Below are 57,671 nucleotides of genomic sequence, written 5' to 3' on the forward strand. Positions count from 1 at the left end.
ACGGAATGGATACAGAAGCATCTAGTTCCGTTTCTTGTTGATTTCCATTGTAAAGGTTCGCTGTATTATGGTAGTTTTTTGCAACTAAATCTAAATCTTTTAGACTTGTTTTGTACTCTATCAAATACGGTTGGTTGATCTCTTTTACAAAATTAATCTGAAATCCTGGCTCACCTTGTTCATTTTCCATAAATTCTATGGAGTAATCCTCACCTGGTACGGCTTCTTTTTTCTTTGTTCCATTTTTCCCACCAGTAAGCTCCATTAAATGTACAGTTATGGAGTCTTGCAATAGTTGCTGATTACCTTGAATAAAGTCTTTAACAACCGCATTATCTAGCGTTTTTAAATTATAATTGACACCTATGTTCCAAGTGATTTCCTTTGTTACTGCATTATAGGAACCATTTTTAAAGCCGTTCTGCTTTGTGTACTCATCCGGTGTAAATTTATTCTTAGCACTTTTATCTTTAGGTTCTCCATTCGCATCATCCCAAGACAGATTAGCTTGGTTAATAAAGTCCTCACTCTTATTTGCAAGTTGGTCATAATCAAATGTTGTCGTATAGTTGATCCAATGTGGTTCCGTTATTGTATTCTTAAATTGAATTACAAATTGATCCGCTTCATTTTTAGAAATAATATAATCTGTTCCTTCTTCTAATGCCCCGCCTTCTTTTTGAATTCTGAAAAAGTTACCAGATTCTTCATCCTTTAATAAAGTTAGACCTTTATTGGTAAAAACATCTTCTAGAACAACGTTGCTCATCTTTTGACTATCATGATTAAAGGAAATTTGCCACTCCACCGTTTTATCCTTATAATTTGGATTACTATGGTTTTTGAATAAGATCATCTGACCAATTTGTTGCTTACCTTCATCCGTATGCTCTCCACTATTTACCGTATTAATTATTTCCTCGCCATCAAACACGCGCTCAGAAGCTTTCGTTTTGTAAACAATTTTATAGGCAGAAGAAATATCTTCGTTAAACTGTAAATGGAAACCATTTTTTCCATCTTGTTGCCTCGGGGTTACTGTATAGTTAGTAACAACTTCCCCTTTACCTACTTCTTTTCCATTCTCGTTCAGCGTGATTTCTCTCACTTCAAACGAGTCTTCCACCAACTCTTGGCTGCCATTAAAAACGTCTTTTAACAGTGCAGCTTTTTGAGCAATGTTTTTCTGATTATAGTTATAGCGAATTTCCCAAGTGATTTCTTGGTTATCACGATCATAATCTACAGCTTTTTTTTCTAAAGCTTTACCTCTGCCAACCTTTACAGTTGCATCGGCACGTACATCATCAAAACTTTCCCCTGTTAACGTGGCTTTGTTTTTGAAGGTATCATCATCTTCATTTGTAATGTCTGTTACATATACGAGACGATAAGCGGAACGAATATCATCCTTAAATGCAATCGCAAAGTCTTTCCCACCAGCTGTTTTTCCTATGGTATAAGAGTTAGGATCAACTTCTTCGCCTTGAGTCACTTCGCCATTAAGCTTTGTCTCTAAATGATATAGTTTGATCGATCCTTCTTTAAGCGCTTGCCCTTCTTCAATCGGATCGATTAACTTCGCATTACGAATCGTCTCTAGCGTTTTGTTGAAATCAACCGTCCATTCAATTTCTTCCGCATTATAGGAACGATTCGGGATCCCTTTTTTCTCCACAGCTGAACCGCCCGGGTTAAAATCGATTGGAATGGTCATGGATTCTTTGCCTTCAATTGGTGTAATCACTAATTCTTTGTCTTTGTTAATAACGGTTTCTTCGCTTAACTCTGTCCAAATCTCAAAGTTTCCACTAATTTTGGAATATTCTTCAATGAACTTGGTAAACTCTATCGTCGCTGTTCCATCTTTTGTGACAGATAGATAGCCAATTGTTTTTCCATCGAATTTCATTTCTGCATGATCAACCTTACTATAAACGTCTAACTCTGATGGTACTTGAAAACTGTACGTATCGCCCTCTTTATATCCATGTCGATTCGGTAATTCCCACCAATATTTTATAGCAATGATCGAACCTAGACCTGGTTTTTCTATGGGCTCACCTGTTTCAGCAGTTTCATAGGTTACCTCATAGCGAGTTAATATATCCTCTTCAATCTCCTTTAACGGAGCAACTTTTTCTGAAGCTTGTTCTGCTGTCTTCTGCTGTTCTTCCTCAACAGGCTCCTCTACTTCTGCTTCCGAATTTGCCTTTTCATCACTGTTTTCTTTTTCCTTGGCATCTGTAGCATTTTCCGCTGTTTGTTCTTCGTCAGAACCTGTTTCATCTTGATTCACTGCTGAATCGCCTGCCTGCTGTTGTTCATCAGCTTCTGTATCTTCTGCCGTCTTCGCTATTTTAACAGCAAACGTTCCGCTCGCTTCAGGGAGTTGATGAATTTCCTTATTAAAACGAATGGTTAACGTATTATCTTTATCTACAACATAACTACCCACTTCCGTTTCTGCTACCAATAGCTTCTCTTCCTGCTTTTCATCAATTTTTATAGCAGTAGGGAGTTGATCGGTATAATCCTTATTTGGTTCGGCAGCTATACCTTGAACGGACCAATCTACTTTTAAATGTGTTGCTTGTTGTATATCTTCTAATGGAACAATTTCCCCTGATGTATCCATTAATTCCATATTATTAATTAATCCATCATTGCTTATGCCTTGCGCGTTAATTTGCATGGGAAAGGCTAGGCTACTGGAAATTGTTTGTAATAAAAGAAATACAATAAAAAGCACACTTAACTGTTTCTTCAAAATGCTACCCCTTTCCATATCTTTGTTCGTCGTTTTCCACAAGTGTTAAAACGAGCGATCATTCCTTTAACATCGTACTTTCACTAAACTTACTCCCACACCTATATACCCATATAGGTATGAAAATCCTTGTCATACTTAAATAGAACCTACTCTTTACATTAAATAGGTTCAGACGAGACCACTTTTTTACGGCGTCTATATTTCATCGATGATTGCTTTCTTGTTTGTTGAAAGAACCTTTGTAAAACTGATACACAAATATAGAACGCGAGATCTGTTTTTTGTTCTCAATCCCTCCTTATTTTTCTTCCTTGTTCTCTGCATTTACTGAAGTAATACTAGTTTATGAGGTTTTGTATCTTTTCATTTGCTTCCGTATTACCAAATTAGACACAAATCTTCATTTCACCCGTACCCCCATATGATTTATGCCTTTTACATGTCACACATATAGTCTGTGTCACACAAGTTATTCTCTCTATGTCTATAACTTTTCCGCTAAATTATACTAAATCAAACTATACAAAAACTATACAAAATAAGCCGTTAACAACAAGTGAAAGACTAATATAAAAAATTATAGCGCTTTCGTTTAAATACACTTGAAATATAGAATGAAATCAGCTTCGTTCTTAATAAAGAAACATATGGGCAATTCTCTTAGTGGATGTATCTCATTTGAATTATGTATAAAAACATTCTGTAAGCGATCCTTAATTGGTGGTAAAAATTCATACAAGCCGTATCCGTTTCTTATGGAGAAAGATTCATTCTTTTCGAAGAACGAACAAAGAGGGTATTTTGCAGAATATGGTAGAATGATAATACTGACACGCTTCATTTACAACGAGGGATTTGGAGAAAAGCTGCATGTTTGATTCGTTAGAAAAACTTGGCTTGTCGCCAAGTCCTTATGGCGAAAGGCGTAGTTTTTCTTATACTATAAACCTTTAAACTTTTATACTTTCCTATAGTGGAACAAAGGCTCGGGGCGCCCGTTTAGCAACGTAGCGACTGGAACGAATCAACTGAGATAAAGGAATCACGGTGAGGAACGAACCGATGATGACTTATCTTAGGGCAATGGAGTGAAGTCGCCTAGTTGCTGGGCGCTGGAGCCGGACGGGGCTATTTCGTTGAATCCGCATGCCAAAGCAACAAATTTTATACTAAAATAAGCACATATTTTAACAGAAAGTAGATAAAAAACGGTGCCAGCTATTCAAGAATGAACGTAACAAGCGTGCTTGTTAGAAAAACTTGACTGATATCATATCCAAAGATGTTTTTTCTTAAACTAAAATCCCCAAATTTGATATTTTTTTATCTTGTAAAAAAGATAGGTAACCTTCTAGCGTGGTTTATCAGGTCTTTATACAAAAGCCGAACAATCAAATAATAATTGCTCGGCTTTTATCGCTATCTTAACATCGTTCACTTTCCGCTAATACAACATCTACTTCTTCGGAAAACAAAAGTCGTTTTCTTATGGCATCTGCAACTCGTGCTCATCCTGCAATCTTGACTTCACTAAACGTATACCAATGAGCTATTTATTATTCGTTTTTAATGGACTGTTTTTGTTTTGTCCATATACTAGCCTCATTAAGAGGACGTCCACGTTCCGCCATTAATATGAATAGCTTGTCCTGTCATATAGGAAGCCTCATCTGAAGCTAACATCACATATGGCCATGCATGTTCTGACGGCTGACCAGGTCGATTCATTAGGGTATCTTGACCAAAATTTTCTACACCATCTTCATCAAAAGAGGATGGTATAAGTGGTGTCCAAACTGGACCAGGGGCAACGGAATTAGCACGAATTCCTTTTTTAGCTAAGCTTTGTGCAATACTACGTGTGAATGCAGTAATTGCTCCCTTCGTTGCCGAATAATCCATTAAAATTGGATTTCCTCTATAGGCATTTATGGACGACGTATTAATAATGGAGTCTCCAACATGCATATGGCGAACTGCTGCTTTCGTTAAATAAAATTGAGAGAAGAAGTTAACTCGAAATACATCCTCCATTTGTTCATCGGATATATCTAATATGTCCTCGTGTATAAATTGAATCGCAGCATTGTTAACTAAAATATTAATTTTCCCAAACGCTTCTACCGTCTTTTCCACAAGATTCTGGCAATGGGTAGCACTCTTAATATCACCAGGAAGTAGCATACATTTACCTCCTTCAGCTTCAACGAGTTCTTTTGTTTTTTCTGCATCTTCGTGTTCATCCAAATAAGAGATAGCTACATGAGCACCTTCTTTTGCATATAGAATGGCAACTGCACGCCCAATGCCACTATCTCCTCCAGTTATTAACGCGACTTTGCCTGCTAATTTCTCGGAACCTTTATACTCTAGCGGCTGATGCGGTAATGGATGCATCTCTGATTCCAACCCTGGCTGCCGACTTTGACGTTGGCGTGGTGTGCTACCTTTTTGCATGTTTTCTGGTTTCATATTCTGTCTACCTCCTTCAAATCTTTTTACCATCACGGATAGTGTTCCATTCCACGTGAAATCATCACCCAAACATCATTTGTACCATTTTTAGCATGTAGCAAAGGAAATATACGAAATTCTTCAACCTTAGAAGCAAATACTCCATGAAGGGATGTTTCTTTTTGTATGATAGCCTTTAGAAACCATTGGCTTATTGCGAAATCTTTTTTACAGCAAAACTTGTACTTTTGCTTTGTATGTGTAAAATATTTCTCGCGGAAGGTATTAGAGCTAATTTCTAGTCAATAAAGAGAAAGGAGCTCCATTATAAATAACCAGTTAGTGTAGTGTTTTTCCCAGCGGTCACTAGTTACAGTTTGCTTATGCATTTATAAACAATTGTTAAAAAAGTGTACATAAATAGAGTGATGGAAATATTTGGATTATAACTATGTAGAGAAAAACTTGACACATACCAATCACATATGCCTTTTTTCGTATCAAGCTTTATTTGCTATAATAAGCGTGAGTGCTATAGATAAGGGAGAGAAGAACCATTACAACGATTTGTTTTATTCGTCACGGACAAACGAATTGGAATAAACAAGGCAAGCTGCAAGGGAAAACAGATATTCCACTAAATGACACTGGGCGAGAGCAAGCACAGGCATGTGGGAAATATTTACATGCTCATGATTATGATATTCTAATCTGCAGTCCTTTACTTCGCGCAAAAGAGACTGCTGACATTATAAATCAGCACTTACATTTGCCAATAATAAAGATGGATGATTTTAAGGAACGCTCTTTCGGTGATGCAGAAGGACTAACGATGGAAGAAAGAAAACATAGATATCCAAGTGGGCATTTCGCTAACCAGGAAGAACGGGTAGATTTTAATCAACGCGTAATGGCTGGAGTTGAGAAGGTAAACGAACAATATCCGCAGCAGCGTGTGTTATTAGTTGCTCATGGCGCTGTTATCAACGCTATTTTAGCTGAAGTTTCTAATGGAGAAATTGGCTCAGGGAAAACATCGCTGATGAATGGTTGTATGAGCAATATCCATTTGAAAGAACAAACTTGGCATATAAAAGATTATAACCAAGTTGGTCATTTGCAATAGTGCTATTTTTACTGAGCATGAGACAGGCTGGGGCCTATCGCAATCTATTTGGCGACAAGCCATTGCTTTTCCTTATACGATAAACGGTAAAAATCAAATACTTTCCTATCGTGTGAAAAAAAGTATTTCGTCAGGGGCTTTTTAATGCTATTTCAACGAATCGACACGGTTTTTGTGCTCGTTCCTCATTTAGAAACAGCTTAAAATTGGTATACCAAAGTACTGGAGCTACCAGTTCTATTCGAAGACGTTACAAACCATCTTATCGTCCTAAAGGTAGGAGAGACACCGCTTACTTTATGGAAAGCAGATACAACCTATGAAAGCAATCGTCCACCGCATTTTAACTTTTTCTCAGAAGATATAGAAACAGCGCACAGCCATTTGCGAAATAAGGGCGTTACGGTAGAAGCAATCGAAACATATGATAGTATGAGCTCTTTTGTTTTCTACGATCCTTTCGGCAACAAACTGGAAGTCTGTTCGTTTTAGTAACAAAAAACTATTCTTGGGAGTATGATAAATTCACTGTAAGACCAAAGTACAATTACCCTCCAAGTATCGAACTCCGCTGAAATGACATGTTTTACGAATAGGAAGCCCTATTACGAAGCGTTGGAGCCAGACCTAGAATCACTCTCCAACGCTTTTTCAGTGAGTTTTCGTGTATACGTAGTACTAGCCTCTTCTAATCAACGGTATTATTTTCACAATAGACTTATACTGTTAAATATTCCTTTTCCAACAAGTAGTGAATAACCCGTTGCGTTGCTTCTTCCACAGATAATTTCTCTGTATCAATGGTTAACTCAGGAGAAATCGGCGCCTCGTAAGGTGCATCAATACCAGTAAAGCCTGCAATTTCACCAGCTCGTGCTTTTTTATACAACCCCTTTGGATCGCGTTCTTCACATACTTCTAAACGGCATTTCACGTATATTTCAATAAATTCATTACTTGGTAACAGCGCTCTTACCAAATTTCGATCATCTCGATACGGAGAAATAAAAGCAGTTAATGCAAGCACCCCTGCATCAATAAACAGTTTTGATACTTCGCCAATTCTTCGTATATTTTCTGATCGTTCCTCTGCAGTAAACCCAAGATTCTTATTTAACCCATGGCGAATATTATCGCCATCTAACCGATACGTGTGAATACCTAGTTGATAAAGTTTTCTTTCTAGCTCTACGGTGATCGTTGATTTTCCAGATCCAGATAACCCTGTAAACCAAAGTACAGCACTTTTATGCTTGTTTCGCTTTTGTCTCATTTCCTTTGTTACTAGAGAACCATGCCAAGAAATATGCTTTGATTTACTCATTTTCTCCCTCCTAAAACCACCAAAAGTATACAATAATTACCGTAATGAACATAACGAGGATACTTAGTGGTGTCCCTATTTTCACATAGTCTTTAAATGTGTAACCACCAGGACCATATACAATGAGATTTGTTTGATAACCAATTGGGGTAATAAAACTAGCAGATGCGGCAATCGTCACCGTTACCGCAAAACCCATTGGATCTAAACCCAGTGTTTCCGCCATCTCAAAGGCAATTGGAATCATCAAAATAGCCGCCGCGCTGTTCGTAATGATTTCTGTAAATATATTCGTTACGATATAAATAAGTAACAGTAAGGTAAATAAACCCAGCGGCTTTCCTACAGTTACTATCCCATCAGCAATCCAAGGGGCAAGACCTGACTTCATCGTTGCTATCCCAATACCAAAGGAACAGGCAATAAGCACCAAGACATCAAAATGAATATATTTTTTTATTTCTTCCATCGTAACTACCTTCATTGCTAGCATAACAGCAACGACGATGGCCATTGCTTTAAACATACTTAGCACGCCGATGGTGATGAGTATAATCATTATTAAAAATATAAGGATGGTTAGCCAGCCTTTAAAGGAAGGCCGATGAACCATATGCATGCAATGAAATGGCATAATGACATAAAAATCTTCCGACTGCCGATACTTGTCAATGAAATCAGCTCCTGCTAGCAATAATAAATGATCCCCTGGCTTTAACAAGATATCGCCTATCTTGGATTGGAGCTGTTCATTATTTCGGTGAACTGCGATAACTCCAGCATCATATAAAGATCGAAACTTCGCTTGCTTAATGGATTGATAAAGTAAAGAAGATTGGTGCGACACTACAGCTTCTACAATGGTTGAGTGAGCCTTTTTTAATTCATCAACATCCATAGGCTTTCCCATGCTTAATGTTAGCCCTTTCGTTACTTGCACCCCGGTTAATGCCGTAATCAAACCGGTGAAAATAAGACGATCTCCTGCTTGAATTCTGGTTGTCGAGCGAATCGGGAATACGCGTTCTTTATCACGGACAATCCCTAATAAATAAATCCCCTTTAACTCTTTTAATCGTGCCTCTTTTACCGTTTGATTTATCCCTGGAAATGAATTCTCTACGATTAATTCTGCCATATACTCCTTAGAACCTTTTCTTACCTGCTGTTGAAACCCTTTCTGATTAGGCAAGAAATGTCTCCCTATGACAATCAAATAAATAAGCCCTACAACGGTAATGGGAATACCAATAACTGCTAACTGAAAGAGGGAAAATCCATCATACCCGTAATCTATTAGCATGCCATGCACAACGAGATTCGTCGATGTTCCCATCAATGTAATCGTTCCACCTAAAATAGTTGCATAGGAAAGGGGGATTAAGAATTTAGATGGTGCAATTTGATGCTCCTCACACCAATTTTTAAGCATTGGTGTGAAGGTAACAACAATCGGTGTGTTATTAAAAAAGGCAGAAAGAGCAGATGTTGGTATAAGCACACGGATCATAGCACCAATGAAACGATTACTTTTATTGAGCCAACCTTTCATTATAACCTCAATCATACCGCTTTTCTGAATCGCACCCGCTATTACAAATAAAAGAGCAATGGTAAGCATTCCTTCATTTGAAAAACCAGCCAATGCATCTTCTGGTTTCAAAATACCTGTTACTAACAAGATGGTTAACGCAGTAAACACAATAATGACTGGACGAGCAATATCCATAATAAGCGCACCAATCATGCCACATACTACAACAGCAACAACGATCATTTCATACGACATACGTGATCTTTCCTTTAATTAACGTTGTCTTAAGCCTTCTATTAAAACTTTTGCTACTTCTGGTCGCGAGAATTCCTTTGGCAAATGCTCACCATTACGTAGCTTTTCACGTACTTTCGTTCCACTTAAATGCACGTGGTAGGTTTTATCATGCGGACATGTTTTTTTTGTTGCCATATTTTCGCATGTCGTGCAGTAAAAGGCATGTTCAAAAGCAAATATTTGTATTCCCAGCTCTGCTTCGTATTGACGAATCAACTCCTGTGCTTCATAAGTGCCATAAAAATCGCCAACACCTGCATGGTCTCGCCCAACGATAAAATGTGTGCAACCATAATTTTTTCGGACAATCGCATGTAATATTGCTTCCCTTGGACCAGCATAACGCATCGCTGCGGGATAGATAACTAGTCTTGTTCGATCTGGGGGAAAATATTTATCTAAAATCACCTCATAGCTTTTCATTCGAATCGCAGGTGAAATATCATCCGATTTTGTTTCTCCTACTAAGGGATTAAGTAGTAGACCGTCAACCGATTCTAATGCGCATTTTTGAATATATTCATGGGCACGATGGACTGGATTTCTCGTTTGGAAGCCAACAATCGTTTTCCAGCCTAAATCTTTAAATAATTGCCTTGTTTCCACAGGATCGAGCTGATAATTAGCAAATGGATTATTTGATTTCTTTTGTAGGAGCCGAATAGGTCCAGCTACATATACTTCCCCTTTTTCATAAACTTTTCTCACGCCTGGATGTTCAGGATCGGTGGTGCCATACACTAATTTTGCTTCCTTTTCCTTTTCGTAGTGAAACTTTTCAGTAAGATCTAAGACACCATAAACCTCATTGTCCTCCCCTACAAGAGCAATTTGCTCACCTATCTCTAATGTTTCTGCTTGCGTTTGTTCTACATCTAGCGTGATAGGGATGCTCCAAATCGTTCCATCCTCCAGACGCATTTCTTCTACCACCCTCGTATAATCAGACTTGCCCATGAAACCAATCAGAGGACTAAATCCTCCATTTGCTATCAATTCCAAATCAGATACATGCCAACGATTTAATGTGATTGTTTTTAAGTTCCCTATGATTTGTAAAAACATATCCCGTTCTTCACAATTCACTTGCCTTTGAATTAATTTTCCCCCATGTGGAATGTTACTCACATCTTCCGTTGTTGATCGCAATGAAACTCCCTCCTATTCCTATTTATCAGATTAAGATCTGTAAAACGAGCTGGATCATTGATGACAACAAACAACCAGTACCTAAAAGCCCAATCACTCAGATACTTCGCTCAACCCCTTGTTTAATGGGAAAGACAGAAAACCCTATGAAAAAAACTCTATTTACGAAACAACGTGCTGTTCGTAATAACGGTTCATTTCTATGACCATTCGACCCATTTTTGGTTTTGTTGGATAAAAAACGTTTTGAATATGATAATTTTTTAATTCCTGTGCGGTTACCTTCCCAACTGCTGCAGCTAAGACAAGCTTATGAAATGCAGCTACCACCTGCTTTTGTTCTTCATTAGAGAGAGATTGGAACAGATTCTGAACCTGTTTTTTACTCGTAAAAATGACTGCATCAAGTGATTGATCTATAATCGCAGCTTTTAAAGCAGTTAAGATCTCTGCTTCTGGTTGCCGATAATAATAAGGTTTTGCCAAATAAACGCTGTAGCCTAAATGCTCTAATGCGGCTTGTAACCACGCATCGTCTTGATTATACGCTTGGATATATACACGTTTCCCCTGCTCGTCAGCATGAGCAAGTGTCGATATTAAGTCTTCCATGGTACCATCTTGTGATATAAACGTAGGGGAAATCGCATGCTTTTTTAACCAATGAAGTGTTTTACTACCGCGAACGGCTAGTGTTGTGCGCCCTAGCTTCTGAATAAAATCGGCATCGCAATTTTGACTTTGGGCAACCCTTTCTAAGCTTTCTACGCCTATCCCAGTTGTCAAAATAATAAGATCAAACGGCTCTGATAATAAACAGGAAATATTTTCCACGCATATAGCCTCATCCAATACTTGCTCGCCTTGGATAGAAAAAATCGCAGGGATAGCGTTATTTTTTTGTACTAATGTAGCTATCTGTTCTGCTCTTCGTGTAGCAGCTATACCTATTTTTTTATTACATAACCCTTTCACTAGCATCCACTCCCTCTACGATCTGCTTCAGCGACTGGAGTGCTTGAAGCTGTTTATCTTTACAAAGAAATTCATCAGAAACAAGCGCTTGTAATTGTTTTTTCTGTTGTTGCTTCTCCAATGTGGATTGTTTCAGTAGCTGTCTACTTTGGTATAAAAATTCTACATAGTCTTCATAGTCTTTGTTATAGATAGATTCAAGCTCTTGCTTCATTTTTGCTGCTAGCATTGGACTCGCTTCATTCGTTGAAATGCTAATAGATAATCTTCCTTGCCTGAAATGAGCAGGGAAATGAACAGGGCTTCCTACTGCATCCGAAGCATTATTTACGAGACACCCCGTCGGTGCCGACTCACATACGAATTGGTTCACAGATGGATCATTTGTAGCTGCAATAACGAGCATAGCCTGTGGAATATCCGTAGCCTCGAATGTCTTTTGTCGCCATATAAGAAGGTCTGCTTCCCAATCCGCTCGAATTGCTTGATTAATCGTAGGACTAATAACTGTAATTGGAGCATTACTTTCCTTGATTGTATTTATTCGTCTTGCCGCTATGGTGCCTCCACCAACAATGACGACTTGCTTCTCTTTTAAATCAATCATTAAAGGAATACGCGCCATTTGTATCACATCCTTTTTGTGCTGTTCGTTTTACGATATTGCCTCTATAACACGATCCTTCAATGCTTCTTGCATCACAGGATGCTGGCCTAGCTGCTGACAAACAACGATTTCATTGTCATTAAGTTCCATATCTGCAACCTTTTGATGAATATGTCGCATTAGAAATCCGGTGAACCAGATATATGGGATAATGACGATTTTCGAATTTTTCTCTGTAACAACGGCTTGCAGTTTTTTATCAAAAGACGGTTCACATGCCGCTAAATAACAGGCTTCGATGTGGTTTAGTTTTGTTATTCTTTTCAGCTTTCGTACAATCGTTTCTATATCTATGACCGTTTGTGGATTGCTACTACCTCTGCCTACTAGCAGTACCTTCATATCTGGTCTCTGTTCTGCAATTGCTTGCTCCATGCGCTCAGCTAATAGGTGAATGATTCGATCCTGTACACCGAGAGGCTGACCATAAGAAAATGCAATAGCTGGATATAATCTCCTTTGTTGTGCAATCGCCTGTGGAATATCCTGATAATAATGACCTGCCTGTAATAATAGGACAGGTATAATAGCGATGCTGGTCGCCCCTTGAGCTACCAAATTAGCTATTCCTTGCTTCATATTAGGAGAAGCCAATTCGAGAAAACAGACTTCTTGTAAAGGGACATTTATTTGTTCTTTTACTACTTCTAGAAATGTCACTGCCTCTTCCTTAGCATCAGCATAACGACTTCCATGACTTACATAAAGTACGCCTTGCATAAGATATCCCCCCTTTTTTCACGAACTGATTACAGCACCGAGCGGCTCGCTTTCTTCACTTGCCATTTCTTCAAACCACTGTATGTGCTCACGCAACCGAACAACCTCGCCAATAATAAGCATCGCAGGGTTTTTAATCTGCTTTGCTTTCAATGCAATTGTTTCTAACGTACCCGTGACCGTTTGTTGTACTTGTGTTGTTCCATAATAAATAGCGGCAATTGGTGTCATCGCATCTCTACCATAACGAATTAAATACTTACAAATGTCGGAGAGGTTTTTAACCCCCATATAGATACATAAAGTATCTGTGCCCTTCGCAAGATGTTCCCAATATGCTTCACTATCCTCTTTCGCCCTAGTTACACCCGATACAAAAGCCACAGAGGAACTAATTTGACGGTGGGTTAAAGGGATTCCCGCATAAGCTGGCGCAGCTGATCCAGACGTGATTCCTGGTACAATTTCAAACGGAATTTGATATTTTCTTAACGCTAGAACTTCCTCTCCTCCTCTGCCAAATATAAAAGGATCTCCCCCTTTTAATCTCGTAACTACCTTTCCTTGACTTGCATAATGACAAAGTAATTGGTTAATTTGTTCCTGTTTTAATGCATGATGATCTGGACGCTTCCCACAATAAATACGTGTTGTCTGTTCTGGTGCGTAAGCTAATAATTGTTCATTTACCAAACGATCATATAAAATAACATCTGATTGACTGATGATTTTGACACCCTTGATCGTAATTAAATCAGGATCCCCTGGCCCTGCCCCTACCAAATATACCTTTCCGATAACTCCCTCCACCTCTTTCACCATCACCTACAACCCCCATTATTTATGAAAATCCAATCCAGAATATACGGCTTCTACATAATTTGTTCGAATAACAAAGTCTCCAAAATGCTCCCCGTCTAACCTTTCCTTTGCATACTGCGTTATAATTGGTTTTAGTGTGTCTAAAATCTCTTTTTCTCCTATATTTTCCCTGTAGAGCTTGCTTAATCGTTCCCCAGTAAAACTTCCGCCCAGATATAGATTGTACTTGCCAGGTCCCTTACCTATAAACGCTATCTCAGCTAAAACTGGTCGTGAACAACCATTTGGGCATCCTGACATACGGATAACAATTTCTTCTTGATGGAGACCTGCTTCTTGAAGAATTGCTTCTATTTTGTCAATGAAGGAAGGTAGATATCTTTCTGACTCTGCCATTGCCAAAGCACATGTCGGTAAAGCTACACAAGCCATCGAATTACGCCGCAAACCACTAAGTTGACCGCCATTTATTAGTTTATACGTTTGAATAAGTTGCTCCATCTGATCCCTCTTATGTTTCGTAACATTGGCAATAATTAGATTTTGATTAGGCGTTAAACGCAAGTCTCCCGTATGAATCTTAGCAATTTCTCTTAGCCCTGTTCGGAGTTGATAATCCCTTGTATCTTTGACACGCCCATTTTCAATGAATAATGTAAAATGCCACATATCATTTGCTTCCTTCCACCCATAGCTATCGCCATTACTTTCAAACTGATAATCTTTTGGCTCTTCCAACTCCCAACCTAAGCGTTCGTGCAGTGTTTGTTGTAGCCAATCAACTCCCCTTGCATCAATGGTGTATTTAAATCTAGCATTCTTTCGGTCAGAGCGATTTCCGTAGTCCCGCTGAATCGTAACAATTTGTTCTGCTACAGCAATCACTTGATCAGGAGAACAGAAGCCTATCACCCGCCCTAATTGGGGATACGTATTGGTATTTCCATGTGTCATGCCCATACCACCACCAACGGAAATATTAAAACCAATTAGCTTATTAGCATCTTGAATGGCAATAAAGCCAAGATCTTGCGAGAATACATCAATATCATTTGATGGGGGGATTGCAATCCCAATTTTGAATTTCCTCGGTAAATAAGTTGATCCATAAATGGGTTCTATTTCCATTTCGCCTCGTGAGTCAACCACTTTTTCTTTATCTAGCCAAATCTCATGATATGCTCCCGTTCTTGGTGAGAGATGGTCACTGATTGCTTGCGCCCATTTCTGCACTTCCTGATGGATTGCTGATGGATACGAATTGGTACTGCACATCACATTTCGATTGACATCGCCACAAGCGGCTAATGTATCCATAAGTGTATGATTAATCTCTTTTATTGTGTTTTTTAAATCCCATTTCAAAATGCCATGCAGTTGAAATGCTTGCCTTGTCGTTAAACGAATGGACCCGTTTGCATATTTATCAGCAAGTTCATCCATCACCAGCCATTGTTCCGGTGTAGCAATCCCTCCCGGCACACGTACCCGAATCATAAATTGGTAGGCAGGCTCTAATTTTTGGCGTCTTCGTTCATCTCGTAAATCACGGTCATCTTGCTGGTAACTGCCGTGAAACTTCAATAATTTATTATCATCATCCGAAATTGCCCCCGTGATTGGATCTACAAGTCCTTCCGTTATCGTTCCCCGTAGAAAATTACTGCGCTTCTTTATTCGCTCCATATCATCTAAAGATCTCTCATGCAGATCATCTTTTTCTTTTGACATTGCGTTGAACTCCCTCCATTCACTCATACCTTTTTTAACCAACACATCACTCTGAATCGCAACGAATCAATTAATACACATCTCGCTGATAACGTTTTTCTAGACGCATTTGCTGCAAATAGGATTCGGCTTTTTCTTCGCTCATGTCACCCTCTTGCTTTAATATAGTCACCAGCGTTTGATGCACATCCTTCGCCATATGCTTCTCATCGCCACATACATAAACAGCCGCACCAGCTTTTAACCAATTATAAAATTCGTTGCTTTTTTCAAGCATCTTGTGTTGGACATATACTTTTTGGTCGGTATCTCTTGAGAATGCGACATCCATCCTCGAAAGCACGCCTGCTTTTAGCCACTTTTGCCAATCTACTTGATAGAGGAAATCACATAAAAAATGCTGTTCGCCAAAGAAAAGCCATGTTCTTTGCTTCTCTTTCGTTTCCTCCAGCTCTTCCAAATAAGAACGAAAGGGCGCCACTCCCGTACCAGGCCCAATCATAATGACTGGCGTTTGCGGATCATTAGGAAATTGAAAATTAGGATTTTTTTGTATATATATGGGCAACTTATCGCCTATTTCCACTCTTGTGGAAACTTGCCCCGAACAAACTCCAAACCGCTCACGTCCATGGGTAACATAATGGACCTTTCCAATCGTTAAATGAACTTCATCTGGATTTGCTTTGTAACTACTGGCGATAGAATAAAGTCGGGCTGGAAGCTTCCGCAATATGCTCACAAACTCCTCTGGCTCCAGCTTCTCAGGTGGAAAATCAGTCACTAAATCTAGAACATCTCTTCCCTTTATATAAGCGGTTAATGTTTCTTTATTGCCTGCTTTTATAAAATCGCTTAATGCGCTGTTTGCAAACAGTCTCTCTGCCTTTTCTAACATTGGTATTGTTAAAACAGTTATTTCAAAATGAGATAGCAATGCTTCACGTAATGATCTTATTTCTCCTTGCTTATTCACAGCTAGGCTTTGGTCCGCGTCCCATGTGAGCTCCGTTAAGAGTTGCTCTACTAATTTCGGGTCATTTTTTGGATAAATTCCTATACTATCTCCTGGCTTGAAGGTGAAATCTGAGCCTTTAAGAGATAGTTCTAGATGGTGCGTTTGTTTTTGAGAGCCACGTCCACTTAACGTTATATTCTCTACAACCTCTGCCATAAATGGATTTGTTCTTGAAAAAACAGCTTGCTCGGAAACGACCATTCCGTCCTTTTTCTGATCTAAAAGCGCGTGATGGTCAACAACATCCGATGAATGCTTTAAAACATCTAGAACACCATCCATCCACAAGTTTGCTTGTTCATCAAAGTCTAAATCACAATCTACTCGCTCATATAATCTCTCTCCACCTAATTCCTCTAGACGTTTATCCAAATCCTTTCCAGTCTGACAGAAGAATTCATACGACGTATCACCAAGTGACAGCACAGAAAAACGCAATTGTTCCAATTTAGGTGCCTTTCTACTATGAAGAAATTCATAAAAAGATATCGCATTATTTGGCGGATCACCTTCCCCATGGGTTGCCGTTATAATTAATAAATCCTCCATCTTTTTTAATTTACTTGTTTTGAAGTCATCAAGAGCTAACAAGGTCACCATAAAATTAGCTACATCTAGTTTTTCAGCCATCATTTCACTTAATAAGCGAGCTGTTCCTGTTTCTGAACCGTATAGTACCGTTACTTTTCTTGTGGATGTACTAGCAGGCATTGGCTTACTATCTACTTGCGGGGGTGAACTACTAGTATGCTGTACTTCTTTAGACATCACTCCTGAAAGGTAGCCGCTTAGCCAAACCTTTTGGTTATCCGTTAAAGTTGGTAATAAACGACTTAATTGCTCAACTTGTTTTTGATTAAATGGACTATTTATCACATTCAACGACAACATGCTCACCTCCTTAATTTCTATATGCACATTAAATGCTTAGTATACCAATTAAAATACTAGGAATTAGGTGAAATAAAAAAGACGCTTTATCAAATCATCTCAAATTCCTGTCGTCATTATTTGTATGCAGACCACATTCTGTTTTCGTTTGCCCCGTCCATCTTCCTGCACGCAAATCATCGGATTCTGTTACTTGTGATGTACAAGGGATACACCCAATACTCGGAAAATTATTATCATGCAGTTCATTATACGGCAATTCTCGTTGTAGAATGTAATTCCAGACATCACCCCAAGTCCAATGTATCAATGGGCATACTTTAATACTTTTAAATCTTTCATCTTTATTCACAAAGTCTGTTTTACTCCGACTTAATGACTGCTCTCTGCGAAGTCCAGAAATCCAAGCCGGCACATTGTCAAGCACCTCTTCAAGCGGTTTGATCTTACGAATAAAACAACATTGATCTGGCTTCCGCTTCCATAACGCTGAGCCATACTTTGCGGCCTGTTCGTCAACGGTCAAATCAGGTTGCTTTAGATCAATTCGCAAATCAGGGTATCTGTTCTTTACTTCATCAATAAGATCGTACGTTTCTTGAAAATGTAACCCTGTATCTAGAAAGACAATCTTCGCATTTGACTTCACCTTAGATAGTAAATCGATGAGTACCATACTTTCTGCACCAAAGCTACATGCATATACAATGGAATCTCCATACAGATCATACGCCCAACGTAAAATCGTGAAAGCACCCTTTGTATCATCAGTAGGGCTGAAATCTTGAAAAGGGTCGACAGTAAAATTTTGATACGAAAGTATTTGTCGTGTCAAAAACTATCCCTCCTACATGTATTCTTAACGATACTGAAGGTTAAATCACCTTCATGTTGCACTGAAATGAAAAAGAATTACGCTCTTTTTTCAAATGGTAAGAAGAGCAATGTTCCATTTTATCTTATGCCCCTCTTACCTATCAGATGACTAGTTAGACAAAGCATTCTAAAAATCTGTTTCCAAGATAATATAGAATTACCAAGTCCCGCTGAAAATAATCTTTGCATATATTGCTTGATATATTATATCTTTTTCCAAGAAAAGTCAACGCCTTTTTTAAAACATAAGAAAAATTTGATATTATTTTATATTCTAGAATAAATTAAGTGTGACTATAATTTGGAAGGATCGTAGAAAAAGCGTATACCGCATTGTGATGTTTCACTTTACGATATTGCTTTTAACCCAACGACGCCAATGATGATTAAGCCTAAGCTAAACACACGTAGCTTGTTTGTTGATTCCCCAAAGAAAATCATATTCATCAATACAGCTCCAGCTGTCCCAACTCCCATAAATACGGAATAAGCAACACTGACAAGCAAATGAGAGAAAGAGGCATAGAGAAAAGCAAACGATGCGCCTAATCCTCCAAGATACAACAGCCCATTTGCGACGGTCTTATTTTGACTATATAACCGCAAGCCTAAAACGCCGATGATTTCAAACACAGAAGCACATGCTACTAGAAGCCAACCCATTATGAACGCACCTCCTGCTTCGTTGTTTGCTCTGGTGCATCAAATAATTTCAAACCAATGACACCTAAAACTAACAAGAACATAAAGAAAATTTTCCCCATATTTAAGCTTCCTCCAAATATATAAACATCCATTAACGCCGTTCCTACTGTTCCAGCTGCCGCAAAGATAGCGTATACCGTTCCAGTTGGAATCCCTTCACACGCTTTGGATAAGAAATGTAAGTCTAGTAAAATAGCACCTATAATTAATACCCAATGCCACCACGTAGATGCCGTGTTAAAGCCATAAATCCAAATTAATTCAAATACACTTGTCAATACAACATAGATCCATGATTTATTCATTTCAATACTCCTTCTCCCTCGTGACTGACTATCAGTCATTATAGTGCAAGAAAAACTTGGCTAACACCAAGCTGTATATTCAAAACTGGGAATACCACCAATTTCATATGGCGATAGGCCTCGTTTTGCTTATACGTCATTCTAAAGTACAGAAAGTTCTTTCTATACCTATTTTGCCAAACTATTGACATAATGCATGTTTAGCAAAATCCAATACTTCTTTCTTTTTCTGATTTGCTTTTTCTTCATCATGTTTATCAAACAAGTAAGATTGTTCAGCTGCTGCTTCAATTAATCCAATTAATAATTTTGCTGTTGCCTCTACATTGATTGATTCACGCAACATAGCGGTAGATTTAGGTTGATTTAAAAACTCCTGCATCCAAGCATAATAAGGTTCATAAATTTTCTCCCACTCACTTAAATATTGACTGGAAGCCAACCCAGCAAACATAAGCGCATAAATTTCTCGATAATAGTTTGTTATTTTAAAGGCAACATGAACGACCTGTTCCAATTGTGTAATAAATGCTTGCTCAACGTTTACCTCTTCCTTCATCGCCTCTACAATCTTTTGCACCATCACTTCAGCGATGGAAGGCATGACTGCTAATTTGGATGGGAAATATAAATAAAAGGTTCCTTGAGCCACACCTGCACCTTTCACAATATCGGATACCTTTGTTTTTTCAATGCCCTTCTCTTGAAAAACATGAATGGCAGACTGAACAATCTTCTGTTTTTTATTATCCATCCCCTCACCTCCATACACCTATTTAATGACTGATTATCAGTCATTTTACAGCCCATTTATGCTTTTGTCAACTTCAACTTTTGGCCGTTCTTCATGTCATATATATAATGCAAAAAAGAGGGGGCTTAACCCTCTTTTATTTTATCTTTCGTTGTCTCCAGATTTTGTTGCTCCCAGTTTATAAATCCGCCTTCCACGTTAATAACGTCAAATCCTTGATTTATTAACATGCTTGACGCAATCGCTGAACGCTTTCCTGAGCGACAATGGACAGCAACAGGCTTCTTTGGATTTAATTCATCCGCACGTTCTGCTAATTTTGGAAGCGGAATATGCTTGGCGTTTGGAATATGTGCTTCATCCCATTCATCTATATACCTGACATCCAACACTTGAACATCATCACGCTCTCTTTTCTTGTCAACTACAGATGGGGATTGCGTATCATAGGTTAGCTTCTCAGATGCACTATCTATGACAGACGTAGCAAAAAATCCTTTTAAGTTATCCATCCCCATACCAAGCATTATTTTACGTAAAGGGGCAAATTGATGTGGCTCTGCAATAAGGTATATCGTTTTTTCATAATCTGCTAAACGACCGAGCCATTCGGTAAACATATCAGGATAAGGAAGATTAATTGTTCCTGGGATACTTCCAGTAGCAAATGTTTGGATACTCCGTGTATCAATTACCATCGTCTGGTTATCTTGTGCTAATTCGGCTATTTCGTCACCAGTAAGCTGCATTTCTACCGGTGATGGTACTTGCTGAAGTGGTGTCATACCTGTTTTGTTTACTTCCTTCATCTTTGCAAAGTAAGCAGGTGGTTCTGGCTGTCCATCCAATAACAAGTTGATAAAAGCTGTTTCTTCGGTTGGTTGAAAAGCTGGATTAAACAATCGTTCATAGCCCACTGTGCTTGTCGGTACTGCCCCAAGAGCCTTGCCACAAGCACTTCCTGATCCGTGGCCAGGCCATATTTGTACATAATCCGCATACTTTTTAAACCGCTGAATAGAGCTAAACATCTGTCTTGCTCCCTCTTCGGCAGATCCTACTACGCCTACTGCCTTCTCTAACAGGTCAGGACGGCCAACATCGCCTACAAATACAAAATCACCTGTAAATATACCCATTGGCCGATCAGCAACAGCACCATCGATTAATTCATAAGCCATATGCTCCGGTGTATGTCCAGGGGTGTGGACTGCTCGCAGCTGTACTTTCCCTAATTGGACGGTATCTTGATCACGTAAACCTTTTACAGGTAAGTAGCTACTCCATTCATAGCCCCCATTATCTACACCTTCTATGGAATGGTAAATTGTTGCCCCCGTTCTACGTGCAAGTTCTGTAACTCCCGATACAAAATCAGCATGAATATGTGTTTCCACTGCTGCAACAATTTGAAAACCTTGCTCTCTAGCTGTTTTTAAATACCCCTCTATATTTCTAGCCGGATCAATAACAGCTGCTTCACCAGTAGCTTGGCAAGCTACCATATAAGAGGCTTGAGCTAAAGAAGTTTCATAAAAATAGTTTAGATACATACATAAACCCCTTTCTAATTAAATATATTGCGAATATTCAAATATACAATCCTGAAAAGTGTCCCCAGCTATGCAGCTAGGGAGCTATCCACTGCCTTATTAATTAATTTCTTTCTTACAATAGTACCAATCTACGCAATCATACTCCTGATTATTCATGCGCTCATTGGCTTCTTCTTTTGTTTGCGGTGGTTTAACAATTCCTTTATCACCAGGTTGCCAATTTGCAGGAGTTGAAACTCCATGCTCATCCGTTGTCCGCAATGCTTTCACAAGTCGGACAATTTCTTCCATGTTTCGCCCTGTTGATAATGGATAATAAATTAAGGCACGAATCGTTTGATTATCATCAATGACAAATACCGCTCGTGACGTTTCTGTGCCATCGGATTCGGGCATAATCATCCCATATTTCGTAGCAACTTTCTGATTCAAATCAGCAATAATCGGAAATTCAATGGTTGTATTAAAGTTTTCTTCAATATTTCTCGCCCAAGCAATGTGCGAACTCACACTATCAATACTTAAGCCAATTAATTCTGTATTCATCTCACGTAGTTGGTCATAGACTTCTTGAAAAGCTACAAACTCAGAGGTACATACGGGTGTGAAATCAGCTGGATGCGAAAACAATACAACCCATTTTCCCTTATAATCTATTAAAGAAATGTCACCATGGGTCGTTTTTGCAGTAAAGTCAGGTGCTTTTTCACCAATTCTTGGCAAATTGTATACCTGTGTCGCTTGGTCCATTTGCTCCATCGTAAATCCCCTCTCTACTTTTATTCTTACATAATGCCTATACCTCTAGCCTACTAGAATTAAACTGTATATAGCATAAAAATAGAAATTGTCATCAATTATTAACAATTGAAACAAGCAAACATATGTTGAAAAGCAATTATAACATTCACATGTATCCTTTTTAGAAACCTTTACTTCTCGTCATTTTTTTACGACCAAAGCCATATTTTGCTTACACAATAACCCTTTCATTTTACAGTCTATAGTGTAAAGAAGAACAGAGATTAGCAATGCTCTTTTCCAGAAAGAAATCTATTAACGCATTTGTACCCGATGTAAATGCGCAAAAATACCATCACGCTCCAACAATTGCTCATGACTCCCCTCTTCTTCTATCCCTTCCTTCGTAACAACCATAATTCGGTCTGCATTTTTTATCGTAGCTAATCGGTGCGCAATTACGAGTGTTGTACGATCTTTGGCCAGCTCTGTTAACGCCTTTTGAATAATCATCTCTGTTTCCGTGTCTAGTGCAGACGTAGCTTCATCTAAAATTAAAATAGGTGGGTTTTTTAAAAACATCCTTGCGATTGCAATGCGCTGTTTTTGCCCGCCTGATAGCTTCAATCCCCTTTCACCAACTTGCGTTTCAAACCCTTGTGGCAACTCTTGAATAAACTCTTCCATATGGGCACGACGTGCAGCTAATTCAATTTCCTCATTTGACGCATCAAGCTTTCCATAAGCAATATTTTCTCGTAGTGTCCCTGTGAATAAAAAGACGTCCTGCTGTACAATTCCAATCTGCTGACGCAAACTCTCCTTCGTCATATCACGTATATCCATACCGTCAATCATAATTTTTCCCGCATTCACATCATAAAACCTTGGAATTAAAGAACAGATCGTTGTTTTCCCTGCTCCAGACGGACCAACGAAAGCCACTGTCTCGCCTGCTTGAATGTGAAAACTCAAATCATTTAAAACCGGTTTTTGCGTTTTTTCATATGTAAAAGTAACATGATGAAAGGAAATATTCCCATGTAAATAAGCTACAGATTGTGCATCGTATTTATTTTGCACATCTGGATCCATATCCAACAGCTCTATAAAACGTTTAAAGCCTGCCATCCCTTTTGGATACAATTCCAATAATGCGGTAATTTTTTGAATAGGCGTAAAGAGTACATTGACGAATAAAACAAAGCTAACGAGTTCACCAATCAACAATTCATTCTGAAAGGTTAGCCAAGCGCCAACGACTAACACCAAAAGTGTAATGAGACGCATGAGCATGTATATATTAGAATGTACAATTGCCATAACTTGATATGCTTTTACCTTTGCTTTGCGGAAGCTATGATTATCTTTCGTAAATCGCTCCATTTCATGTGCTTCATTCGTAAATGATTGAACAACACGAGCACCTGAAACTGCGTCCTCTACGCGTGCGTTGACACCTGCAATATCTTCGTACATCTTTGTCCATGCTTTATTCATTTGGATATTGCTAAATGCAATGAGAAAAATCAATATTGGTACTGCAAATAAAATAATGAAAGCAAGTTTTACATTAATGGTAAACATGATGATAAACGCACCGATAAAGGTCATGAACGAAATAAAGAAATCTTCCGGACCGTGATGTGCCAGTTCTCCAATATCAAATAGATCGTTTGTGATGCGACTCATAATATGGCCGGTTTTCGTATTATCAAAAAAGCGAAATGATTGCCGTTGAACATGATGAAACAATTCCTGACGCATATCCGTTTCTATATTAATTCCTAGCTTATGCCCATAGTAAGTAACTACATATTGCAATACAGTACTCAGCAAGTAGACGAGTAGAAGTAGCACACTAACTACGATAATGACATCCCAATCATTACCTGGTAGTAAGTCATCAATGAAATACTGCACAGCAACAGGAAATGCTAACTCTAATAACGCTACAATAACTGCAGAGGTGAAATCTACTGCAAATAAACGTTTATGTGGCTTGTAATAGGAGAAAAATCGTCGTAACATATCCTTTTTGCCCATCCCTTTCTTTATATTAGAAAAACTGTGCTTATTGGTCTTTATGGCGTAAGCTATCGTTTTTCTTATACTATAATTTTGTGCTTTCCTAATAAGTATAAAGGAATTATACGTTGAAGCATAATGCTTGGCAAGTTTGTCCTTCTTCTTGCATATAATGAATTGATCTACATGTAAGCGTCTCTACCTTTAATAAGAAGGGGGGAATATCGATGGAAAAGCAGTTAAGCCAACCGCTATTTACGTGGATATGCTATTGCCTAGCGTTTGTTTTTTTAACATCGGGGATGATGAAACTCGTAGTTAGCGATTTTAAAGTACGTTTTGCCGAATTAGGGCTTCCTTTTCCGGAGTTAGCCTTGTTTATCGTTGCCATTGTAGAAGTTGCTTGCGGAATGTTGATCGCTAGAAGGTTCTATCTCCACTTAGCCGTACCACCACTAATTTTAATTATGCTTGTCGCTTTATATTTAACCAAACTACCAACTTTACTCCATCAAGGGGTACTCCCCTTTCTATTCGAAGCAAGATTAGATATTGTTATGTTCGTTTTATTACTGGTTATTTGGAATAAGAAAAAATTGTAATGCTATTTCTCCTCAACTGTTGATAACTAGTGTATAATTGGGGCATACGCTGTTGAAAAGCTGTGTTCATCCACAAAATTATCCACATATGCACAAATGTTCGCAGCTATTTTGTTTTGTTGTTTTTTTCACATACTATATATTGATTTTCTTCTTAAAAGTTATTCACAAATTGTGCATAATAACGACATGCCTGTGGATAAGTTTAACTATTCCTTGGTCTTGATCGTTGAATGATGAAGGAACTTAAAACTTCTCTGGACCTGAGAAGAAATAAAATCTAACTAGTAAAATTGCTATTATAACTATTTTTAAATAAGCTGCTGAACATCGTCATCCCTGTTCATCTGCCTTTTTACGGATAACTATATTAGAAAAGCTTAGTTATACGATATACCGTAAATTGTTCTTCGATATAAAAATGCTGTAAGACTCTCCCCTTTATACTTTCTTATCGTGTAAAAAAAGAGCATCTAATGCTAGGCGCTCTTTTTTCAATTATTCACCATGTGGATAATTGTTTTGCACTCATAAAACACCAAAAGCAAGGTTATCCACAATGTGGGCAAACCTTGCTTTTGGTTAATTTTGCTCTCCTAGTTGAATCGTTGTCTCGCGTTTTTTGCCATCACGATAATAAGTGACAGCTATTTCGTCTCCTACTTCTTTTTCTTGATAAAGAATCTTTCGAAGATCAATCATATTCATTACTTTCTTGCCATCTAGTTCTGTAATTACATCTAACCGTTTTAGCCCAGCTCGATCAGCAGGTGATAGCGGTTCTACACTCCATACATATACGCCGCCTTTAATATTATCTGGAAGACTTAAAGTACTATCCCATTCTGTTTGTGGTACTTCCTCTAAGGAGTAAATTTCTACGCCTAAATAAGGTCTTGTAACCTTTCCTTCTGTTTCCAGTTCTTCTATAATTGGCAGTGCAGAATCAATTGGTATGGCAAAGCCTAACCCTTCTACTGCTGTTTGGTTAATTTTCATCGAGTTTATTCCGATGAGTTGCCCACGAATATTAATAAGCGCACCACCACTATTACCTGGGTTAATGGCTGCATCGGTTTGAATTACTTCTGCTTGCCAGTCCGCTCGTCCATCCTGGTTAAAATCTTGTGGAATGGTTCTTTCGGTGCCACTAATGACTCCTTGGGTAACCGACCCTGAAAACATAAGCCCAAGTGGATTGCCAATTGCAATAGCAGGTTCACCCGTTTTCACATTTGCCGAAGAGCCAATTTCGATAACTTGTTCTACTTGGTCTCCATCCATTTTTAAAACGGCTAAATCAGAAAAGAGATCTGTTCCCACTAAATCTGCTTTTACATGTGTATCATCAGATAATACAACCTCAACTGTATCCGCACCTTCTACAACATGATGATTCGTGACTACAAATGCACTTCCATCTGTCTTTTTATAAATGACACCAGAACCTTCACCAGCTTGACTATTTTCCTCCTGTTGTTGCCAAAAATCCATTTGACTTTGAATATTAATCACCCCAACAACTGCTGGTGCTACCTGGTTGATGACTTCCGTAATTTGTGATGACACATCTACATTCACCATTTCTTTTGGACCGCTACTCTTATTCCTAGAATCATTTGCACTACTCTGCTCATTCTGTTGTTGCTCTACATTATTTAAAATACCTGTATCTACAAGTGCAGGAAGTGCGACTGTTACAAGCAAAACACCAAGGATTGCACCAAGCAGCAATGGCACAAGCCAGCCGCTCTTTTTCTTTCGTCGTTTCGGTGGATAGTGCTGATCATAATATCCCATATACCTACCCCTTTTTGGGAAAGAGGTTTACTCCTTCCTGAATGATAAATAATTGCTCTTATTATTCCCCGAAAAAGTATGAAAATAACCACATTTACTAGCTACCACTTAAAAATCTCCCTTATCATCAATTCTTTATCGCCATAGCTAGCCCGCCAAATTTATACTTCGTTATACTGCAAAAAGAGGTGTAGACTTATCATGGTACGTATCTAGCAAATCTATCGCTATCCCTCTCTCTTGTAGAACTTGATCTACAGACATTCTAGCTAAATCACGCATATTATTATCTAAACTTAGATGTGCTAAGTAAATGCGTTTCGTATTATTATCAATAATATCTGCTAGAGCCAGACCACAATCTTCATTGGAAATATGGCCAGAATCGCCCAGTATTCTCCGTTTAACATTCCAAGGATACTTCCCCATCCGAAGCATGCCTACATCATGGTTTGCTTCAAATATATACGCATCTGCACCCTCCACTGTTTTCTTAATGCGGTCGGAAACATACCCTAAATCCGTTACTAATGCTACCTTCTTATCTTCATGATGAAATGTATAAAACATAGGTTCTGCTGCATCATGGGATACACCAAAAGAAGCAACATCCATATCACCAAACGTTTTTACTTCATCCTGATGAAAATAAAATTTTTGATCCACCGATATGTTACCAATCGATTTTTCCATCGCTTTCCAAGTCTTTTCATTCGCATAGATAGGTAACTGGTACTTACGAGCAATAATGCCTAATCCTTTTATATGATCGCTATGCTCATGCGTTACTAATATTCCCGATAGCTTTCGGGGATCCGCATCTATTTCTGCAAATAAACGATCCATCTGCTTTCCACTTAACCCAGCATCAACGAGTAATTTCTCTTGTTCCGTTTCAATGTAAAAAGCATTTCCAGTACTGCCTGAAGCTAGTACGCTAAAACGTAAAGTCATTCAAAGTCACTCCGATTATTCTCTATACTATCTTCCGCAATAATTTGATTTACCATAATTAAAAATTCCTTCTTCCACTCTATTTCATTACTCATTTGTTGCATTACACTTTCATAATTCTGCAACGTATCCGAAAGGAACTTTGTATTATCGCCCATGCTTACATACGGTTCTACCGCACCTACAAAGTAATTCCGTTCTTCATTTACCGTTATTTTATATGTTGGTGCAAAAACCTGTGACGCTCCTGTCTCAGAAGCAATTCGAGTATAATACCCATACTCTACGTCTGTAATAGTGTCTTTCGAATATAATTCATTTTGGTCAAATAAAGTACCGATCGCACTCATTGGCTCATACAGCGTACTTGGCTCTCCTTGCTCTTGCGCATCTCCTAACATCGTTTGCGTATAATAAATCATTTCATTATCTTCATTTAGAAAAACAAGTATCAAACCGTAGCGATTATAATAAATGGTTCGATCCTTATTTTTCTGAAATAATAACAATACATTAGCATCTTTATCCCAACCATAATACTTGTACCCATCTGAAGAAGCAATATACTTCTTTAGCAATTGACTAACACTGGCATTATTTGGTTGCTTTGGCATTGGGATCGGCTCATCAAATCTAGAGACAAGTAAAGACCCATTAATCAATTCCGTTTCTTGATTTTTCAATGCTTTTATTTTGTTGTAATCTGTTTCTGTATATTTTTTTGGTGCAATATTCATATACGTATCTTTCTTCACATCTATATGATAATCACGAATCTTAATATTTTCTTGCTTCAACTCTTCTTCCAAGGTTGGTTCATTTGGATTTGTGCGATCATAAGAATCGATGCTACTTTGTTTATCCATAAACTCTACAAACAAATAAATATTAAGAATTAAAAAGCATAATATAAATAAGGTTTTAATTTGACTCCACTGCATATCTTAAACCCCTCCCTGTTGTGAAGCAGGAGTTTCTAAGTCTGGAAACAGTTTTTTCCATATTCCATTTATTTGCATAAACCAAACTGGATTTAAAATAACCGAGTTATCCGTTTGGTATTGGAAATCATACATTAATTGAATATCTTCTATTTGATCAACCTCGTCGGTTAATTCATTGTTTACATAACGGATTACATCTGCTCCAGAAGGGACATCGATATCTTCTGTCCGCACTTCATTGCTAAGCTTTAATAACGAACGGTTATAACGATAAATATCAAGCCCTTGGTACTGAATTTCCATTAAGGACAAGCCGTATTCGTTATAAACTGGATAACCATTGTAACTCATTCTGTAAATTACTTGATTTGATGAGGTATCTAAATTATATAATTGATAATTCCCAAACCAACCGTCGTGTGAATCTATCGTTGAAATACTCCGATCGATTAATTCTACTGGATCATTTGGACCTGAATCATTATCCGTAGCATAAGGATAATAGTACTCTAATTTTGTCTCATGATGCTGTATTCGCATCTCACGCTCACTATCAGCAAAAAAGAACTCTCCAATGCCTCTTTCCCCTTCATCAGATCGATTTACTCTAGTCGTGTTCGGAAATAAAGCTCTCACAAATCGGTCTGACGGTATCTTATTTACAATAAGCGAACGCTTTTTAAAATCTTTTGTTTTACTAGGGATGAAAATGTCTCTTTCCCCTTCGTTAAATAATAAAAACTCGGTTAAGTCTTCTCGAGAAGCAAATAATTTCTTAAACTGATTATAATTGGTGGAATTATTTACCGAAGCAGTCGCTTGTCTTCTACCATCAACGGAAGGAAACAGCACGGTAATCGTTGATGTATCTTCTTTCAGGCGTAAATACATATGATCAAAGGACCAATCTGCGTCCACTTTATCCGTATTTGTAAACTGAAATAGACTCGTAACAATCTGAATTGGCAACGCATCTGGGAATCTGATTTCTATATCAAAGTCATCTGCGTCCCAATTCGCATCTTTAATACTAAAGTTTGTATACACCCATGTTTGCATGTCTTCAAATAACTGTTGCTGCTTTTGTGGATCTTTATATCCTAAATGCTGCTGCCCTGCATGAAAAATAATGGAACTAGGTAGAATGACATTACTCTCGGCTTCCATTTTGGTTCCACCAACACTGGTGTCACTTACATTTTCCTTATCATCGAGTTCTTCAAATTCAGATTGATAATTCCATAATCCAAACGTTAATAATAAACTAAGTCCAATTAACAATACTAATAAAATAGATTTAAACGTCTCTAGTTTCATTATGCACCTCTCCGCTTCTGATTCATAAGCGGAAGCGTAAAGTAAACGGTTGTTCCTTTACCTTCTTTGCTTGTCGCCCAAATTTGACCATGATGAGCCTCTACAAGTTCCTTAGCAATGGCTAAGCCAAGCCCTGTACCACCAAGCTTTCTTGTTCTTGCTTTATCTGCACGATAAAAGCGTTCAAAGATTTTTTCTAATTTATCATATGCAATACCCATACCTTCATCTTGGATACTGATTAACAATTGATGACGTTTATACTCCGTTTTTAACTTAATCGTGCCACCTTCAGGGGAGTATTTAATAGCATTTGTAATAATGTTATCAAGCACCTGTGTCATCTTATCCTTATCCATCCAAACATAATAGCTACCGTTAGGTAACTCCCGCTGCAAATGAATGCCCTTTGGTGTTTGCATCTCAAAACGATCAATAATTTGATGATAATAACTTACAAATTCAACACGTTCTTTATGAAGAGGATATTCTTTTGCATCCATTTTCGATAGTTGCAGTAAATCATTGACCATACGAATCATCCGCTCCGTCTCATTATGCACGACACCAAGAAACTTAGGGGCAATTTCTTTATCTTCCCATGCGCCATCATTTAAAGCTTCTACATAGCTTCTCATCGTAGTAAGCGGTGTTCTAAGTTCATGCGAAACGTTGGATACAAACTCTCGTCGTTCTGCTTCTACTTTTTCCTGCTCTGTTACATCGCTAATCACCGTAATAAACCCAGTAATTTCTCCTTCTTCATCAAGAACCGTAGAAAAATTAGACCGAATAATAAAATCCTCTTCATTTTCCCCAAAGTCAATAATCATCGAGCCACTATTATGCAATTCGGTAATATCCACCATTTTATCTTCCAGATGTAATATATCGAGTAAAAATGACCCCATCACATCATCTGGATTATGGCCGATTAATCTTCCAGCAGGCTCATTCATTAAAGTTATTGCTCCCGAACTATCTGTAGCGATAACACCATCCGACATATTTGATAAAACAGAGCTTAGCTTTCTTCGTTCTTCTTCAATCGTTGCATAGGAATGTTTTAGCTGATTATTTAAATCGTTAAATGTTTCAGCCAAATGACCAATTTCATCCCAACCGTATACATTTACTTTTTGGGTGAAATCACCCCTGGCCATTTTTTGAGCTTGGCGACGCATTTCAATAATCGGTTTCGTAATCGTTCGTGCAACTAAAATACCGATAAAAGCAGATACAGTAATAGCTAAGATAGACCCTTGAAAGAATATTTCATTAATACTCATTAATTGATCGTAAACGGGTTCTAAAGACGCTTCTAAATAAATAACACCTAAGACAATATCTCTATTTTTTTCATCTACAATTGGATGAGCTAGTACATAAAAACGGTCATTATCTCTTACATTATTACTATGTTCAGTTGAATTCGTCGTTAGTGTACGCTGAATGATCCCTCTCGTCGTTTTTTTATTAATTTCATCACGCGAATTGTAATCATTTGTTGCCATTACTCGGCTTTGATTATCAACAACTTGTAGACTTGAAATATCTTGCGTATCCACTTCGGAAACAATACTTTGAACTTCTTCTTTTAATGAGGGTTGATCTGGGTTTTCCTCATCGCGTTCGCGGTTAAATGCCTGCTCCAAGTTGTAACTTAACAGCTCTACTCTTGAAGCAATGGAATCTTCAAAGGTAGTTACTAAATTATTTTCTAATTCGGTAGTAAAAAAGGAGCCGATAACTTGAATAGCTACCAGCAATAAAAGAATATATATAATGATAAACTTTAATTGAATAGAACGAAAAAAACCCACTTTTTTCATGTAATAAACCTACTCCTGATCAGGATTTCGTAAATAATAGCCTACTCCTCTACGTGTCACGATCCACATAGGGTTACTAGGAGTCTCTTCAATTTTTTCTCGCAACCTACGCACTGTCACATCTACCGTACGAACATCACCAAAATAGTCATAACCCCATACGGTTTCTAATAAATGTTCTCGTGTCATTACTTGTCCCATGTGTCGAGCGAGGTAGTGCAATAATTCAAATTCACGATGTGTTAATTCAATTTGCTCGCCATCCCGTGAGACAACATAAGCATCAGGGTGAATGACGAGCGAACCAATTTGAATGTCTTTAGAGGCTTTTGTTGTATCCTCAGGTACAACTTGTTGCCTACGTAAGTTTGCCTTTACACGAGCAATTAATTCCCGATTGCTGAACGGCTTCGTCACGTAATCATCTGCTCCCAATTCCAATCCGAGTACTTTGTCAATTTCCGAATCTTTTGCCGTCAACATAATAATTGGCATTGTTTGTGTTTTTCGTATTTCCCGACAGACTTCATTCCCATCTTTATTCGGTAACATAATATCCAATAGAACTAAATCCGGGGTTTCTTCTGTTGCTAACTTAATCGCTTCGTCGCCATCATACGCTACAACGACTTCATAGCCTTCTTTTTCTAAATTAAATTTCAATATATCTGCAATTGGCTGTTCATCATCGACAACTAATATTTTTTGACTCATTTTCGCCACATCCTTCTACTCTAATATTTATTTTATCGTACTTTTGTGTGCAGTGAAACTTTCAAACTTCATTGGCTATTTATCAACAGCTTGTGTTTTTTTATTCGAAGTGATAAACGTTTAAATAATCTATACTTTACTATAGTTAAAACTATATTTTTGGTCTTGTTTCCTAAGAAAATCAGATAAAAACCGGTTAGTAAAAATAACAATCCTATTACTACATCAAGTCCCGTCAAGTCGATTTATATATGTGTAAAATCATGTCTTCCACCATGCTTACAGTGGAAGGCATTATCTTATCTGTGGATCAAATGCCTTTTCTATAACTAAATGAAATGGAACTATTCGTATTTCGTGGAGAATCATTGCTGCAGTGATAGGAGGTATGATTGATTCGTATTTTAATGTGATGTGCTGTCTAACACTTCAATTCTATACTAGAAAAAGGACTGATTCAAGAGACTTCCTCTTTTATCAGTCCTTTTTCTTCTTTACCATGTATTGTGACATGGGACGATTAAATCTTAAACCGCACAGTTTCTATGAAAAAGTTTAGCCGCTGTAGTAACGAGATATCAGATCCTCTAAAAGCAATTCTACATGTTGCTTAGCTGTAAACACTTCGAACTACATTTGTTTGCGAGCGATCTGGTCCTACAGAGAATATAGAAAGTGGAATACCTGTTAGTTGAGACACACGCTCTAAGTAGTGCCTTGCATTTGTAGGCAAATCGCCCAAACTTGTTACCCCTGTAATATCTTCCGTCCATCCAGGCATTTCCTCATATACGGGTTCACACGCAGCAAGTTCTGCCAGTGTTGCAGGGAACTCATGTATGATTTCCCCTTGGTATCGATATGCCACACAAATTTTCAACGTTTCGATGCCTGTTAATACGTCAATCGAATTCAAAGATAAATCGGTAATCCCACTCACTCGACGAGCATGACGAACAACAACACTATCAAACCAGCCGACACGGCGAGGACGACCTGTTGTGGTGCCATATTCCCAACCTACTTCTCGAATTTGCTCACCTATCTCACCATGTAATTCTGTAGGAAAAGGTCCATCACCAACACGAGTTGTATATGCTTTAGAAACACCGACGACATGGTCAATTTTGGTTGGTCCAACTCCTGATCCAATAGTTACACCGCCAGCAGTCGGATTGGAAGAGGTCACAAATGGATAGGTACCTTGGTCGATATCGAGCATAACGCCTTGCGCCCCTTCAAATAACACACGACGACCTTGATCCAATGCATCATTCAATACGACAGAAGTATCGCACACATATGGAGCCAATTGCTGACCATAATCATAATAGACATCAACAATGTCTTCCAGGTTCATCGGCTCTACTCCATAAAGTTTTTCAAACAAACGATTTTTTTCTAGTAAATTTTGTTCTAGCTTTTTACGAAATATATCTTTATTCATCAAATCGGCAATACGAATACCGCAACGGGCAGCTTTGTCCATATAAGCTGGCCCAATTCCCTTTTTGGTTGTGCCAATCTTGTTATCGCCTTTTTCTTCTTCTTGTAAAATATCCAGCTTTAAATGATAGGGAAGAATGACATGTGCACGATTGCTAATACGCAGATTATCAGTCGAAACATGACGCTCATGTAAATAAGCTATTTCCTCCACGAAAGCTTTTGGATCAATTACCATTCCGTTTCCTAATACACACGTTTTCTCATTGAAAAATATGCCTGATGGAATTAAATGTAATTTATACGTAACGTTGTCAAATTTTATTGTGTGTCCCGCATTGTTACCACCTTGATAACGTGCAACAACTTCAGCATTTTGCGATAAGAAATCGGTAATTTTTCCTTTTCCTTCATCGCCCCACTGCGTTCCAACTACGACTACTGAGGACATAATGCACCTCCACTTGAGTTATAAGCTCTATTCATTTGCTTTTTCATAATTACTTGCTTATTTTATCAATTATTTTTTACTTAGTCAACGCTAAATACGAACGTTAATTTTGTTTTTTTGTTATTTGTTCGCTTAAACTACGATGTTACTATTACATATGGCTATTTAAAAATTGCTCCGTAAGGTAACATTTTATACCTTGTTCGTTGCAGAAATACTTTCCTATAGTAGAACAAAAGCTCGGGGTACCCGTTTAGCAACGTAGCGAGTGGAACAAATCAACGAAAGCTTTAGGAATTATGCCACTAAAACAGGAGGTATGCCGACGTCGGGTGGCAAGCCCGTTTTTAGTCGACCTTCCTCTTGGCTATGAATCGATGATGACTTAGCTTAGGGCAATTCGTAAAGTCGCCTAGTTGCAGGACGATGAAGTCAGATGTGGCTAAATAACTTAGTAAGTTTATCCACAGCTGAAAAATTTTTTAATTTCCTAGACCACAAAAAAACAGCCTTCATACGCTAAAGGCTGCTCGCATTATGCTGGAGGAATATCGCTATCGGAATAACGATGATCCAAGTCAACGAATTTATTATATTCTTTTACAAACGCTAAATCGACCGTCCCTACAGGACCATTACGTTGCTTCGAAATGATAATTTCAATAATGTTTTGTTTTTCCGATTCCGAATCATAATAATCATCTCGATATAAAAACCCTACAATATCCGCATCTTGTTCAATACTCCCCGATTCTCGCAAATCAGACATCATAGGGCGTTTGTCCTGTCTCGACTCTACGCCACGAGATAGCTGAGAAAGGGAAATTAATGGTACATTCAATTCTCTTGCTAATCCTTTTAAAGAACGGGATATTTCCGATACCTCTTGTTGCCTATTCTCTTTGGAATTGGCACTTCCTTGGATAAGTTGCAAATAATCGATTAGAATCATTCCTAAACCATGTTCTTGCTTTAATCTTCGACATTTGGATCTTATGTCTGCAACCCGTATGCCTGGCGTATCATCAATATAAATGCCTGCATTGGATAAACTACCCATTGCCATCGTTAATTTACTCCAGTCCTCAGCTTGTAATTGTCCATTACGTAAACGCTGAGCATCTATATTTCCTTCTGCACAGAGCATACGCTGTACTAACTGGTCTGCTCCCATTTCTAAACTAAAAATAGCTACATTCTCATCCGTATTTACAGCCACATTTTGCGCTACGTTTAATGCAAAAGCTGTTTTACCTACGGAAGGTCGTGCCGCAATAATAATTAAATCATTCCGTTGAAAGCCAGAAGTGATTCGATCTAAATCACGGAAACCAGTAGGAATTCCTGTTACATCTCCATTTTGATGATGCAGTTGCTCAATATTATCGTAGACGTCGATTAACACATCTTTAATATTTTTAAACGCTCCAGAGTTCTTTTTCCCAGATACATCAAGAATGGTTTTCTCAGCTTCGTTTAAAACATCCTCTACTTCATCTTGCCTCTCAAAACTTGATGTTACTATATCTGTGGCTGATCGAATTAATCTTCGTAATAACGCTTTTTCTTCAACAATCCGACAATAATATCCTATATTGGCAGATGTAGGTACACTATCTGCTACTTGTGATAAATATTGCACGCCACCTACTTCATTTAACTGGTTCGCATTGTGTAAATAAGCAGTTACGGTTACGACATCAATTGGTTCCCCGCGATCGGATAAAGCCATCATACTGGAAAAAATACGTTGATGTGCTGCTTTATAAAAATCTTCTGGAACTAATATCTCAGAAGCCGTAATAAATGCTTCTGGATCGATAAATATTGCTCCAATAATCGACTGTTCAGCTTCCATATTATGCGGCGGGGTGCGATCTATTTGGGTATTCATGTGTAGTCCCCCTTTAAAACAGATACTATAGATGAAGAAATTGGAACTATGGGATGAAAAAAATTTATACTTTCCTATTGTGCAAGAAATATTGCTACTTCTAAGTCCCATAATTTGCTCCGGAAAAATACTTCACTTTTTCAGCAAACGACAACCCTCTTTTTTAGAAAAAATGGCGCCTTACAGACATGAAGGTAAGGCAAATTTTACTAACTGAACAGAGAAGTTGCAACATGCTTTCAAGCATGAAAGATTCTACGTATTTTCCGGAGCTCATTATAGCCGCTATTCACCTTTAAAGTTGCTACTAACTTATAAAAATATTGCTAAAACGCCTCATTTACTTTTCACTCACACGCACTTTAATGGAACCATCTACTTCAGGATGCAATTTTACTGGTACATTTGTATACCCTAAAGATCTAATCGGTGCATCTAACTCTATTTTTCGCTTATCAATTTTATAGCCATAATTCTTTTCTAACGCTTCAGAGATTTGTTTGCTCGTAATGGAGCCAAATAAACGTCCACTGTCCCCTGATTTAGCCGTTAATTCTACAGTTATGTCTGCAAGTTTATCTTTCAATTGAATAGCTTCTTCTTTTTCTTTTTGTTCTAATTGTTTTTGTTTTTTCTTCTTTGCTTCTAAAGCTTTTAAATTACCTGGTGTTGCTTCTTGAGCTAAGTTATTTTTTAATAGATAGTTACGTGCATAACCATCGGATACATTTTTTACTTCACCTTGTTTGCCTTTACCTTTTACGTCTTTAAGAAATATTACTTTCATTCTGATTCGCTCCCCTCATAGTATTCATCTAAAATATCTTTTAACAACTGTTCGACTTCATCAATTGTCGTATCTTCAATCTGTGTGGCGGCATTTGTTAAATGTCCACCACCATTCATTTTTTCCATAATCACTTGCACATTAATAGCCCCCAACGATCGAGCACTAATGCCAACCCTTCCGTCCTTGCGTTCCGAAATAACAAAAGAAGCAGCTATCCCACTCATCGTTAATAAAATATCGGCCGTTTGAGCAATTAATACAGGACCGTGAATTTGTCCTTCCTTCGCTTTTGCGATAGCAATTTGATTACGGTATATTTGCGCTCGTTCGATTAATTTACTTCGCTCCACATATACATCAATGTCCTCTTTTAACAGTTCCTGAACAAGTACTGTATCGGCACCTTTGGATCGTAAGTAAGAAGCAGCATCAAATGTTCTTGACCCTGTTCGTAACGTGAAACTTTTCGTATCGACAATAATCCCTGCTAATAACGCAGTTGCCTCCAACATACGTAATTTTAATTTTTTCGGTTGATACTCTAACAGTTCCGTTACCAATTCTGCCGTAGAAGATGCATATGGTTCCATGTATACTAAAGTTGGGTTGTCAATAAAATCTTCCCCACGACGATGATGATCAATGACTACTTTGTAATCGGACTTTTGTAAGAGTACTTCACTTGCAACCATTGCTGGTCGATGTGTATCTACGACGACGACTAGGCTACGGTTGTTGATAAGTGAATTTGCTTCATCAGGATCCACAAAGTATTGCCAAAGTACCTCATCTTCCTTAATTTTATCAACTAAACGATAAACACCTGTATCGATATCATTTGGGTCAAACACGATATATCCTTCTACGTCATTAGCAAGCGCAATATTTAAGATACCGATAGCAGCACCGATCGAATCCATGTCTGGTGATTTATGCCCCATAATGATCACATTATCACTAGCTCGAATTAACTCTTTTAACGCATGGGAGATTACCCTTGCTCTTACGCGCGTTCGCTTTTCCATTGGGTTTGTTTTCCCACCGTAAAAGCGAACTTTTCCCGTCTCGTCCTTAATCGCTACTTGATCGCCACCTCGACCTAATGCAAGGTCTAGGCTCGATTGGGCTAATTCCCCAAGTGTAGGCAAGTCAACATTCCCCATGCCGATACCAATACTTAATGTAACCGGGGTATTGCGCTCTCCGCTTAATGCACGTACTTCATCTAAGATTTCAAATTTCGATTTTTCTAGATTTGTTAGGATTTCTTTTGTTCCAACGGCTAAAAAACGTTCCTGAGAAGTTCGTTTTAAATACAGACCGTGATGTTTGGACCATTTATTTAATACCGATGTCACTTGTGAATTTAATCGACTTTTATTTGTATCGTCCATGTTCTGCGTAATTTCTTCATAGTTGTCTAGAAAAATAAAACCAAGGACCGTCTGCTCATTTCGATACTGTATTTGTAATTCCGATTGTTCTGTACGATCAAATAAATAAAGGAGTCGTTCTTCTTTCTTTACAACCGTTTCGAACACATAATCTTGCAACTCAAACCAGATCTTCTCTTTATTTTCTTTAATCATCGGAATTAAATCCTCTGATAATTTATGAAGCGAATCGCCAACCAAACTTCCATCATCAAAACGATTCATATATGGATTTGCCCATTCTATTTTAAAATCATCATTATATAAGATAATTCCAAACGGCATTTCTAATAACGCTTCTTCCCCGACCTTTTTTACACGGTACGACAATGTCGTTATATATTTTTCAGCTTCATCTTGCAGAGCTTGCTCCGAACGCATACTGTAATAGAATGAAACGACTAACAATACTGTCATAATCATTCCCAGCACCCATTGAAAATACCAAATAAATCCTAATAAAATGATGGAAATTGTGTAAATAAACCATACATGGTTTCTCAGTGTCGGCTTTTTTTGCTTATCGGGCATCACATTCAGCTCCTACTATGCAACACTTATTTTATTCCTTTATCGGTAACCTTCTCTGTCACCAATGGATGAACAAAGACTCGGGCCCCTTTTAGCAACGTAGCGAATGGAACGAATCAACAAAAGATTTAGGAATCATGCCACTAAAACAGGGTATGCCGACATCGGGCGGGCAAGCCCGTTTTTAGTCGCCCTTCCTCCTAATGATGATGAACCGATGATGACTTAGCTTAGGACAATTCGTGAAGTAAGTCGCCTAGTTGCTTGGCGCTAGAGCCGGACGTGGCTTATTTGGTTATGTTGTTATACACAAGCCACGAATTTAATACTTTCTTAATTTTTAAAACAGGATAATATCCATTCTTCTAACGTCTTATTTCTTACCCATTCGCTCTCTTAAGTTCATTCCGATATCGAGGATTCCTAAAAATCGAATAATAAACATAAACACCGGCATGAGCAGTACTAAAATGATACTAATAATCGGAAATGCCTTAGACATTTTTTTTTCATGTGCAAAGAAAAATAAAAAGGAAAATCCTTGAATCATTAAAATAAGTTGTGCAATTATTAATAAATTTTGTATAGCCATTGACACTGTTCCACTACCAGCGTCCGCTACCATAAAAGCTGCGAGCAGAACAAAAAGATAAATAAACAGGACACTTGAAGGAAAACGTAATGAACGGAATGGCGGAAAACGTAATTGACGTTTTTCAATCCGATTCATCAGCTTATAAGCGAGCCATTGACTAATCAGCGCTTGAATAACTGCTATGAATAGAAAATAGAATGGAAGTAGGTTCATTAACCCTTCCGTTACTTGCTCCATTGTTTCCTTAACGACGCCAGCTTGCTCTTGGCTACCAAACTGTTCCATAATACTTGTTGATTTTGCTAACGATTCGTCCATTAGGGATTGGAACTCTGCAACCATATTCACTTGCAAAACAAGCTGTACAAACAAAAATATAAGTAACATTCCAACGATATATCCAAATGTTCCCCTTGCTAACGTTTCATATGCAGTTATTTTTTTATAAATTGCTTCACCAATCATTATACCACCAATAATTGTAGGTACAGCAAGCGGTAATGCAAGAACTGTTCCTAGCAGTATAGATAAAATAATTGCTGCAACAGCCATTACTAAAGCCGGTTTCCAGCTATGTCTTGCTGTATACATTACAAAAGGAATTGGCAATACAAAGATAGCAATTGGTGTTATTACTGGAATAAATAAACCAGCTAACAATATGATAATGAATAGACCGGTAAACAATGCACCGTCTACTTGTTTTTTAGATTGATTCATTTTGCACCTCATCTACCTTAAGTTGTTACTATTCCATTCTAATATGATAACATGTTTTTCACTCCAATAGTTGTCGAAAAGCATAGAAATATTATTTCCCGGGTAATATTATTTAGAAAGACCTTTTGAGATTATAATAATTTCAGTAAAAACGCAATCCGATTAGAAAAATTTGGCTTGTCGCCAAGTCTTATGGTGATTGGCATAGTTTTTCTTATACTATAAACCTTTAAACTTTTATACTTTCCTATAGTGGAACAAAGGCTTAGGGCGCCCGTTTAGCAATGTAGCGAGTGGAACGAATCAACGAAAGTTTTAGGAAGCCTGCCACTAAAACAGGGAAATGCCGACGCACTAAGGCAAGCCCGTTTTTAGTCGGCATGCCTATTTAGCACGAAACGATGGTGACTTAGCTTAGGGCAATGGAGTGAAGTCGCCTAGTTGCTAAAGCAACAAATTTTATACTTTCTTATCTTATTAGAAAAACTTGACTTATCGCCAAATCTTGATAGCAGAAACTGTCGTTTTCTTTTTGTCGAAGAAGTGGTATCGATATTTGCCAATCATCCATTAAATTCGGTTCAATAATTGTTTTCAATTCGTTTACAAGGAATTTATTCTTTATTTCTACTATAATAGAAGTAATTAGAAAACTGAACTTCATACTAAGTTTTAAGGAAATAATGCAGTTTTCTTATACTATTACTTTCTTAGAGTGAAATAAAGACAAGGGTGACAATAATGATATTCTTCCATGCGTTTATACATAGTATCAAACTCCCCAAAAAGAACGCAATATTCCAGCTTAATCGTATTGGGATGGATATTGCAGTTATTTATATGTTAATTCTTATCTTACTTGTATCTATTCCTTCATTTCTGCAATATACATTATCAACAGGGGATGGGGTAGCGGCACAGCTAAATGCTTTCTTCAAAATCATTTACTTTTTTATTTTTCATTATTTACCTTTATCTATCATAATATTTATTCTTTTATCTATTATAGCGGGTATTGGAACACTTATAGCAAAATTTATGGATCGAAAATTAAAGTTTTCTATACTATGGAAAATGACTGTTTTTACCACAAGCGTCCCTTTTTTGTTATACACAATTGTAGGAATCTTTTTTCCTCTGCAAGATAATTTCTTATTCCTATTTTGTGCTTATTCATTACTATTTCTCGTTTTGATTATTTCCGTATATCCAAAACGGAGGAAAAAATAGAAAAACCTATTTAAAGCTTCATTCATTTGAATATTAGAACAGTGATAGAATATTATGAGCACTAGGAGGACTTACATGAAGCATATTTTTATCCTTTGCATCAGCATCGTTTTTCTAACAGGGTGCGCTCTGTTTGAGGAAGAACAACTTTTCGAGCAACCTGCTGAACAAAATAAAATACTTGTAGCTGCAGATTCCAGTTTGAAAGATGTACTTCCTAAACTAATTACGCAATTTGAAAAAGAACATCCGACGATAGCAGTAGAAGTAAATTTTGCAAGTTCTGGCCAATTAGCTGGTAATATTCAACAAGGTGCTCCCATTGACCTACTCTTATCTGCAAATAAAGAGTGGACGGATACGTTAAAAAAAGAAGGATTAATTCTAAATGGTTCGCAAAAAAAGTTTGCTCACAATCAACTCGTATTAATATCACATACGGATAAAGAGTTATCAATAGAAGATTTAGGTGATGTAAAACAGGCTCCTTTTAAAGAACTCGTTCTAGGTGATCCCGTGAATGTAACAGCTGGTGAATATGCACAAAAAGCTTTTCAATCAAATGAAGTAAATATATGGGACACCATTAAAAATAAAACTGTCTATGTTAAAGATATAGCAGATATTATGGAAAAGGTGAGAGAGAATACGCAAACACTTGGCGTTGTATATGCTTCCAACACGGTTCAAAACGAGGACGTAAACGTGATCTATGAAATTGACGAGCACCTCCATCCATCCATCGTTTATGAAACGGGAATTACTTCCTATAGTACAAATCATCATGATGCGAAGGTGTTAACCGATTTTATAAATTCTAAAAAGGCAACAGAAACTTTTGCAGCATATGGGTTTGGAGAATAGTTCAAACTCCTACGCGAACTTTACTACCATTTTTTTATGAAGGTTTAAAAACATTCCTATAATGCAAAAAAACCATCTTCTGCAAGGTAGCAAAAGATGGCTTCTATATGATTACTCAGCAACATATGGCAATAAAGCCATTGTACGAGCACGTTTGATTGCTTTCGTTAGTTTACGTTGATATTTTGCAGAAGTTCCAGTTACACGACGAGGAAGAATTTTTCCACGTTCAGAAATAAAACGTCTTAGCAAGTCAACATCTTTATAGTCAATGTGTGTAATTCCGTTCGCTGTAAAATAACACACTTTACGACGTTTTGCACGACCGCGACGAGCTGCCATCAATATGACCTCCTTTTAATTAAAATGGTAAATCATCATCTGATATTTCAATAGGTTCTCCATTATTTTGAAATGGATTTTCCTTGTTATTTTGATTTTGACTTTGACTTTGACTTTGTTCATATGGGTTGGATTGCGGTTCGAATTGACCTTGGTTTCTGTTTGGTTGAAATCCTGATGCACCTTGTCCCCCGCCCTGAGAAGAACCTTTTGTTTCCAAAAATTGAACACTTTCTGCCACTATTTCAGTAACAAATACTGTTTTTCCATCTTGGCCTTCAAATCGACGTGTTTGCACTCGTCCATCCACACCAACCATGCTACCTTTATTCATATAATTCGCCAGGTTTTCCGCTGCTCTACGCCAAACGACACAGTTAATAAAATCTGCTTCACGGTTCCCCTGTTGATTGGAAAATGGACGGTTTACCGCAAGTGTGAAATTGGCAACTGCTACGCCACTTGGGGTGTAACGTAAATCAGGATCCTTCGTTAACCTGCCGACAAGTACGACACGATTTAACATCCGAACCACTCCTTATTATTGATCATCTTCTCGAACGACAATATGACGAATAATATCATCAGAAAACTTTGCTAGACGGTCAAACTCATTAATAGCTTGATCATCACTGCTGAAGTTAATGATTACATAATACCCATCACGATAGTCATTGATTTCATAAGCAAGGCGTTTTTTGCCTTTTTCATCAACTTTTTCAATCTCCGCACCATTATCAGTAAGAATACCATTGAAACGCTCTATTAAAGCTGTCTGCGCTTCTTCTTCCATGTCTGGGCGGATGATGTACATGATTTCGTATTTTCTCATCCGTAGCACCTCCTTTTGGACTTAGCGGCTCCCAATATTCGACGGTATATAATGTCGTCATGAGAGCAAGGAGTAATTCATAAAATTTAATTACTCACGATAGTGTATTATACCAAATCATCTTACAAATGACAAGTTTTTCGAGAGACCCTGTTTTACGTTTACACATTAAATCGGAAGTGGATAACATCGCCATCTTGAACGATGTAATCTTTCCCTTCTAACCGCACCTTTCCATTTTCCCGCGCTTTTGTCATAGATCCAGCTGCTACTAAATCATCGTAGGACACCGTTTCAGCACGGATAAAACCACGTTCAAAATCAGTATGAATGATTCCAGCAGCTTGCGGTGCTTTCATCCCTTTACGGAACGTCCAAGCACGAACTTCTTGTTCTCCCGCTGTAAAATATGTCGCCAATCCTAATAAATGATAAGAGGCTTTAATCAGCTTGTCCAGACCCGATTCTGTAATACCTAAATCGTCCAAGAACATGGCTTTTTCTTCTTCATCTAATTCGGAAATCTCTTCTTCTATTTTTGCACAAACGACAATCACTTCTGCATTTTCTTTTTCTGCATATGCTTTTACTTTTTGAACATGCTCATTGGCATCTGTATCTGCTACTTCTTCTTCACTTACATTAGCTACATAAAGCGTTGGCTTACTTGTAAGCAAATGTAGCCCTTTAACAATTTTCCATTGTTCTTCATTAAACTCCATTGCTCTAACTGGTTGTTCTTCTTCTAATCCTGTCTTCAATTTACTTAATACTTCAAATTCTGCAACAGCAGATTTTTCCTTTTGCCTAGCTAATTTCTCCACACGTTGGAATCGTTTGTTCACCGTTTCCAAATCTGCAAGAATTAATTCCAAATTAATAATATCCATATCTTCAACTGGATCGACTTTTCCAGATACATGCGTAATATTCTCATCATCAAAGCAACGGACGACTTGGCAAATAGCATCTACTTGACGAATATGAGATAAAAACTGGTTACCTAATCCCTCCCCTTTACTTGCGCCTTTTACAATACCTGCAATATCTGTAAACTCAAATGTTGTCGGTACTGTCTTTTTTGGTTTTACTAATTCAGTTAATTTATTTAAGCGTTTGTCTGGTACTTCTACAATTCCTACGTTTGGATCTATAGTCGCAAACGGATAGTTTGCTGCTTCTGCTCCAGCTTGGGTAATTGCATTAAATAACGTCGACTTACCGACGTTTGGAAGACCGACAATTCCTGCTGTTAAAGACATGCCTATTTCACTCCTTAAGGATTCCATTCATATGAACACGTTTGTCCTTTTCATTATAGATACAAGCCAATCAAATGACAAGCTAACAAAAAGTAAAAGTAGACAGAAATAGCTGCCTACTTTTACACTTTACCCTATTAATTTTCATTTTCTCTTTATCTTTAATCATAATTATACCATTTTAATACGATCATCGCTATTTCTTTACACATGAAAAAATTTCTTTTTCCCTTTATGTTCGTACTTATTCTTCTGCTTTTTCCAGTATTTTTTTCATTTTTTTCTCAAATTGTTTACGTGGGATCATGACACTATGATCACAGCCCAAACATTTAATACGGATATCCATTCCCATCCGTATAATTCGCCAACGGTTTTCGCCGCACGGATGTGGCTTTTTCATTTGTACGACATCATGTAGTGCAAATTGTTTTCCTTCCATAGCCATGTTCTCCTTCATTATTTATCATTGTAAAATGAACTATCTCAACCTTAACATGTTAGAAAGACTTGGCTTGTCCCAAGTCTTATGGCAAAAGCCTTTTTTTCTTAGAGTTTAAATTAAAAAATTACATACTTGCCTATAGTGTAAAAATAAGTTAAATTCTACTTCTTTATAACGATAAGCAGATGATATTCTGCATTGGCTTCACGATATTCCGTATAGACATTGAATAGTGTATTGCATTCATGTTGAGCCTCCGTAATTATTTTCTTTAGAATCTTTTCACGTGTAGCTCCTTTTAACATACAGTTCACAAACACTTCGCCTTTTTAAGTTCAAATAGTATTTTATTTACAAAAGCGGTCTCTTTTCTTATAACATTTTTATAAAAGTGTAGCATGGAATCTAACAATACAAAATCTGTATCCTCGGGAATCGGAAAGTCAAATACGTTATCGACTATTCCTTTAACGTCTATATTTCTTTTTTCAGCCTCTTTATTAACTTGGTTTATTCCAACTGTTGAATGATCCACTCCAACTACTTTATATCCTAGTTCTCCAAGCAGTAATGAATCTCTTCCTTGCCCACAACCTAAATCAAGTACAGTTCCTTTCGATTGATAATTTGTGAAAAAACAAACGAGAGCTGGATATGGATTTCCAAAATAATATTTTCCTTGTAATAATCATCGTATACTACTTTTTTCATTGCATCATCCCCAACATTAGAAAATCTGTGCCTCCCCATAGTTTTTTCTATTAATGATTATTCTGCTTATTCATCGCCTTCTCTTTGTGGGGACTGTTCACCATGCGATTCAAGATCCGGATATCCTGTTCGATTATTCGAGCTATCATGAAACTGTTTCCTTTGGCTATAATCCAATAATTCTTGCTTCTGATCACGAGAATACATCACGATTCTTGGAGAAGGTATTTCAATTCCTGAGCGATAAAGGTAATGTTGCATATCACGGCGAATATTTCTTTCTGCTGCCCATTGAAAACCAGGTAATGTTTCTGCAATGACACGAATTACAAAATGGGATGCTTCTAAATTTTGTACACCAATAATATCTAGGGTACCTACAACAAAATCATATTTATCTGGTAGTGTAACGGCAACTTCATTTATTAAGCGCTCTGCGTCGTCGACACTACTTTCATAAGGTACATTAATATCCACGATTGCCAACCCATTATGAACGGAATAATTGATGACTTGGGTGACATTACCATTTGGTAAAATATGCATTTCACCTGTCCAGCTTAATACTTTCGTTGTTCTTAAACCGATTTCTTCCACCGTTCCTTCAATACCTGCGACACCAACATAATCGCCTACGGAAAATTGGTCTTCAAAAATAATGAAAAATCCTGAGATAATGTCTCTGACTAAATTTTGCGCACCAAAACCAATTGCTAAACCAGCGACACCTGCACCAGCGATTAATGCTCCTATTTCCAGACCAAACACACCATCTAAAATCATAAGGAGTGCGATAAAATAAACGACATATGCAATCACATTTTTAATTAATTTTTTTAACGTGTTTTCCCGACGCTCTGTAATTCGAAGGGGGCCTTTATCCCGCTTCTTAAATAACCGGTCCACTACTTTCCGAGAAATACGAATGACCATCAGAGATAATACGAGAATAAGTATAATTTGCAACATACCTTTTCCAACTGAAAACCATAAATCGGCACCTGTTAAATAATCCCATGCATCATTCATCAGTTTATGAAAATTATCTACTTCTTTCTCTACATTTTCTTCTACTGTGCTTTGTGCTAAATTCATCCTAAGCCTCCCTTGCCTTCTCAAAATCTATATTTTTGTTTTTTCCAGTTTATCCCAAAAAGGAAGAAATAATAATCGCGTTAATACGTATAAATTTAATATACCGTAAATGGGGTATAAGTATTGAATTAAGGTTGAAAAACCGAGAGCTGTTAATGGAATCATTGTAACCAAGGTCAAGCAAACAATCAACCATAATGGTTGCTTGACATAGTCTTGTATACGGCTCACAATGCCAAGTATTCCTGAAGCAGCTGTGGTAAAAATAGCAAACCATAATAATATACTCATAAAAACGAGCATTTGTAATGGATAGTTCTTCATAATAGCAAATAATGGAATCTCATATACTAGTACTTCATCAGCAATTTGAATTAAACTATTATTGTAAATAAACGAAATAACTCCAAGTGTAAGCCCACTGCCAATAGAAGCAATCCATATTTCTTGTTTTGATTGTACTTTATGTCCGATTGCTCCCAAGACAGCAATTAGCGGAAGAATATTTAATGCCGTAAAAGGAAATGCGGCCATCCAATTTCGTTGTTCATGCCAATGTGAAAAAAGATCCAATTTTTGATCAATCGTAAACCATAATAGTACAAACACAAGCCCTGTTAATAATATTGGTAGTATAAATTGGTTGATAGATAGGAGGCCATTCACTCCTTTTAAAAATAGTAGTATAAGCGCAACAATTATTATACTTATTCCCCACCAGTAAGGGTAATTAAACGCTTGCGATGTTGCACCACTACCAGCAATCATAATAACAGTAGTTGTAAACAAATAAATAAAAATCATCACGTCATACACTTTTGTTAATTTCACACCTACAATGTCTCGTAAAACTGGTAAGTAGTGGGTAGACTTTCGTGTGTAGCTCACATTCATAATGCCTATACAACAAATAGTAAAAAAACAGGCAAATAAAATAATAGCTAGTCCACTTTCATGACCAAAAAATTGCCATAATTCTCTTCCTGAAGCATACCCTGCCCCAATCGTTGTACCAATAATTAAAAACATCCATTGCATCCCTGCTCGTATCATCTCATTTCCTCCATTTATTTTAATCATCTACGTATAGATTCAGGAAAATATCCGTATACTATACCAATATGTCTTTGGAGGATAAGCTATGATTTTTAAAAACAAATTATTGGATAATCACGATCAATTCCGTATGCACTATACAGATCCGGAATTCCATTTGAATATGCTAGATCGTTTTTTAGCGCTTCTCCCTCAGTCCCCACGGGAATATGTTGTTGTATCCATTGGGACAGACCGTTCTACAGGAGATGCTTTAGGACCGCTTGTTGGGAGTTTGTTTTCTGAGAAGAAACCGAGGCATATCTCTATCTATGGCACGTTGGATAATCCCGTTCATGCTGTCAATTTAGCAGATTATCTACATCAGATTGAGACATCATACCGACATCCTTTTATTATAGCCATTGATGCTTGTTTAGGAAAGCAACATTCTGTAGGAAAAATCATTGCAGGAAGAGGACCTATTAAACCTGGTGCAGCATTAAATAAACCGCTTCCTGCTATAGGAGATGCTCATCTTACTGGTGTTGTTAATGTGAGTGGATTTATGGAATACGCTGTTTTACAAAATACGAGACTGCAGATTGTTATGGCAATGGCCAAATTAATTGCCGACCTTTTAGATGAAGTAGATCAACGTTTAACATATAGAAAAAGAATGCCAGCTGTGGTTTCAACGACCATATAAGAATCATTCTCTTTGTGAAGCCCATGACAAGCGAGCTAATGCAAAAGTCAGAAATTCATTAATTGGACAATTTTTTCTTCCTCCAATTGATGCTCCCCTCTCGTCTCCTATACATATGGACTATAGATGGAACAAAAGGGATAGGTTATGCACACTATTCCTTTTGTTCTCTATAGGAAATCATAAGATTTTTTGGTTTATAGTATTAGAAAAACAAGGTTTTTTCAGCTATAGGAGAGTATAAGCCAAATTTTTCTAACTATGTTACCCTACATGTATAGTTACAAAAATAGTAGATACACAGAGTAAACGAAGCCTACCATTATAACAGCTGGTAATAGATTTCCTATTCTTATAGATGTAATATTTAATAGATTTAGTCCAATTGCTATAATTAATAAGCCGCCTACCCCTGTTACTTCAGTGATGAAACCATCCAAATATGCTTTAGGCACGATACCTTCTATTTGTGTAGCTAATAGAGCAATAGAACCTTGATATAATAGTACAGGAATAACTGATAATATAACACCAAATCCTAACGTTGTCGTCAATACTAAGGAGACAAAGCCATCTAGTATGCCTTTTGTTATTAAAACTTCATGATCTCCCCGCAAACCACTATCTAATGCTCCAATAATGGCCATTGCACCAATTACAAATATTAAAGAGGCTGTAACAAAACCTTGCGAAACTCGTGTATCATCTTCTTTAGAACCTAATTGATTGCCAACCCATTTTCCTAATTGATTTAAACGGTCTTCTAAGCGAAGCCATTCTCCTATAACAGCTCCCATTAGTAAGCTTAGTAAAACCACAATAATTTGTTCCGTAACAAAAGCCATTTGCAAACCAATTAATAAGACAGCTAAACCGATTCCTTGCATGATAGTCTCTTTATACCGCTCTGGAATTTTAGTGAATACTAAACCTAGTAAGCTGCCAATAATAATTAAAACTCCATTTATAATGGTACCATATAATGCTATTTTGTCCGCCTCCCCTATTTAAATATGTCACTGTTTCACGTGAAACAATTGTATGTAACTTACATTTATATGAAAACACGATTGTAGGAAAATTTAATCATAGCTCATGCATATTGATTACGAAAAAACTGTCTTCTCTTATCTAGTGCCTTTCAGCAAAGCAAATAAATTTTAGAAAAACAACGGCTATCACCAAAGTCTTTAGACAATAGCCGTTGTTTTTCTTATACTATAAACCCTGAAATTTCATACTTTCTTACAGTGTAAAACGAAAGACTGACAATATTGTCAGTCTCCCAAGTTCTTATTTCTACTGTTATCCAAGTCACAAATCAACTTCTAAAAACATGGAATCATTCATTTTCAAGCGTATCAATAATACGCTGTAAATCGTTATCGTTATAAAATTCTATCTCAATTTTACCTTTACGTTTGCCACGTTGAATGGTTACAGCAGTTCCAAACCTTTCTCTAAGAAAAGTTTCTCTTTCTTGAATAAATACATCTTTCTTTGGTTTTTCTTTTTGTTTTACAGGCTTTTCGTTCAATTGAACGATCAATTTTTCTACCTGCCTTACATTCAATTTTTCTTTTCGTATTTTTTGTACTAAGGCTTTAACTTTTGTTTTATCCTTCAGACCCAGTATAGCACGCCCATGTCCCATGGAAAGCTCTCCATTATTTATGTAGGCAATAACGGACTCTGGCAAAGAAAGCAATCGTACCATATTAGCGATGTGTGATCTACTTTTTCCTAAGCGTTTAGATAATTCTTCCTGTGTGATGTTTAATTCGTTCATTAAGTTAGCATACGCATGAGCCTCTTCGATAGGAGTTAAATCCTCTCGCTGCAAGTTCTCCAATAATGCCAGTTCCATCATTTTATCATCGGTTAATTCTTTAATAATGACTGGTATCTTATCTAATCCTGCCTCTTTAGCTGCACGATATCTTCTTTCTCCTACGACAATTTCATAGCCTTTAATGCTCGCTCGAACAATCAAAGGCTGAATAATACCGTACTCAAGAATAGATTCTTTTAACTCATCAATAGCGTCTGCGTGAAAAGTTTTTCGAGGCTGATATGGATTTGGACGGCACTCAGAAATAGCAATTTCCTCAATAACATCATCTTGTTTTTCCTCAACCTCTGGAAAGAAAGCATTAATTCCTTTACCTAACCCTTTCGCCATTGGCCATCACTTCCTTCGCTAACTCAAGATATACTTCTGCACCTTTTGACTTTGCATCATAAGTAATAATTGGCAAACCATGACTTGGCGCTTCTCCTAATCTTACATTACGTGGAATTATCGTTTGATAGACTTTGTCTTGAAAATATTTTTTCACTTCTTCAATAACTTGTAAGCCTAAATTGGTTCTAGCATCAAGCATAGTTAATAACACTCCTTCAATCATAAGTGTTTTATTAAGATGCTTTTGTACTAGTCTAATGGTGTTTAGCAACTGACTTAGTCCTTCCAAAGCATAATACTCACATTGTACTGGAATAATGACGGAGTCAGAAGCAGTTAGTGCATTTAAAGTCAATAACCCAAGTGATGGAGGGCAATCAATGATAATGTAATCATAGTCTAGCTTCAGATTCTCTAATGATTTTTTAAGCCGTATTTCTCTAGATATTGTTGGCACCAACTCTATCTCTGCCCCAGCTAATTGGATAGTAGCAGGTATAATATCTAAATTTTCAATCGTTGTAGAAATACATACTTCTTCCGCAGGTAACTCTTCTACAAGGACATTATAAATACAATGTTTTACATCTGCTTTATTTACACCTGTTCCACTTGTAGCGTTACCTTGCGGGTCAACATCTACAAGAAGAACCTTATTTCCTAAATGTGCTAAACAAGCACTTAAATTAACAGATGATGTTGTTTTTCCTACGCCACCTTTCTGGTTAGCGATGGACATTATTTTTCCCATGTTGACACCTACCTAAAACGATATACTATCTATTTTATCATTTTTTCTTCTAAATAGTTGACTAATTTCAATTTTGTTAGCGATTCGTAATTTTAGTAGACATAATTCTTAAGAAATACATGGATTGGCGTAAAAACACCGTCATTTTTCTTATAAGATAAACGTAAATAGTGAAAACACCCACCAGATGGGTATCCTGTAGAAAAACTGGCTTACCACCTTTTTTATGGCGGAGCCAGTTTTCTTATATTATAAATCAAAGGATCTTATCTTTTCCTATAGTACAATAAGTATAATCCTTTTCTTAAACGATATGGTGATTATTAAACTTAAATATATAAATGAATTATTTCTTCTTTGGAATTTTAATCGTGATTTGGTAATAATCTTCTAAATCTTGTTCATCAGACTCAACTTCAACACCTGTATCAGAAACCATGTTAAGGGATTGACGTATCGTATTCATTGCAATACGAATATCCTTATTAAAACCTTTTCGTTTAACTGTATTCCTTTTTGCCGTTTTTTCTTTTCGCTCATTCATTTTTGCTATTTTTTCTTCTGTTTGCTTTACATTTAAATGTTTTTCAATGATTTCTTGTAATAATTTAATTTGTTCCTCTTCATCACTTAATTTAATGAGGGCTCGAGCATGCCTCTCTGTGATATATTTTCCTAGCAATGCTTCCTGAACTGCTTGAGGCAATTTAAGTAATCGTAACTTATTTGCAATGGTTGATTGGTTTTTTCCTAATCGTTGAGCAAGTGCTTCTTGGGTTAAATCATGAATCTCTAATAATTGCGCATACGCTGTTGCCTCTTCGATAACCGTTAGTTCTTCACGTTGTAAATTTTCTATAAGCGCAACGGAAGCAGTCTCTGTATCCGTCATTTCTTTGACAATAGCAGAAATATGTTCCCATCCTAAGGACTCCACTGCTCGCCATCTTCTTTCCCCAGCAATAATTTCATAGTGTTGTTCTGTCTGGTCATTTTCAACCAATTGCCTAACGATAATTGGTTGGATCATACCATGTGTTTGTATCGTTTGAGCAAGTTCTTTTATCTTTTCTTCACTAAAAATTGACCTAGGCTGATAACGATTAGGTTTTATATTTTTAACAGGGATCTGTATCACTTCATTGGAGTGAATATCTATACCTGAATCGGAATCATTTTCCTGTTCAGGTTTATCACCGATTCCAAAAAAACGGTTAAAGGGCTTCACCATAATCCCACACCACCTCTAATATACTATTATAATATGATCTATGTATAAAATATAAAATGTTTCACGTGGAACATTTTATATGGAATAACTATAAATATTATAGCACAGGAAAAGCGCTTATAAAGGGAAACTTGTTTCTCTCTATCTTAAATAGAAGATAGATAAAGAGTAAGCGAAAAAGATATATACCTTACTAAATGAATAAATTGAATATTCAATCTATATAAACTCTCTCGATAATTTACGATACAGAGATATAACCTAAAATAGAACTCCTGTTACAGTTACTTATCTAACTATAAAAGTAGCAGTATAAGAAAAAACGCAGCAGCAAACTGCTAGCGCTATACAAAATTATTACTTAATCACAAACACATACATTGCCTTTATTTTACCATATATATAATAGGAAAAATACTCATTAATCAGTCGGGGTTTTTCATCCCCTTCATGGCTAGAGCAAATTAGATGCTGTTATCCCCCACTTCGACGCTTTCTTTCAATTAATACAGTAGGATCCTTACAGCACCTTCTATCCGGGATAGATCCTAACATTAGACATGTGTTTCACACTATTCAATTGGCTCTTTATTTGGAAGTCCAGCTTTTCGTGGATATTTTTTAGGTGTTTTTCTTGCTTTATATATTTCAATAATGGAGCGTTCACTTTCTTCCTCAGGCAAAGTAAACGTGTACATTTGTTTTAATTCCCCACCTAAAACCTCAATCGCAGGCTTAGCTAATTCTATCTCCTCCCCTGCTTTTGCACCTTTCATAGCCAAAAAAGTCCCTTGTTTTTTTGTTAGTGGCAAACAAAGTTCACTTAATACAGACATACGTGCAACCGCTCTTGCAGTTACTACATCAAAAGTTTCACGAAAAGCTGCATTTTTGCCCATGTTTTCGGCTCTGTCATGATAAAAGGCAACTTTTTCTAACGACAAAGCAGTGGATAATTCATTTAAAAAACCAATTCGTTTTTTTAATGAATCAACAATAGTAACTTCTAGATGTGGAAAGCAAATTTTTAACGGGATACTAGGGAAACCCGCTCCTGCACCAACATCACAAATCGATTGCACATGATTAAAATTAAAGTAAAACGCTGCACTTATTGAATCATAAAAATGCTTTAAATAAACATCGGCCTCCTCCGTTAAACCAGTTAAGTTAATTTTTTCGTTCCACTCCATTAATGTTGTGTAATAAATGGAAAATTGTTCCTTTTGATATGCGGTTAACTTTATTCCCTTTTCCTCTAATACTTGAAAAATTTGTTCTCGTTTCATGGTTCTACTCCTTATTTAGATAAAAGCAGACTTAGCTACTTATAAGCTAAATCTGCTTACTATCATTAATTAGCCAGACGTACTATATTTCCTTGCTCCATATAAACAACTAAAATAGATATATCAGCTGGGTTTACTCCAGAAATACGCGATGCTTGCCCGACAGAGAGTGGACGGACTTTTTTCAGCTTCTCTTTCGCTTCTGTAGCTATACCACTAATTGCATCATAATCAATATCTTCTGGTATTTTCTTTTCTTCCATTTTCAGCATGCGTGCTACTTGATCATTCGCCTTTTTAATATATCCCTCATATTTAATTTGAATACCGACTTGTTCCGTAACATCATGTGGAAGTGACGGATCCGCATGAATAATTGGTGCTAATAAGTCATACGACAGCTCTGGTCGCTTTAAAAGATCATATGCTTTTACAGCTTCCTTCATCTTTGATGCCCCAGCTGTTTCTAAAAATGCATTTACTTCCTCTGTAGGCTTAATGATTAATTTTTGCAATCGTTTCTTTTCTTCTTCTACGAGGCGATATTTTTCCTTAAATGCTGCATAACGCTCTTCCGTAATTAAGCCTAGCTCATAGCCTAGCTCTGTCATACGAAAGTCAGCATTGTCATGTCTTAATAGTAAGCGATACTCTGCACGGGATGTTAATAGTCGATACGGTTCATTTGTCCCTTTTGTCACTAAATCATCTATAAGCACACCAATATAAGCTTGTGATCGATCTAAAATGACTGGATCTCTCCCCCATACTTTTGCAGCGGCATTAATACCAGCCATAATCCCTTGAGCTGCTGCCTCTTCATAACCAGAAGTACCATTAATTTGCCCCGCCGTAAATAAACCGGGGATTTTCTTTGTTTCCAATGTCGGCCATAGCTGTGTTGGCACAATTGCATCATATTCAATCGCATAGCCAGCTCGCATAATTTCTGCATTCTCTAACCCTTCTACACTTCTTACCATGCCATGCTGTACCGATTCAGGTAAAGAAGTCGATAACCCTTGTACATACACTTCTTCTGTATCTCTTCCTTCTGGCTCTAAGAAAATTTGATGGCGAGGCTTGTCGTTAAAACGGACAATTTTATCCTCAATAGACGGACAATATCTCGGACCTGTTCCACGTTTCATTCCAGAATACATAGCAGAAAGAGAGAGGTTCTCATTGATAATTTCATGCGTAAATTCATTCGTATACGTTAACCAGCATGGAATTTGATCTGTAATATATTCTGTTGTTTCATATGAAAAACTGCGGGGTGTCTCATCTCCCGGTTGGATTTCTGTTTTTGAATAATCAATCGTATGGCTATTTACACGTGGAGGTGTACCTGTTTTAAACCGCGTAATTTCAAAACCTAGTTCTTCTAGGTTTTCGGACAATTTAATCGTTGGTCGTTGATTATTTGGGCCACTTTCATATTCCAAATCTCCCATAAGCACTTTCCCTCGCATAAACGTTCCTGTCGTAATAATGACGGTTTCTGCACGATAGAAGGCATTGGTTTCTGTAACAACTCCCTTACAGACACCATCTTCAACTACTAAACGATCTACCATTCCTTGGCGCAATGTAAGATTTTTCTCATTTTCTACAATATTTTTCATTTCCTTAATATACATAGGTTTATCCGCTTGCGCCCGAAGCGCTTGAACGGCAGGCCCTTTTCCTGTATTCAACAAACGCATTTGAATATGCGTTTTATCAATCACTTTACCCATGACACCACCTAGTGCGTCAATTTCCCTTACAACGATCCCTTTTGCTGGTCCTCCAATAGAAGGATTACATGGCATAAATGCGATCATATCTAAATTAAGTGTGAGCATTAATGTTTTTGCTCCCATTTTAGCAGCCGCAAGCCCAGCCTCTACACCTGCATGACCTGCACCGACCACGACTACATCATAATGTCCTGCATCATAAGTCATTGGTCTCATCCTTTCTAAATTAAAGTAACTTTATTTTCCGAGACAAAATTGTGAGAAAAGCTGATCAATAAGGCTGTCACTTGCAGTATCCCCGATGATTTCACCTAGTAATTCCCACGTTCTTGTTACATCTATTTGTACGACATCTAACGGTAGTCCAAGTTCTAGGCCTTCCATCGCATCTTCTAAAGCTTGTTTGGCTTGTTTCAACAGTTGAATATGACGGACGTTCGAAACATATGTGAGGTCGCCCGTATCTATATCACCAGCGAAAAAAGTTTTTGCAATGGCTTCTTCTAAATCATTTACCCCTTCTTCTTGTACCAAGGAAGTAATAACAATTGGTTTTCCGCCAGCCAATTCATAGACACGGTCTAAATCTAACTTTTGCTCTAAATCCGTTTTATTAATAATAACGATATAATCTAAGCCTTCTATTGCTTTAAATAACTTTTCATCTTCTTCTGATAACACGTCATTATAGTTTAGTACAAATAAAATTAAATCTGATTCTTTTAGTACTTGACGAGATCGTTCTACGCCAATTTTTTCAACAATGTCTTCTGTTTCACGAATCCCAGCGGTATCTACTAACCGTAAAGGAACCCCTCTTACACTAACATATTCTTCAATAATATCGCGAGTGGTTCCTGGAACTTCTGTAACAATTGCTTTATTCTCTTGAACAAGTGTATTCATTAGTGACGACTTGCCAACATTTGGTCGTCCTATAATCGCTGTTGCTAAACCTTCTCGTAAAATCTTGCCTTGTTTCGCCACTTGTAGAAGCTCAACAACTTCTTTATACACCTCTTTTGATTTCGTGCGCATCATATCATGGGACATTTCTTCGACGTCATCATATTCTGGATAATCAATGTTAACCTCTACATGTGCCACTGTTTCCAACAAATCTTGGCGTAAACGACGAATAAGCGCAGATAAGCGGCCATCCATCTGCTTTAATGCAACGGACATGGCTTTATCTGTTTTCGCTCGAATAAGATCCATCACTGCTTCTGCTTGCGATAAATCAATTCTCCCATGTAAAAAAGCACGTTTCGTGAATTCACCAGGCTCAGCTAGTCTAGCTCCTTGGCTTAAAATAATTTCCAATACACGGTTAACCGCAACCATTCCCCCGTGACAATTAATTTCTACAACATCTTCACGGGTAAACGTTTTTGGTGCTCGCATAACTGAAACCATAACTTCCTCGGCAACCTCTTTTGTCTCAGGATCGATTATTTTCCCGTACTGTATTGTATG

The 57,671-nt window shown here is 37.4% G+C and carries 50 protein-coding genes and 1 pseudogene (1 of these 51 running past the window's edge); 6 read left to right on the forward strand and 45 right to left on the reverse strand.

Annotated features, from left to right (window positions below):
* The coding region (locus HLX49_RS05460) for a collagen binding domain-containing protein (RefSeq protein ID WP_296360964.1) at positions 1-2,770 on the reverse strand (2,770 nt) is incomplete at its 3' end.
* A 1,608-nt stretch (positions 2,771-4,378) separates the two neighbouring features.
* Positions 4,379-5,245 carry an SDR family oxidoreductase gene (locus HLX49_RS05465; RefSeq protein ID WP_077702007.1) on the reverse strand — a complete coding sequence of 289 codons (867 nt, stop codon included), beginning with the start codon at positions 5,243-5,245 and terminating at the stop codon, positions 4,379-4,381.
* A 538-nt stretch (positions 5,246-5,783) separates the two neighbouring features.
* Between HLX49_RS05465 and HLX49_RS05470 the strand changes: the two genes are divergently transcribed.
* Positions 5,784-6,353, forward strand: coding sequence for a histidine phosphatase family protein (locus HLX49_RS05470; protein ID WP_101933131.1), 570 nt, complete (start codon positions 5,784-5,786; stop codon positions 6,351-6,353).
* 216 nt (positions 6,354-6,569) lie between these two features.
* Positions 6,570-6,845: pseudogene (locus HLX49_RS17070) on the forward strand (VOC family protein); the annotation flags it as partial.
* A gap of 226 nt (positions 6,846-7,071) precedes the next feature.
* Here the strand turns inward: HLX49_RS17070 and cysC are convergent.
* From cysC to HLX49_RS05550, 16 genes are all read right to left on the reverse strand, one after another.
* Positions 7,072-7,677: an adenylyl-sulfate kinase gene (gene cysC / locus HLX49_RS05475; RefSeq protein WP_296360965.1), complete on the reverse strand. Its 606-nt coding sequence runs from the start codon at positions 7,675-7,677 to the stop codon at positions 7,072-7,074.
* 10 nt (positions 7,678-7,687) lie between these two features.
* Positions 7,688-9,466 carry an SLC13 family permease gene (locus tag HLX49_RS05480; RefSeq protein WP_296360966.1) on the reverse strand — a complete coding sequence of 593 codons (1,779 nt, stop codon included), beginning with the start codon at positions 9,464-9,466 and terminating at the stop codon, positions 7,688-7,690.
* An 18-nt stretch (positions 9,467-9,484) separates the two neighbouring features.
* Positions 9,485-10,657: a sulfate adenylyltransferase gene (gene sat / locus HLX49_RS05485; protein ID WP_077702018.1), complete on the reverse strand. Its 1,173-nt coding sequence runs from the start codon at positions 10,655-10,657 to the stop codon at positions 9,485-9,487.
* Between the two features lie 162 nt (positions 10,658-10,819).
* Complete coding sequence (locus tag HLX49_RS05490) at positions 10,820-11,632, reverse strand: uroporphyrinogen-III synthase (protein WP_077702021.1); 813 nt, start codon at positions 11,630-11,632, stop codon at positions 10,820-10,822.
* Positions 11,616-12,257: an NAD(P)-binding protein gene (locus HLX49_RS05495; RefSeq protein ID WP_077702024.1), complete on the reverse strand. Its 642-nt coding sequence runs from the start codon at positions 12,255-12,257 to the stop codon at positions 11,616-11,618. The genes HLX49_RS05490 and HLX49_RS05495 overlap by 17 nt, the downstream gene beginning before the upstream one ends.
* 30 nt (positions 12,258-12,287) lie before the next feature.
* Complete coding sequence (locus HLX49_RS05500) at positions 12,288-13,019, reverse strand: sirohydrochlorin chelatase (protein WP_296360967.1); 732 nt, start codon at positions 13,017-13,019, stop codon at positions 12,288-12,290.
* An 18-nt stretch (positions 13,020-13,037) separates the two neighbouring features.
* Positions 13,038-13,817: a uroporphyrinogen-III C-methyltransferase gene (gene cobA, locus HLX49_RS05505; RefSeq protein WP_296360976.1), complete on the reverse strand. Its 780-nt coding sequence runs from the start codon at positions 13,815-13,817 to the stop codon at positions 13,038-13,040.
* A 39-nt stretch (positions 13,818-13,856) separates the two neighbouring features.
* Complete coding sequence (gene cysI, locus HLX49_RS05510; protein WP_296360968.1) at positions 13,857-15,572, reverse strand: assimilatory sulfite reductase (NADPH) hemoprotein subunit; 1,716 nt, start codon at positions 15,570-15,572, stop codon at positions 13,857-13,859.
* A gap of 70 nt (positions 15,573-15,642) precedes the next feature.
* Positions 15,643-17,478 (reverse strand): assimilatory sulfite reductase (NADPH) flavoprotein subunit, encoded by a 1,836-nt coding sequence (locus HLX49_RS05515; protein WP_077702145.1) that lies wholly within the window; start codon positions 17,476-17,478, stop codon positions 15,643-15,645.
* Between the two features lie 97 nt (positions 17,479-17,575).
* Complete coding sequence (locus HLX49_RS05520) at positions 17,576-18,316, reverse strand: phosphoadenylyl-sulfate reductase (RefSeq protein ID WP_101933123.1); 741 nt, start codon at positions 18,314-18,316, stop codon at positions 17,576-17,578.
* A 389-nt stretch (positions 18,317-18,705) separates the two neighbouring features.
* Positions 18,706-19,020 (reverse strand): DMT family transporter, encoded by a 315-nt coding sequence (locus tag HLX49_RS05525; RefSeq protein WP_073010466.1) that lies wholly within the window; start codon positions 19,018-19,020, stop codon positions 18,706-18,708.
* Positions 19,020-19,367 carry a DMT family transporter gene (locus tag HLX49_RS05530; protein WP_073010723.1) on the reverse strand — a complete coding sequence of 116 codons (348 nt, stop codon included), beginning with the start codon at positions 19,365-19,367 and terminating at the stop codon, positions 19,020-19,022. Before HLX49_RS05530 ends, HLX49_RS05525 begins: the two co-directional genes overlap by 1 nt.
* Before the next feature lie 181 nt (positions 19,368-19,548).
* Positions 19,549-20,121, reverse strand: coding sequence for a TetR family transcriptional regulator (locus HLX49_RS05535; protein WP_296360969.1), 573 nt, complete (start codon positions 20,119-20,121; stop codon positions 19,549-19,551).
* 125 nt (positions 20,122-20,246) lie between these two features.
* Entirely contained in the window at positions 20,247-21,674 is a 1,428-nt protein-coding gene (locus HLX49_RS05540; RefSeq protein ID WP_296360970.1) for an MBL fold metallo-hydrolase, read from the reverse strand.
* A gap of 99 nt (positions 21,675-21,773) precedes the next feature.
* Positions 21,774-22,436, reverse strand: a complete 663-nt coding sequence (locus HLX49_RS05545; protein WP_101933120.1) for a peroxiredoxin — start codon at positions 22,434-22,436, stop codon at positions 21,774-21,776.
* 297 nt (positions 22,437-22,733) lie between these two features.
* Positions 22,734-24,449, reverse strand: coding sequence for an ABC transporter ATP-binding protein (locus HLX49_RS05550; protein ID WP_077702041.1), 1,716 nt, complete (start codon positions 24,447-24,449; stop codon positions 22,734-22,736).
* Positions 24,450-24,673: 224 nt separating this feature from the next.
* Between HLX49_RS05550 and HLX49_RS05555 the strand changes: the two genes are divergently transcribed.
* Complete coding sequence (locus tag HLX49_RS05555) at positions 24,674-25,048, forward strand: DoxX family protein (protein ID WP_077702042.1); 375 nt, start codon at positions 24,674-24,676, stop codon at positions 25,046-25,048.
* A gap of 582 nt (positions 25,049-25,630) precedes the next feature.
* Here the strand turns inward: HLX49_RS05555 and HLX49_RS05560 are convergent.
* The 12 genes from HLX49_RS05560 to HLX49_RS05615 form a co-directional block, all read right to left on the reverse strand.
* A complete protein-coding gene (locus HLX49_RS05560) occupies positions 25,631-26,848 on the reverse strand; it encodes a S1C family serine protease (RefSeq protein WP_077702043.1) in 1,218 nt (405 codons plus the stop codon).
* Between the two features lie 171 nt (positions 26,849-27,019).
* A complete protein-coding gene (locus HLX49_RS05565; protein ID WP_077702045.1) occupies positions 27,020-27,802 on the reverse strand; it encodes an MBL fold metallo-hydrolase in 783 nt (260 codons plus the stop codon).
* Complete coding sequence (locus tag HLX49_RS05570) at positions 27,799-28,743, reverse strand: two-component system regulatory protein YycI (protein WP_077702046.1); 945 nt, start codon at positions 28,741-28,743, stop codon at positions 27,799-27,801. The genes HLX49_RS05565 and HLX49_RS05570 overlap by 4 nt, the downstream gene beginning before the upstream one ends.
* A gap of 3 nt (positions 28,744-28,746) precedes the next feature.
* Positions 28,747-30,063 carry a YycH family regulatory protein gene (locus HLX49_RS05575; protein ID WP_101933117.1) on the reverse strand — a complete coding sequence of 439 codons (1,317 nt, stop codon included), beginning with the start codon at positions 30,061-30,063 and terminating at the stop codon, positions 28,747-28,749.
* On the reverse strand, positions 30,063-31,895 hold the full coding sequence (gene walK, locus HLX49_RS05580; RefSeq protein ID WP_077702051.1) for a cell wall metabolism sensor histidine kinase WalK: 1,833 nt from the start codon (positions 31,893-31,895) through the stop codon (positions 30,063-30,065). Before walK ends, HLX49_RS05575 begins: the two co-directional genes overlap by 1 nt.
* Positions 31,896-31,904: 9 nt before the next feature.
* On the reverse strand, positions 31,905-32,609 hold the full coding sequence (gene yycF / locus HLX49_RS05585; protein ID WP_073010498.1) for a response regulator YycF: 705 nt from the start codon (positions 32,607-32,609) through the stop codon (positions 31,905-31,907).
* A 610-nt stretch (positions 32,610-33,219) separates the two neighbouring features.
* Positions 33,220-34,506, reverse strand: coding sequence for an adenylosuccinate synthase (locus HLX49_RS05590; RefSeq protein ID WP_296360971.1), 1,287 nt, complete (start codon positions 34,504-34,506; stop codon positions 33,220-33,222).
* Positions 34,507-35,041: 535 nt separating this feature from the next.
* On the reverse strand, positions 35,042-36,400 hold the full coding sequence (dnaB, locus tag HLX49_RS05595; RefSeq protein ID WP_077702058.1) for a replicative DNA helicase: 1,359 nt from the start codon (positions 36,398-36,400) through the stop codon (positions 35,042-35,044).
* Positions 36,401-36,740: 340 nt separating this feature from the next.
* Positions 36,741-37,187: a 50S ribosomal protein L9 gene (gene rplI, locus HLX49_RS05600; protein WP_296360972.1), complete on the reverse strand. Its 447-nt coding sequence runs from the start codon at positions 37,185-37,187 to the stop codon at positions 36,741-36,743.
* Positions 37,184-39,154 (reverse strand): DHH family phosphoesterase, encoded by a 1,971-nt coding sequence (locus tag HLX49_RS05605; protein ID WP_101933115.1) that lies wholly within the window; start codon positions 39,152-39,154, stop codon positions 37,184-37,186. The genes rplI and HLX49_RS05605 overlap by 4 nt, the downstream gene beginning before the upstream one ends.
* 373 nt (positions 39,155-39,527) lie before the next feature.
* The gene (locus tag HLX49_RS05610; RefSeq protein ID WP_176087255.1) at positions 39,528-40,469 is read right to left on the reverse strand and encodes a YybS family protein; all 942 of its coding nucleotides are present in this window, start codon (positions 40,467-40,469) and stop codon (positions 39,528-39,530) included.
* 469 nt (positions 40,470-40,938) lie between these two features.
* Positions 40,939-41,067, reverse strand: a complete 129-nt coding sequence (locus tag HLX49_RS05615) for a hypothetical protein (protein ID WP_296360973.1) — start codon at positions 41,065-41,067, stop codon at positions 40,939-40,941.
* 242 nt (positions 41,068-41,309) lie between these two features.
* Here HLX49_RS05615 and HLX49_RS05620 point away from each other — a divergent pair, with 242 nt between their 5' ends.
* Entirely contained in the window at positions 41,310-41,699 is a 390-nt protein-coding gene (locus HLX49_RS05620) for a DUF1189 family protein (RefSeq protein ID WP_254843917.1), read from the forward strand.
* A gap of 75 nt (positions 41,700-41,774) precedes the next feature.
* The gene (modA, locus tag HLX49_RS05625; protein ID WP_164085389.1) at positions 41,775-42,563 is read left to right on the forward strand and encodes a molybdate ABC transporter substrate-binding protein; all 789 of its coding nucleotides are present in this window, start codon (positions 41,775-41,777) and stop codon (positions 42,561-42,563) included.
* A gap of 111 nt (positions 42,564-42,674) precedes the next feature.
* Here the strand turns inward: modA and rpsR are convergent, their stop codons facing one another.
* From rpsR to HLX49_RS05665, 8 genes are all read right to left on the reverse strand, one after another.
* Positions 42,675-42,905, reverse strand: coding sequence for a 30S ribosomal protein S18 (gene rpsR / locus HLX49_RS05630; RefSeq protein ID WP_050350602.1), 231 nt, complete (start codon positions 42,903-42,905; stop codon positions 42,675-42,677).
* A 19-nt stretch (positions 42,906-42,924) separates the two neighbouring features.
* Entirely contained in the window at positions 42,925-43,431 is a 507-nt protein-coding gene (gene ssb / locus HLX49_RS05635) for a single-stranded DNA-binding protein (RefSeq protein WP_296360974.1), read from the reverse strand.
* Between the two features lie 15 nt (positions 43,432-43,446).
* Positions 43,447-43,737 (reverse strand): 30S ribosomal protein S6, encoded by a 291-nt coding sequence (rpsF, locus tag HLX49_RS05640; protein ID WP_073010523.1) that lies wholly within the window; start codon positions 43,735-43,737, stop codon positions 43,447-43,449.
* Positions 43,738-43,898: 161 nt separating this feature from the next.
* Positions 43,899-44,999, reverse strand: a complete 1,101-nt coding sequence (gene ychF / locus HLX49_RS05645) for a redox-regulated ATPase YchF (RefSeq protein WP_101933110.1) — start codon at positions 44,997-44,999, stop codon at positions 43,899-43,901.
* A 244-nt stretch (positions 45,000-45,243) separates the two neighbouring features.
* Positions 45,244-45,441 (reverse strand): DUF951 domain-containing protein, encoded by a 198-nt coding sequence (locus HLX49_RS05650; RefSeq protein ID WP_077702071.1) that lies wholly within the window; start codon positions 45,439-45,441, stop codon positions 45,244-45,246.
* Positions 45,442-45,754: 313 nt separating this feature from the next.
* Positions 45,755-46,012, reverse strand: a complete 258-nt coding sequence (locus HLX49_RS05655; RefSeq protein WP_331805083.1) for a class I SAM-dependent methyltransferase — start codon at positions 46,010-46,012, stop codon at positions 45,755-45,757.
* A 209-nt stretch (positions 46,013-46,221) separates the two neighbouring features.
* Positions 46,222-47,250, reverse strand: a complete 1,029-nt coding sequence (locus HLX49_RS05660) for a mechanosensitive ion channel family protein (protein WP_296360975.1) — start codon at positions 47,248-47,250, stop codon at positions 46,222-46,224.
* Between the two features lie 27 nt (positions 47,251-47,277).
* Positions 47,278-48,303, reverse strand: a complete 1,026-nt coding sequence (locus HLX49_RS05665; RefSeq protein WP_101933108.1) for a YkvI family membrane protein — start codon at positions 48,301-48,303, stop codon at positions 47,278-47,280.
* Positions 48,304-48,391: 88 nt separating this feature from the next.
* Between HLX49_RS05665 and yyaC the strand changes: the two genes are divergently transcribed.
* Complete coding sequence (yyaC, locus tag HLX49_RS05670; RefSeq protein WP_077702075.1) at positions 48,392-48,994, forward strand: spore protease YyaC; 603 nt, start codon at positions 48,392-48,394, stop codon at positions 48,992-48,994.
* Between the two features lie 281 nt (positions 48,995-49,275).
* Here yyaC and HLX49_RS05675 read toward each other — a convergent pair whose 3' ends face one another.
* From HLX49_RS05675 to mnmE, 7 genes are all read right to left on the reverse strand, one after another.
* Positions 49,276-49,983, reverse strand: a complete 708-nt coding sequence (locus HLX49_RS05675) for a DUF554 domain-containing protein (RefSeq protein WP_077702076.1) — start codon at positions 49,981-49,983, stop codon at positions 49,276-49,278.
* Positions 49,984-50,336: 353 nt separating this feature from the next.
* Positions 50,337-51,176, reverse strand: coding sequence for a ParB/RepB/Spo0J family partition protein (locus HLX49_RS05680; RefSeq protein ID WP_077702077.1), 840 nt, complete (start codon positions 51,174-51,176; stop codon positions 50,337-50,339).
* Positions 51,157-51,930 (reverse strand): ParA family protein, encoded by a 774-nt coding sequence (locus HLX49_RS05685; RefSeq protein WP_077702078.1) that lies wholly within the window; start codon positions 51,928-51,930, stop codon positions 51,157-51,159. The genes HLX49_RS05680 and HLX49_RS05685 overlap by 20 nt, the downstream gene beginning before the upstream one ends.
* 346 nt (positions 51,931-52,276) lie before the next feature.
* Positions 52,277-53,161 (reverse strand): nucleoid occlusion protein, encoded by an 885-nt coding sequence (noc, locus tag HLX49_RS05690; RefSeq protein ID WP_077702079.1) that lies wholly within the window; start codon positions 53,159-53,161, stop codon positions 52,277-52,279.
* Positions 53,162-53,733: 572 nt separating this feature from the next.
* Positions 53,734-54,450, reverse strand: a complete 717-nt coding sequence (gene rsmG, locus HLX49_RS05695; protein ID WP_077702080.1) for a 16S rRNA (guanine(527)-N(7))-methyltransferase RsmG — start codon at positions 54,448-54,450, stop codon at positions 53,734-53,736.
* Between the two features lie 65 nt (positions 54,451-54,515).
* Complete coding sequence (mnmG, locus tag HLX49_RS05700) at positions 54,516-56,402, reverse strand: tRNA uridine-5-carboxymethylaminomethyl(34) synthesis enzyme MnmG (RefSeq protein ID WP_101933107.1); 1,887 nt, start codon at positions 56,400-56,402, stop codon at positions 54,516-54,518.
* Between the two features lie 30 nt (positions 56,403-56,432).
* Positions 56,433-57,671, reverse strand: the 3' portion of a protein-coding gene (gene mnmE / locus HLX49_RS05705; protein ID WP_077702082.1) for a tRNA uridine-5-carboxymethylaminomethyl(34) synthesis GTPase MnmE. 138 nt of this gene lie beyond the right edge of the window; only the last 1,239 of its 1,377 coding nucleotides appear in the window; the start codon falls outside the window, past its right edge; it ends in the stop codon at positions 56,433-56,435.

It is taken from the genome of Virgibacillus sp. (genome assembly GCF_013393565.1).
Classification (GTDB): Bacteria; Bacillota; Bacilli; order Bacillales; family Amphibacillaceae; genus Virgibacillus; species Virgibacillus dokdonensis.

Bases quoted from the DNA above. Each gene is read 5' to 3' on its own strand.
- HLX49_RS05465 (WP_077702007.1), bottom strand. From the start codon at position 5,245: ATGAAACCAGAAAACATGCAAAAAGGTAGCACACCACGCCAACGTCAA.
- cysC (WP_296360965.1), bottom strand. From the start codon at position 7,677: ATGAGTAAATCAAAGCATATTTCTTGGCATGGTTCTCTAGTAACAAAG.
- HLX49_RS05480 (WP_296360966.1), bottom strand. From the start codon at position 9,466: ATGTCGTATGAAATGATCGTTGTTGCTGTTGTAGTATGTGGCATGATT.
- HLX49_RS05495 (WP_077702024.1), bottom strand. From the start codon at position 12,257: ATGGCGCGTATTCCTTTAATGATTGATTTAAAAGAGAAGCAAGTCGTC.
- HLX49_RS05500 (WP_296360967.1), bottom strand. From the start codon at position 13,019: ATGCAAGGCGTACTTTATGTAAGTCATGGAAGTCGTTATGCTGATGCT.
- cysI (WP_296360968.1), bottom strand. From the start codon at position 15,572: ATGTCAAAAGAAAAAGATGATCTGCATGAGAGATCTTTAGATGATATG.
- HLX49_RS05525 (WP_073010466.1), bottom strand. From the start codon at position 19,020: ATGGGTTGGCTTCTAGTAGCATGTGCTTCTGTGTTTGAAATCATCGGC.
- HLX49_RS05530 (WP_073010723.1), bottom strand. From the start codon at position 19,367: ATGAATAAATCATGGATCTATGTTGTATTGACAAGTGTATTTGAATTA.
- HLX49_RS05535 (WP_296360969.1), bottom strand. From the start codon at position 20,121: ATGGATAATAAAAAACAGAAGATTGTTCAGTCTGCCATTCATGTTTTT.
- HLX49_RS05540 (WP_296360970.1), bottom strand. From the start codon at position 21,674: ATGTATCTAAACTATTTTTATGAAACTTCTTTAGCTCAAGCCTCTTAT.
- HLX49_RS05545 (WP_101933120.1), bottom strand. From the start codon at position 22,436: ATGGAGCAAATGGACCAAGCGACACAGGTATACAATTTGCCAAGAATT.
- HLX49_RS05550 (WP_077702041.1), bottom strand. From the start codon at position 24,449: ATGTTACGACGATTTTTCTCCTATTACAAGCCACATAAACGTTTATTT.
- HLX49_RS05555 (WP_077702042.1), top strand. From the start codon at position 24,674: ATGGAAAAGCAGTTAAGCCAACCGCTATTTACGTGGATATGCTATTGC.
- HLX49_RS05560 (WP_077702043.1), bottom strand. From the start codon at position 26,848: ATGGGATATTATGATCAGCACTATCCACCGAAACGACGAAAGAAAAAG.
- HLX49_RS05565 (WP_077702045.1), bottom strand. From the start codon at position 27,802: ATGACTTTACGTTTTAGCGTACTAGCTTCAGGCAGTACTGGAAATGCT.
- HLX49_RS05570 (WP_077702046.1), bottom strand. From the start codon at position 28,743: ATGCAGTGGAGTCAAATTAAAACCTTATTTATATTATGCTTTTTAATT.
- HLX49_RS05575 (WP_101933117.1), bottom strand. From the start codon at position 30,063: ATGAAACTAGAGACGTTTAAATCTATTTTATTAGTATTGTTAATTGGA.
- walK (WP_077702051.1), bottom strand. From the start codon at position 31,895: ATGAAAAAAGTGGGTTTTTTTCGTTCTATTCAATTAAAGTTTATCATT.
- yycF (WP_073010498.1), bottom strand. From the start codon at position 32,609: ATGAGTCAAAAAATATTAGTTGTCGATGATGAACAGCCAATTGCAGAT.
- HLX49_RS05590 (WP_296360971.1), bottom strand. From the start codon at position 34,506: ATGTCCTCAGTAGTCGTAGTTGGAACGCAGTGGGGCGATGAAGGAAAA.
- dnaB (WP_077702058.1), bottom strand. From the start codon at position 36,400: ATGAATACCCAAATAGATCGCACCCCGCCGCATAATATGGAAGCTGAA.
- rplI (WP_296360972.1), bottom strand. From the start codon at position 37,187: ATGAAAGTAATATTTCTTAAAGACGTAAAAGGTAAAGGCAAACAAGGT.
- HLX49_RS05605 (WP_101933115.1), bottom strand. From the start codon at position 39,154: ATGCCCGATAAGCAAAAAAAGCCGACACTGAGAAACCATGTATGGTTT.
- HLX49_RS05610 (WP_176087255.1), bottom strand. From the start codon at position 40,469: ATGAATCAATCTAAAAAACAAGTAGACGGTGCATTGTTTACCGGTCTA.
- HLX49_RS05620 (WP_254843917.1), top strand. From the start codon at position 41,310: ATGTTAATTCTTATCTTACTTGTATCTATTCCTTCATTTCTGCAATAT.
- modA (WP_164085389.1), top strand. From the start codon at position 41,775: ATGAAGCATATTTTTATCCTTTGCATCAGCATCGTTTTTCTAACAGGG.
- rpsR (WP_050350602.1), bottom strand. From the start codon at position 42,905: ATGGCAGCTCGTCGCGGTCGTGCAAAACGTCGTAAAGTGTGTTATTTT.
- ssb (WP_296360974.1), bottom strand. From the start codon at position 43,431: ATGTTAAATCGTGTCGTACTTGTCGGCAGGTTAACGAAGGATCCTGAT.
- rpsF (WP_073010523.1), bottom strand. From the start codon at position 43,737: ATGAGAAAATACGAAATCATGTACATCATCCGCCCAGACATGGAAGAA.
- ychF (WP_101933110.1), bottom strand. From the start codon at position 44,999: ATGTCTTTAACAGCAGGAATTGTCGGTCTTCCAAACGTCGGTAAGTCG.
- HLX49_RS05650 (WP_077702071.1), bottom strand. From the start codon at position 45,441: ATGGAAGGAAAACAATTTGCACTACATGATGTCGTACAAATGAAAAAG.
- HLX49_RS05660 (WP_296360975.1), bottom strand. From the start codon at position 47,250: ATGAATTTAGCACAAAGCACAGTAGAAGAAAATGTAGAGAAAGAAGTA.
- HLX49_RS05665 (WP_101933108.1), bottom strand. From the start codon at position 48,303: ATGATACGAGCAGGGATGCAATGGATGTTTTTAATTATTGGTACAACG.
- yyaC (WP_077702075.1), top strand. From the start codon at position 48,392: ATGATTTTTAAAAACAAATTATTGGATAATCACGATCAATTCCGTATG.
- HLX49_RS05680 (WP_077702077.1), bottom strand. From the start codon at position 51,176: ATGGCGAAAGGGTTAGGTAAAGGAATTAATGCTTTCTTTCCAGAGGTT.
- HLX49_RS05685 (WP_077702078.1), bottom strand. From the start codon at position 51,930: ATGGGAAAAATAATGTCCATCGCTAACCAGAAAGGTGGCGTAGGAAAA.
- noc (WP_077702079.1), bottom strand. From the start codon at position 53,161: ATGGTGAAGCCCTTTAACCGTTTTTTTGGAATCGGTGATAAACCTGAA.
- rsmG (WP_077702080.1), bottom strand. From the start codon at position 54,450: ATGAAACGAGAACAAATTTTTCAAGTATTAGAGGAAAAGGGAATAAAG.
- mnmG (WP_101933107.1), bottom strand. From the start codon at position 56,402: ATGACTTATGATGCAGGACATTATGATGTAGTCGTGGTCGGTGCAGGT.